Genomic DNA, 55572 nt, shown 5'->3' on the forward strand with positions numbered 1-55572 from the left:
TGGTCTGCGGAGCCGGCGACGTTCGAGTCCCGCGTTGAATCCTTCCAGAATGCGCTTCCGGAGGGGTTCGTGTGGCTCGTACCCGTTCCCGCCACCGCCGCGCCCGAGCGTGTCCAGCGCTTCCGCGAGCTGCTCGGTCGGTGACGAGCGTCCGGACGTGGCGGCCGTGGCACCAGGTGATTCACTCCGGTTGGGGCCCGATATCGGTCAATAACCGCCGGCGTACCGCTCGGTCGTCGAACCCGAGGTGAGAGAGCAGGTTACACATCACCGTCGTCCGGTACAGCGGGACCTGGTCCGGATACGTGCGGTGGAGCGTCGACTCGACCGCCCGCCCGACCGCCTCGGCGTGGTCACAGCGCGGGTGGTGGGGGTAGAACTCCTCGCTGAAGAACGCGTACAAGAACGCCGGCAGCTCGTCCCGACTCCGTCGCTCGAAGAACGCCCGGAGACGGTCGTACGACCAGTCCTCGAAGTAGCTACCGATGTCGAGGTTCTCGAGCTGGCCGACCAGCCGGCTCTCCGGGTTGAGGTCCGCCAGCGTGAGGTCGTGGGTCGCCAGCTCCTGCTCAAAGGCGGCGAGGACGGCCTCTCTGTCGCCACTGGCGCGCAGCTCCGTAACCCGCTCGTCACCGACGGAGAGCATGGTGTCGAACCGGCGCCGGCGCTCGGTCAGGAACCGTTCGCCACAACAGTCGGGGTATCCCAGGAGATCGCTCTTCGTCCGGATCTCGGCGAGCTTGTGGTCTCGCGAGGCTGCCGTCGGGACTCGTCCGTCCCGGAGCGAGCGGAGATACTGCTCCTTCCGATGGCTGATGCGCTCGATATCCTCGCGAACACGTTCGTCGGTGAAGAGGTACGCCTCGACCTTCCAGCCGGGCGTACCGTCGCGGTAGACGGCCGACTCGAACATCGTATCGCGGTACGGGACGGCGACGATTTCGCTCGACAGTCCCTCGAGGTCGGGAGTGAGTACCGATGTCCAGAGCGCCTCCGCGAAGAACGCCTCGACGGTGTCGGTGGCCGCGAGGAGCTGTTCATTCACCGCCGGGGCCGAGTCCGACTCGACCGTCGGGCGGTCCGTCCGGTGGAACTCGGACAGTAGGTCCGGGAACCGGCTCTCGTCGAACGGAACCATCGTACACGGCCGTTCGGAGAGCGTGAGGAGGGCGTCCGCCACGACATCCGGATACTGGGACGAACGGAGGTGCATATCCACGCCCGGAAGCATCACCCGTGATTCCGGAGGGCCGTGCAAGTAACTTTCCCCGCCCCGGGACCACTCCACCGGGCCGCTGCCAGGCTCAGTGCCGACAGCTTTATGCACTGGTCTGACAATGACAAAGCCACACACGGAACGAGTTAGCATGGGATTCCTGCAGCGAATGCTGGATGGTCTCCCGGTTCAGGCCATCCGTCGAACACGAGGCAGACAGACACCGCTCGAGACGGGCTTCACGCTCGACGAGTGGCTGGACGAGCAGCCGGCCGACCTTCCGGGGGTAGCCGAGGGTGGCAGCGACGAGCCACTCCCCCCGGACCCACCCACGGCGGGACAGTCCCGCTCCGGTTCGACGGTAGAGGGCGCCGCTTCGAGGCGGACCCTGTCGCGGCCAGGGCTGGCGGTCCGGAGTGTCCCGGTACTGGCTCTGGTCATCTTCGCGCTCGGAGCTGTCGCGGTCCGGGTCGTGGTGGGCGTCACCCCGCAACTCGACTCACCGGCCGCCGAGGCGCTCCCTGTCGGACTCCTCGCGCTCGCGGTCGTGGCACTGCTCCTCGGTCGCCGGGAGACGCTCGCCACCCTGGCACCGGCCCATTACGGTTCGGCCGAACAGGAACCCCTGGAGAACGGCTTCGCGCTCGACCGCTGGATCGACCGGGAGGCATCGACGACGGCACGGCAGTCAAGCCCGTTCCCGAGTCTTCCGTCGGGTGGCCTCTCCCGGAGCACGCCCGTTCTTGCGCTCGGGGTGTTCGTCGTCGGACTGGTCGCGGTCCGGGTCGCGGTCCGGCTGGAGGGCAGCTCCCAGCCGGTCGCCGGGCTCGTCGTCATCGTGGCCGTCGTGCTGGCGGGGGTGATGCTGTTCTGGGGCCAGGAGTCCGAGCTAGACCGGCTGACGACGGTCCCGGTGCTCCTCGTCGCACTCGTCGTCGTCGGCACGATTTTCGTGCACGGCGCGACCCTGCTGTTTGCCGGCGGTGCCCCCGCCGCGAGCGCCGGCGGCGGCACCACCAACAGTCTCGGCGGTGCGGCCAGCACGGCCTCGCCCACACCGAGCCCGTCGCCGACCAACACGTCGACCGCATCACCGACGCCGACCGCCACCCCGACACCGACGGCCACACCGAGTCCGACGCCGACACCGAGTCCGACGCCGACACCAACGCCGACACCAACGCCGACACCAACGCCGACACCGACGCCGACACCGACGCCGACGCCGACACCGACGCCGACGCCGACACCGACGCCGACACCCACACCGAGTCCGTCGCCGACACCCACACCGAGCCCGACGCCGTCCCCCACGCCGACGGCGACCCCCACCGATACGCCGGTCGACGGCGGCCTCATCGGCGGCGTGTGAGCTGAGTCGGTTCGGCACGCCCCCTCGTTCTCGCTGGCGGCCTGTTCAGGTCCCGCTCCCTGGGGGAATCTGCTGTCCCCTGGAGTGACTCGCCGTCCCAGTGACCGTTCGTTCCTCCTGTGCGAGCCACCGGCTCCGTTCGTCGCTATCGGGGACCCGACGAAGCGAGTGGAGCGGGGTCCCCGGTCGGGTCGCTGGTGGTGAGCGCCGTTCAGGCCTGGTCGACGGGCTCGAGTCGCTCGACCTCGCCGACGACACCGCGATGCTCCCAGTCCTCCGGCTGTCCCGGCTCCTGGCGGGTGTGGAGGTGGACGTCGCCGTTCGACCGCACCAGGAGGGCGTGCTGGAATCCGTCCTCGTCGACGACGAGCCGGCAGACATCCCAGTCGTCGTCCTCGTCGACGCCGAGGCTCCGGTTCATCCCGATGATGCGTCCGGACTCGTGGGTGAACACGAACTGCTGGATGCCGGGTGCGACCTCCGCCGTCTCCTGTGGGGCGTAGATGATAACCGATACCTCGCCGATGTCCGGGTCGGACACCCGGAGCCTGTCCCCGCGGTTCAGCTCCTTGACGACCGTGGCTGTCTCTGGCATGGCATCGTGGGCCACGGGGTGGAACAAGTTATAGCTGGGGGCGCCTGGACCGGTGTCAGCTGGTGAGTCCGCCGACCTCGCCGGCACTGCTCGTCTCGTCGGGCCGGTCGGCCGTCGCGGCATCGCGGATGCCGGCCGCGAGCGCCTGGACCGCGGCGAACAGGCAGGCCAGCCCGACCGCCGGGAAGACGAACGTGTGGCCCGCGCTCGTGAGCATGAAGTTCTGTCCGCGCCACAGCAGGCCGCCCCACTCGAAGGCCCCGTACGGGGCCCCCACCGAGAGGTGCCCGAGGTACGACAGCCCTGCCGTCCCGGCGATGGCTCCCCCGGCAGCGACGAGCCCGTACGCCACCAGCACGCCGCCAACGGGTCGGAGCTCCCGGACGACAGTCCGGCTCCGGGGCTGCCCGAACGCGGTCCCGGCGTCGACCCAGGCCCGCCCGTCGATCTCCGCCAGGAGTGGTCGTATCGTCCGCCAGAGCCGCGGCCAGGCCAGTAGTCCGAACAGCACGCCGACGACCTGGAACTGGGTCGACAGCGTGCTCACTGCCGGATGGAACCAGGCAACCGTCAGGAACAGGAACGGGATGGCGGGGAACAACCCGAGCAGGCCGGCGACTCCGTCGATACCCGCCGCGGTTGGACGCCCGAACTGCAGCGTCAGCGCCCCCGCGAGCAGGACGAGGAACCCCGCGGTCAACAGCACCACCGTGGCGACGAAGAGGTAGCTGCGCAGGCCGAACAGCATCTCGGTGAACAGGTCGGTCCCGAAGTAGGTGGTCCCGAACGGGTGGAACTGGCCGAACTCGTCGTACTGGCCGGGGCCGACGCTCCCGAGCGAGGTTGAGCGCGTCCGGGTGATGGTCTGGCTGACCGCGGCCGACTCGATGGTGCCGGTCTCGGTGTCGAGATAGTCGACCGCCCCCGACCCGTCGACCTCCCCCTCGGTCGCGTCGAGGCTGGAGTGCATGAAGGTCCGGTCGGCGGGCACCGTGCCCAGCGCCGGGGCGAATACAGCGGCGACCAGGAGGACCGCCACGACGGCGCCGCCGACCCGCGCGGCCCGGTGTGCCCGGAGTCGGGCGAGGAACGCGCCGCCCCCGTGCCACGTCGCCGGCCGATACACCTCCCGCAGCAGGCGGTAGCCGTGGCGGAGCCACAGGGCCACCGCGGCCGCGTAGGCGTAGACCAGTCCGACCCGGAGCAGCCAGGCGGCTGCCGGCGAGAGGCCGAACGCGGTCCCCGCCCACCCACCGCCGGGGAGCCGGTAGCCGGCGTTGGGGACGAGCCGCCGGTCGAGGAGCCGCGGGACGACCCCCGCCAGGTCGATGCCGGGGACGAACGCGGAAAGCGTGTCGACGAGGGCCCCGAACTGGAGGAGCACCAGCACCGCGCCGGCGCCGGCCCAGACGAGCGCCGGGCGCGGCGTCGCCCGCACCGCGAGCCGGATTCCGTCGACGTGCCGGCGGGGGCTGAGGTCCCCGCCGGTGTCGACCCCGCCGTCACTCACTGGCCCGCCGTCACTCACCGACCTGTCGTGTTCCGTGGTCGCAGTGCCGCCCCAGACCCCGCGCCGGCGCCGGGTGGGGTCTCCGCCGAGCAGCGAGTGCCCAGCGGCGCCGAGCCAGTCGACCGCCGCCACGAACACCACGAAGACGAAGACCGATGCCTGCAGGGTCGTGTAATCGTTCCTGACGACGGAGATGTACAGTAACGAGCCCAGCCCCTCCAGCGAGAACACCACCTCGACGAGCATCGTCATGCCGACCAGGACCGCGGCGAGTTCGCCCGCGACCAGCAACACCGGGACCGCTCCGACCGGCAGGACGTGCTTGAGTCGGACCAGGCCGCCGTGCAGCCCCTTCGCGCGTGCGGCGTCGACGAACGACCTGTCGGCGGCGGATGCGAGCCCGCGGCTCCAGAGGAACGCCAGGGTCCCCGCCAGGGGGACGGCGAGCGCGAGCGCGGGCGGAATCGCCAGTTTCGTCGCCAGCAGGACCCCGTCGGTCGTCCCCAGGTCGCCTACCGGGAGAGGTCGGGTGATGCTCGACGGTGTCGGTGCGAGGAACGGTCGCCAGTCCAGTCCCAGTAGCAGCTGTCCGAGGTTGAAGAACACGGTCTCGAAGACGGCCGCGAGCAGGAACGCCGGCAGTGCCTTGCCGAGGATGCCGGCATCACGACCGTCACCCGTGTAGCGTGCCGCCACGACGCCGACGATGGTCAGCGGGAGAGCGAGCAGTCCGGTCCACAGCCACAGCCACGCCGTCCGGCCGAGCCGTTGCTCGACGAGGCCATCGACCGACGTTCGTTGCTCGGCCACCGCCTCGTCGCGGTCGGCCCAGGTCTCGCCGAAATCGAACCGGAACATCGAGCCCATGTAGTCGACGTACTGGGCGGTAATCGGGCGGTCGAGCCCGAACGCTGCTTTCTTCTCGGCGAGCGATGATTGCTCCTCCGGCGTCGCGGCCGTCGCGTCCGCCGGGTCCGCGACCCCGAAGTGGACGATTCCGAACACGACCGTCGCGGCGACTGCCACGAACAGGAGCGACAGGGCTGCCCGTCGCAGGAGGTACTCGACCGTCTCGCGCATTGGCTTGGCAGAGTCTCCCACGCGGCGCCCTTAGCTCTGATGGACGGGCGACATAGCTAAGTCCCTGGTGTGTCACCATGCGCCATGGACGTGACGGAGGCGAGTGACAGCTGTGAGGCCATCCTCTCCGAGGTAGCCGATGGAGTCGTCGCCGACGAACGGTTCCTCGAGGATGTCATGCTGGGCATCCTCGCGCGTGGCAACGTCCTCATCGAGGACGTTCCGGGGACCGGCAAGACACTGACGGCGAACCTGTTCGCGACGGCCCTGGGGCTCTCGTTCTCGAGGGTACAGTTCACCCCCGACCTGCTCCCGGCCGACGTGACGGGCACCCACGTGTACAACGAGGTCGAGCAGTCTTTCGAGTTCCGTGAGGGGCCGGTGTTCGCGCAGGTCGTACTCGGTGACGAGATCAACCGGGCGCCGCCGAAGACCCAGGCCGCGCTGCTGGAGGCGATGGCCGAACACCAGGTCACGGTCGAGGGCACGACCCACGACCTCCCGGAACCGTTCTTCGTGCTGGCGACGCAGAACCCCGTCGAGCAGGAGGGGACCTTCCCGCTGCCGGAGGCACAGGTCGACCGGTTCCTGATAAAGACGAGCCTCGGCTATCCCGGGCGCGACGCGGAGCGACGGCTCCTGAGTCGCCGACTCGCACGGGACGAACAGTCTCCGACTGCCGGTCAGGTGGTGAGTCCCGAGGAGGTCCGGGCGCTCCAGTCGGTGCCCGAGACGGTCCACGTCGACGAGGATCTCCAGGGGTACATGACCGACATCGCCCGGGCGACACGAGAGGACTCTCGCGTCGAGGTCGGTGTCTCGCCGCGTGGCACCCAGCGGTTTCTCGAGACGGTTCGGGCCCACGCCGTCCTGTCCGGCCGCGACTTCGCGACCCCGGACGATGTCAAACGGGTGGCCCGGCCGGTGCTCGCCCACCGGCTGGTACTCACGGCGAAGGCCAGCGTCGAGGACGTGGATGCGGCGACCATCGTCGACGACGTGCTGGACGATATCGCCGTTCCGACCGTGGCCGAGGCCGGAGCCGGGCGCTAGTCGGTCCGCACGAGGACGTGGTGCAGCAGGAGCCCCCCGGTCAGTAGAACGACGACGACGACGGTCGGGGCCGGCGCCGCTCCGAGTCGGTAGAGAAGATAGCTCCCCACCGTCACGAGGACTGCGACGCCCGCCGTGATGGCCGTGTGGACGAGCACCGGCCGCGCGGCGTCCGCGGAGCCGGGATGGCGTCCGAGGTCGACCGCCTGCTCGGCGCCGTCCCAGGCCACGACCACACCGACCGTTCCGAGCGCGAGCAGTGTCGTCGGGGCCCCGAGCATGCCCGCCAGTAGCACGCCGGCGTAGAGCCCGACCGCCCCGGCGCGGACCTGCCGCCGGTTCCCACGCGAGACGCCGGCGACGAGGCCCGCGAGTCCCGGGAGCCCCGCCACCGCGGCGGTCGGCCCTGCCGCCACCGGGACCAGTGCGAGTCCCCCAGCCACGGCCGTCAGCAGGAGGCTCCGGGTACCGCCGGCAGCCCGGGTGGCGACTCGGGCGCTCATGACACCACCACCGGGAGGTCCCGGGTCCGTGCCAGCGCGAGTGGGAGCGGCGTGTCCGGCGTCCAGTCGATGACCGGCACGCCCTGGTGTCGGAGCGTGGCCATCCGGAGCTGGCGCTCGACGCCAGCGAGCCGTGCACCGGCTGTCGTCGACCCGGTCGGGTCGGGGCTGAGGACGGTGACCGGAACGCCGCACGCCTCGAGTTCGCGCGCGAGTTCGACCGGCGTCCCGTCGGCCAGCGGCGAGCACAGAACCACCTGGGTCCCGCTCGGCAGGCGCCGGCGCAGCCTGGCCAGGTACGTCGACCGGACGAACGGCGATCCGTCCGAGGTGGTGAACGCCGGATCGGTCGCCAGCAGCTCGCGGAGCTGGGTCTGATGGTCGGTCCCGCTGCCCGGTTCGAGCCAGGCGGGCGTCGGCGAGACGGCGCTGACACCGACCCGGCTCCCGGCGTCGAGCAGGGCCGTCGCCAGCACGTCCGCGGCCTCGATCGCCCGGTGGCGCGCGCTCCGGGTGCTCGCGCCGGGTGCCACCGCGGCGGCCTCGCGTCCGTCGACCGCCAGCACCACGTCCGTCCGGCGCTCCTGCTGGAACTCGATGGTTGCGAGGTTCCCGGTCCGGGCGAAGCGCTTCCAGTCGATCAGCGAGAGCGGGTCGCCGGGACGATGGTCCCGGACCGCGTGGAAGGCCAGCCCGCTCCCGCCGTCGTCGGCCGCGACCGGCCCCACGTGCCCGGTCGTCTCCGCGCGGAGCGGCACGCCCGGCGGGTCCGCCAGTCGCGGCCGACAGGTCAGGGTCTCGTCACGGACCGTCGGTTCGATGTGCCGCTCGCGTTCGCCCGTCGCGTCCCGGATGGTGACGACCGGCGTATCGAACTCGTGAGCCCCGTACTCCGCGGTCACGGTGTACGTGAACCGGGTCGACTCGTCCGGGCGGAGCGTCGTCACCGTCCCCGGCGCCCCGGCGGTCACAGCGAGTGCCTCCGGGACGCCGTCGACGAGGCGGATGTCGGGAAGTATCCGGTCCCCCTCGTTGCGCACGGTGACGGTGACCCGGACGGGGTCGCCCCGGTCGGGGTCGTCGGTGCTCAGCGACCGCTCCACCAGCAGCGATGCCTCTCTCGGCGTGCCCGCACGGCCGTACGCGGCGTATGCGACCATCCCGACGCCGATGGCCGCGGGCACCAGCAGCGCCGGCCGCCGCGTGAAGACGGAGACACCGACGGTGACGAGCGTCAGTGCGCCGACGCCGGTCCAGCGCCCCGTCGACGTGGCCCCGTCCGGTAGCGCCGCCACGACGGTCGGGTCCGGCTCCTCGTGGCGCGTCTCCGGGGTCGGTCCTGTCCCGGTTCCGCTCGATGGGTCCGCCAGTTCCTGGTCGTGATGGTCGTTCCGGGTCTCCTCGTGGGTGATCCGCGAGAGTTCGTCGACGACCGCCCGGGCCTGCCCGACGACCGCGGGCTCGCCACCGAGCCAGGTCGGCCGCCGGAGCGTCCGGTCGACGACACCCGGCGCGAAGAAGGCGGCTGCGGCGCGGCTGTCGGTCCAGTCACCGGAGCGGAGCTGCTCTCTGGCGGTTTCGGGGTCGAGGTCCCGGAGCCTGGTCAGGACATCGACCGCCGTCGCCTCCAGCCGGTCGCGGGTCGCCGCCGAGCGCGAGCGGAGCTGTCGGTCGAACGCGGCGCCTGCGCCGGCGGCGTGGTCCGTGGCCGCCACGGGCTGTCGGTTCGACGCGTCGCTCGGACTCGCCCGTCGCGTCCCGCTGGAAGCCCGGCGGGCGAGCGCGCCGACGCCGACGACGGAGACGACCACGCCCAGCGCCGACACGACGGCCTCGCTGGTGTCCAGCCCCACCGTCAGCGGTGGGGTCGTCAGGAGGAGGAGCCCGACCAGTACCGCCGTGACGCCAGCCCCCGCCGTAACCCCCCGGGCGAGGTTCATGCGTCCCCCTCCCGGGCGAGCTCTTCGAGAGCGACCCGGGCTCGGAACGTCCTGTCGGCCGACGGGTCGGCCTCGCCGTAGCGGACCTGCTCGAACGCCTGGGTCAGTGACTCCACGGGCTCCCGCTCGAAGCCCTGCTCGACGGCCGTTCGGGCGAGTTCTCGGGGGGTCATCACGTGCGGTCGGCTCACCTCGAGACGCCGGACCATCTCGCACCAGGCCTGGTACACCTCGTTCGATGGGTCGAGGTCACCGGGTGGCACCGGCGGCTCCGCTGTCGGGGACGCCTCCCTGCCGCCGGTATCCGGCCGCTCCTCGAATCCATCGGGGGCGCGCCAGAGCCACCGCACCCAGACCATCGCCCCGACGCCCGTCAGGGCGGTGACGGCCGTCCCCACGGCGGCCAGTATCGGGAGTAGGTCCGTCCCGCCGCCGGGCTCGCGCCCGCTGGCGACCGATTCGTTCTCCGTCCCGTTCGGCGGCTCGAAGAACTGGTAGTACGCCTGGAGCCACGGAGTGCTGGACAGGTTCAACCCAGTCGGCCCGGGCGGGTCCTCGAGGGTCGTGTTCCCCTCGACGAACGTCCCCGAGCTCACCGACTGGGTCTGCGCACCGATGGCCGACGGGAAGATGGCACCGCTGAGACTGAGGGACCCGACGGCTACGGCTGCAACGACCATGATACGCAGCTGTCTCCCGTTCATCGCGGCGACCTTGTCAACGCCCCGCATCCTCCGGGTAAATATCCTTCCCCGGCTCCTGCCGGCGGTTGAAATTGTGCGCGCTCCCTCCTCATGCTCCGGGGTGGGCGGCTTCCGGTTGCCGAAACTCGCCCAACCGTCGCCGGGGATAAGGGTCGGGATATAGCCGGGAGAATACTTATTCAGGGACGAGGAGTCGAGACGGATGTCAGCACGGTCCCGGTCGGAGCGCCGGCTAGGTCCGGACCGGTTGGTGAACCAGCCCCGACGATGAGAGCCGCATCAGAGCCCCGACGATGAGAGCCGCATCAGTCACGTTGTCGCCCCCGGACCACGGATTCAATGGGGTGGACAGAACGCTTCGGGAGGTCGAGTCCGTGTCGCGCCAGAAGCTCCTGTACGTCGATGTCTTCAGCGACGACACCTGCCTGCTCGTCTACCTGCTGTCCGGGGACCGGCCTGGGCGGCTCCGGCAGGCGCTCGACGGCCAGGGGTCCGTCATCAGGAGTCGCCTACAGGCCCAGCGGAACTTCCACACGCTCTACGCGCACGTCGACGCCGGGCAGCTCCTGACCGATGTCGTCCGCACCATCGAACGGCACGCGCTCGTGTACAAGCGGCCGCTTCTGTTCAAGGACGAACAGGTCGCTGTTACCCTCGGCGGCGCACCGGAGTCGCTCCGGAAGGCACTCGACGACATGCCGGCGAGTGTCGCTGTCACCGTCGACAGGGTCGGCGACTACGAGCCTGGCGTGCACAGTGTCCTCTCGATGCTGACCGACCGACAGCGCGAAGCCCTCCGGGCCGCGGTCGCGGCGGGCTACTACGATACCCCTCGGCAGTTGACCTGTGCGGAACTCGGTGCAGAACTGGACTGTGCCCCCAGCACCGCAAACGACCTGATCCGGCAGGCCGAGCGGACTGTGATGGCTGCGCTCTGGGTGTGAACGGCCGGACACGGGCGGACAGGCCGGGCCGACGGTCCAGGCTCGCGCCTGGCCCGTTGATAAACTATCGTAAATAATCGCGATAAACTCTATCTGCTGTACAGGTAATCGAGTTGGTGGAACGATGCGTCCCGCACGTACGCTCTCGATAGCCGTGGTTGTACTGGCCCTCGCGTTGTCGTTGTCAGCGACGCCGATCGCAGCGATGCCGGACGACGGATTGCTCGGTGGTGATTCAGGCATCGATGTCGGTTCCGACGGTGTCTCCATCGCGGGTGATGACGGCGTCTCGGCGGGAACCGACGGCGTCTCGGTCGGTGGCGACGAGGGCGTCAACCTCAGTACCGATGGTGTGACCGTCGCCGGCCAGGAGGCCGGCACCGATGCGGTGGGCGGGCTCGGCGAGACCGATTCCCTGGCACCGTCCGACACGACCGATGGTCTCCTGGATGTACCGAACGTCAGCGATGGCCTTCCGGGGGGCCCTGGTATCGGTGACGGCGCTCCGGGTGTCGGGACGCTCATCGGTCCCGACGGCGTGGTCGACACGGAGGACTCGGACGTGAACCTGAGCCGTGTCGACGTGCTCGGTCCGCTTCCCAACACGGACGGCGAGCAGGTCGAGGATACCCTCAGCGGTAGCACCGAGGACGTCCCGGTTGGCGGTGCCCTGGAGCCGGTAGAAACGCTTCCGACCGAACAGGCCCCGGGTCCGCAGGCACTCCCGGTCGGCTCCGACAGCCAGATCGGCTGTTCGAAGCCGGTAACGGCCGGCGACCTCCCCCTCGAGGCCGTGCCGTACATCGAGGACCTGCCGGTCCAGCCCCCGACCGTGCCGCTCCTCCCGACGCGGGTGGCCTCGCCGGAGAACCTGGCCGGACTCGGATTCAGCTTCGCCCCAGACACGTGTGAGATATACGACCCGGATAACCCGTCGATCGACCCGACGGACCCACCGACGAACCCGACCGGCGAGTACCGGACGACGAGCTTCTCCGTCACCGATGAGCGGGCGTCGTACTACGGCCTCAGCGAAGGTGAGCTCGAAGAGGGCGGTCCCGGCTGGGATGGACTGTTCATCTTCCTGCTCACCGAGGAGCGTGCCGCTAGCGTGAACGAGCTCACTGTGACGGATGGGCAGACGGATAACTACGCTGGCGTCGAGACCGACATGCGAGCCCAGCGGGACCTGGAGCAGTCACAGGCGGACTTCACCGTCTACCTCCCCGGCGCTGGTGGCCTGAACACCGGCCTCGAGTGCGGGAACGTTCCCGAACACGAGGTCGATCCGCTCGAGGACCCGACCGCGACCTGTGAGATCGATCAGCCGATTCCGGAGGTCGTCACGCCCGAGAAGGTAGTCAACGTCATCAAGAGCCCGCCGGAGTACGACCTCCCCAACATCGAGGGGGACCAGCTCCCGATAGACGTGTAACCCGCGTTCCGGCCGTCGTAGCCGGCACGCCCCGGTTCAGCTCATGTCGACTGTGCCGGACTCCGCGTCCAGCACCCCCTGCTCGAACTCATCCCCGTACTGCTCGGTTACCCACTGCTCGACCCGCTCCTCCTGGCGCTCGACCGACCACTCGTCCTCGGGGAACGACTCGAACGACTCCCAGCCGCCCGCGTCGTCCGAGTAACCGAGTAGGTGGACCTCGCCGGCCTCGCTACGGTAGAACGCCATCGTGTAGATGACGTACGGGTCGTCGCCGCCTTTCAGCACCGACAGCGGCACGATTCGGGGGTCCTGCTGCTTGAGCTGTTCGGCCTCGTCGTTCGTCAGTGCCCGGGCTGGCAGTGCGTCGATCACACCCACGCGTTCGCTCAATTCCGATAAAATACTTCGGGCGTCCCGGCATCCTCTGACGGCGCCCAACCGATTACGACTGCGGCTGAAGCGTAACCGACGGTCCGTATGGGTTCCCGATACTCGACAGCGAGGAACATAATTAGTTGAAAAATACTTCGAGTGTGATACCGGAGCAGATTCGCAGAAGACGCCATCAGATATCTCGTTGAACGATATGAGAACGTCTCTTGGAGTTCTGCCTGTGCGCCTGTATCATCCTTTCGAAGATTATATCTCGTACTCCTCGCGGAGAAGTCGCCGGACGTGGCCGAGGGAGTAGTCGACCCCGAACTCCGTCGCGATGAGTCGCCGTACCAGCTCCGGGGTCCACACCTTCGCGTCCAGGTCCTGCTCTCTGGGTGATTGCTGGAGCCAGCGTTCCAACGTGGCTCGCTGCGCTGCCGACAGCTTCGGCGGCCGTCCCGGCGACGAGCCGTCGGACAGGGCCTCCTCGAGTGGCCGTTCCTCGAACCGGTCGAGCCAGTAGTAGATGGTCGACTCCGGGATGTCGTACCGGTCGCTCAGGGTCGTTACGTCGACCCCATCCCTGTACGCGATAGCGAGCATCAGACGGAGCACCCCCTTCGGGTCGTCCGCTCGCTGTAGTTCCGCCTGGAGGTCACCCGTCGAGATATCGTCGAGCTTGCCCATCGGGTGTCTCTGGACACTCGATGCTCTAAACAATTATGTCTACCGTTATTACAACTATTTCTGTTCAGCTTCGCCCGATGGCGCGACGACGTACCGGGTCTCGCGAATGGCGTGAGATGAGAGTACATCTCTATTATGCGCTTCTACGGGCGTGGGACCTACTGGCCACCACCACAGGCGACGCCGTCGTCCTCCCCTGTCACTCCATCTCCTCGACGGAGACGAACGACCCTTCCTCGGCGGCGATCCAGGCCGTCGTCCGCTCGAGGTCGTCCGCGGCGAAGGGGTAGATGGTACACTCGGTCGGCCGGTGCCGTGTCAGCACGAGTTCGGCCACTAACAGCGGCCGGTCCGTGGCGTCCGCTGCGTTCGCCGTGCGGTCTCCTTCCCCGTCGGTAGTGTGTTCTGACATGGTCTCTGCGGTCGGCTTCGTGGCCGCTACTCTTCGATACGGCCGGAGCCGACAAAGCCCTGTGTGGCGGTTCCCGGCCCGTGAGAAATCCTGGTCCGATGGCGGGGGCCCGCTTCCGTCGCGGGACCGGCCCGCCCCGGTTCGCTCGCTACCGCGCTGCTACGAGCCTGCTGCGCTCGGGGTCAGCCTTCGAGCATCCAGCCGAAGCGTTTCTCCCAGTACGCCTCGCTGGGCGGTTTCTTGCTCTTCCCGCGGGTCTTCCGGTCCCGGATCTGTCGTTCGAGCACCTCGCGAGCCTCGTTGAGCGCCTGGCTCGCGCCGTAGCCTTCGCCGGAGCCGAGATAGAGTCCCCGGTCGGTGTGGAGGCGGACGCGGGCGAGCAGGAGCGGTGTTCCCCGGTGTGTCTCGTCGTGCTCGTGGAGGTGGACCTTCGCGTCGAGGACGGACATCCCGCCGTCGCGGTCGTCGAACCCGTCGATGAGGGCGACGACATCCTCGTAGGAGGCGTCGTCGAGCAGGCTGCTGCCGTACACCTGGACCGGTCGGTTGCCCTCGACCTCCCAGGTGAGCGCGTCGAGGACGTCGGTCTTGGTGATGATGCCGTCGGGTTCCCCGTCGGCCTCGACGACCAGCGAGGAGCCGCTGAACTCGAACATCTCCTCGACGGCGTCGGCCACCGTCGCCGACGGCTCGGTGGTCCGCACCGGCGAGACCATCACGTCCCGGACCGGCAGGTCGAGGACCCGCTGGGACTCGCCCTCGCGGGCCCCGAAGCCGCCCGTGGCGCGGCCGCTCCCGGCCGACAGCTCCCCGCCGAACGGGTCCGTGCCGCCGCCCTCGCCGCCCTGACTCTGCTGGGTCGCCCGGACGGTCAGCCCCGTCACGTCGTACAGGCTGAGGATGCCGACCGGCGTGTCGTCCTCGACGACCGGGAGGTGCGAGACGCGGTGCTCCCGGAGCGTGTTGAGCGCGTCGCCGAACGTCGCGTCCGGCGCCACCGAGACGAGGCTGTCGGTGCAGACCTCCCCAACCGTCACAGCGTCGAGGTGTGGCAGGACGGCCTCCAGCACGCCGTCGACGGTGACGACGCCGACGAGGTCCTCGCCCTCGAAGACGGGCAGCACCTGCGCGTCCGCATCCAGCATCAGCTGTGCGACCTTCCGGATGTCCTCGTCGGGTGCCAGTCGTGGCACGTGCCAGACCAGCGAGCCGACCTTCTCGTCCGGCTGGTGCTGCGAGGTGGCGAGCTGTCGTCGGGTGACGACTCCCTCGAATCGGTCCCCGCGGACTACGACCCCCTTGACCGCGGGGTCGTCGAACGCGCCGGCCAGTTTCGAGACCCGCGCCTCGGGGTCGAACTCGACGAACTCCTGTGAAACGATGTCTGCGATGTCCATAGCTGTAGATTGCCGCTGCTCGGTGGTCCCGCGCCGATACCACTGGCTGCTGTGTGTGGTGGTGACAGGTTGTAGTTCGCCGGGGGGTGTGAAGAATCCGCCGCTGGTTCTCGGCTGCTGGTAACTGTCCGGTGCTCGGTGCGCTGGCGCTCGTCGCTCTCGTCGGGCTGGTCGCCGTCAGGCGCCGTATCCGCTGGCTCGCCCGCTGTGCCGCGGAGTGCCGGCAGCTCACGATTCCGCTCGGGCGACACGGCCACATCACCGTCGGGCGGGCGCGGTGCTGTCCGGCGGGTTGACGCGCGGCGACCGACCCCCGGGGTGGGCCGCTGGAGTGGCGTCCGGCCCCCTCGGTGAGCAGCGAGGGCGGTTCGGCTCCGTTCGGGGCGGTTCAGCGACACCCTTCATTCCGTTCAACACCGTTTAGAGACGTTCAAACGCCTGAATTCGGCAGAACGGAATACCCCCTCTAAGTGTACCCAGCCATGTAGGTTGGATTGCGATGAACCTGAAACAACTCACCGCGACGCTGCTCGCGCTGACGATCATCACAGCGGGTGCGGCCGGTGCCGTGGCCGCGACACCCGGCAACGCCCCGGACGACGCGGGCTCGCAGGGCGACGAGCACGCACAGGCGGACGACCATGATGCGGCCAACGAGACGGACGGCAACGAGACCGAGGCCGACGACTCGGACGCCGAGATGAACGAGACGGACGCGGCCGATAACGACTCGGCTGCCGAGCGCCGGGGCCCGCCGGCGAACGTCTCGGACCGCGCTGACGACAACGCCTCGGCCGCCGCCGAGGATGCCGGCGAGCGCGGCCCGCCGTCCGAGATGCCCGACCAGGTGCCCGACCACGTCGGCGCCATCCACGACACCATCAACCAGTACCTCGACGGCAGCATCGACAACCTCGGCCAGGCGCTCGCGGACGTGACGCCGGGCGACGAGGACGCCGATGCTGACGCTGAGGAGGAGGACGCCGAGAGCGAGGACGCTGATGCTGACGCCGAGGAGGACGCCGAGAGCGAGGACGCGGACAGTGAGGACGCTGATGCTGACGCCGAGGAGGACGCCGAGAGCGAGGACGCGGACAGTGAGGACGCTGAGGAGGAGGAGAGCACGGAGACCGAGGACACTGACGACGAGGAGACGACCGAGACGGCGACCGCGACGGCCTGATGCGGCCTGAAATCGACGACTGACACTCTTCTGCTGCTGTTCTGCTGCTGACACACGGCACAGCCCTGGCCGTCCCGAGCGCGACCTGCGAGGACATTTATACGACGAGGGTAATCTCCGGGTATGACTCGAAGCGCACTCGAAGATGAACTCGGGGGGTCGGGGGTCGCCGGGACGGAGCGGGTCCTGCGGGTCGGTCGCGACCGCCCCATCCGCATCAGCACCGGCCACCGCATCCTGCACCACGACGGGAAGTGCAGCCGTCCGCACGGGCACAACTACGAGATAGCAGTCGAGGTCCGGGGCGAACTCACCGAGGAGGGCTGGGTCGTCGACAAGAGCGACGTGACGAGCGTCATCGACGAGTGGGACCACCGCTTCCTCGTCGAGGCCGGCGACCCGCTCGTCGAGGCGTTCGAGGCCAGCGGCGACGCCGACGCGCTCGTCGTCATCGACCACCCGCCGACGGCGGAGGTGATGGCCGTCCTCCTCGAAGAACGGATGCTCGAACGGTTCCCCGATACCGTCAACGACGTCGCCGTCGAGGTGGCCGAGACGGGCGAACTCTGCGCCACCTACTGATACCGATGCCCGTCAACGCCAACGAGGAGACGGTTCCCGCGGACGCCGCTGCCGACGCCGATACCGACGCGGCGGCAGTCCCGGAGGACGGGACGGGACTCCCCATCAACGAGCTGTTCTACTCGTTGCAGGGCGAGGGGAAACTCGCGGGGATGCCGACCGTCTTCGTCCGCACCTCGGGCTGTAACCTCCGGTGCTGGTTCTGTGACTCGTACCACACCTCCTGGGAGCCGACCCACGCCTGGATGGACCTCGACAGCATCGTCGAGGAAGTCGAGGGCCACGACGCCGACCACGTCGTCCTCACGGGCGGCGAGCCGATGATGCACGAGGCGTCGGCCGACCTGCTCGACCGTCTCGGTGCTGCCGGCTACCACACGACCGTCGAGACGAACGGCACCATCTACCGCGATACCCACATCGACCTCGCGAGCATCAGCCCGAAACTCGCGAGCAGCACCCCGACGCCAGAGCGCGACCCGACGGGCGAGGGCGAGTGGGCCGAACGACACGAGGGCCGCCGCATCGATATGGATGCGCTCGCGCGGCTGGTGGACGCGTACGACAGTCAGCTGAAGTTCGTCGTCACCGGCCCCGAGGACATGGCCGAGATCACCGACCTCGTCGAGCGCGTCCGCGCCGCCACGAGCACCCGCGTCGCCGACTCCGATGTCCTCCTGATGCCCGAGGGCGTCACCCGCGAGCACCTCGAGGAGACCCGGTCCACGGTCGCCGAACTCGCGATGAAGTACGGCTACCGGTACACGCCGCGCCTGCACGTCGACCTCTGGAACGACGCCCCCGGCACCTGACCGGGGCGCGTCTCGCGGTTGTTCCGCTGCCACTCGGGTGGTACCTGCTATACATATAGCACCCTCCGGCGCGAGCGCTACGTGCGTAGGCGCCAGCGTGGAAGGCCCGAGCGATGTAGCGACGCCCACGATGAGTTATGGCTCCCGACAGGCGTCGAGTCGCGACCGGTCCGGTGGCGGAGCGGCCGGCCGCCCGGTTCCCCGCGTCCGTGTCCCGGCTCCGCGTCTCGCTACTCCGTCCGCCGCTCGGGTGGGTCGAACGACCGGTCGGCGCCCGCCACGAGCGCCCTCGCGACCAACCGACGCGGGTGTGGCCCGGCGGTGAGCGCCGTGTCGACCGACGGCGACGTTCAGGTGCTGGTCGTCGGTGCCGGGGTCGGCGGGCTCTCGCTCGCCGGCTTCCTCGACCGTGCCGGACTCGACCCGGTGGTGGTCGAGCCTTCGGAGACGCTGGACGCTCCGCGTGGCCCCGTCGCCTGCTGGCCCGATACCGTGGCGTTGCTGACGCGACTCGGCATCGCCGACGGCCCTGGCGACCTCGGACAGCCCGTGTGGACGTGGACCCGACGCCGGCCGGACGGGACGGTCGCGACTCGACTCGACGCCGCCGGCGAGTTCGGCTTCGTCGCCGTCGAGTACGGGCGGTTGCGGGCCCGGTTGCTCGACGGACTGCCCGATGGGACCGTTCACACGGGCTCGACGCTCCGGGCCCTCGATTCGGGGCCCGGCGGCGTCGCGGTGGAGTTCGGGAACGGCGTCCGCGAGCAGTTCGACGTGGTCGTCGGCGCCGACGGGGTCCGGTCGCGCACCCGGGCGCTGCTCGGCGGCGAGGGCCCGGCCTTCTGTGGGACGACGAGCGTGGCGCTCCCGCTCGCGCCGGACGCCGGCCTCGAGGGCGCCAGCGAGGTCTGGACAGACGACGGCGCCGTGTTCCGGGCCGTTCCCGTCGACGACGGGGCGATGGGGTGGCTCACTCTCCCGACGACGGCCCCGGGTCTGGGCTGGAGCGACACCGCCGCCATCGAGGCCGCGGCGCCCGCTATCGACTGGCACCTCCCCGCGGCGCTCGCTGCCGCCGACCTCGGGGCGCTGTGGTGTGGGGACGACTTCCATCACACGACGGCCTGCTGGGCCGAGGACCGGGTCGCCCTCCTCGGGGATGCCGCCCACGCTCACCACCGCCTCGCGGCCGTGGGGACGGCGCTCGCCGTCGAGGACGCCGCGGTGCTGGCCGCGGAACTGGTCGGGCGGACGGACCCGCCGGCCGCGCGCCTCGCCGCCTACGCGACCCGTCGGCGGGCCCGGTTCGACGGGCTCGGTGCGGGTGACGACACGGCGTCGCCGCTCGCCGACATCGAGTCCCCGCTGACCGACCGCTGTCCGAGCATCCTCGCCGTGCGCGGCGAGCGGTTCGCCGCCTGCTTCGGCACCGACCCCCCCTCGCCACCGGTCGATACGGTTCCCGACGACGGATGAGGAGTGGGGCTGCCGATGGGGGCGAGGACGAACCGTAAGCGGTCCCGGCGTGCTACTCGTCGGCCGCCGGGTACTCCCGGTCGAGAAGCATCCGGAACGCCGACTGTTCGGCGATGCGGAGGTGTTTGTTGAACGTGGGCTGCGAGACGCCGAGCAGTTCGGCCACCTCCTGCCCGCTGGTCTCTCGCGGCCAGCTGAAGTAGCCGGCCGAGTATGCCGTCTCGAGCGCCTCCCACTGGCGGTCCGTCAGTTCGGTCTCGAGGGCGTCCTGCAGTTCGAACAGCGACCGGATGGTCCGGTCGCGCTGGCGCTGGGCGACGAGTTCCGCGTCGGGATAGCGCTCCTGGAACCCCTCGACGAGCGCCCGCACGTCCGTTCCGCGGGGCGCCTCGACCAGCAGTGTCCCCCCGTCGGGCGTGGCGGTGGCCTCGCGGACGACGGCGCCGTGTTCGGTGAACACGGAGCCGAACCAGGTGGGGGCGGTCACCTCGACGAGGCCGCCTGCCCCCGCCTCGTTGCTGCTGACGACCTGTGCCGTCGCGACGCTCGGGGCCGCGTCGGCCAGGTCGACCACGGCCGCCGGCTCGGCCCCCTCGACCGTGTAGAACATCGAGAACGACCCGCCGGTCCGCCGGATGGTGCGCTCGAGGGCGACCCGGCAGTCGGCGGTCGTCGCGCCTCGAATCATGAACAGGCCCTCGTCGGCTACGTCGAACTCCAGTTCGGTGGTGCCGTCGGATTCCAGCGCCTGCTCGCGCTCGGTGACGGTGATGGCGTAGCCGATGGAGCGGCCGAGTTCCGCGAGCACGTCGCGCGTCGCCTCGTCGAAGGCGTCCGGGTCGGCCGAGGCGACCGTCAGCACGCCGTGGGTCGTCGTCTCGTAGCGGATGGGGACGGCCACGACCGACTGGACGCCGTGTCCGAGGGCGTGTTTCCGCCACTCGCCGCCCGAGATGTCGGTCGCGACGTTCTCGACCGCGTGCAGCTCGCCGGTCCGATGGGCCGCGACCGCCGGGTGGCCACCGGGGTCGGCTGCCGAGCCGACGACGCTCGTCAGCCCGTCGACGTACCCCTCGGCCCCGCCGGCACTGGTCCGGGGCACGAGGCCGTCGTCGCCGACGGCCGGCTCGGCGACCCACACCACGTCGTGGCGGTCGACATCGACGAGGCGCTCGCAGACGGCCTCCTCGATACCCGCCCGCGAGGACTGCTCGACCGTCGCCTGCTCGATGTCCCTGATGATGGTGTTGAGCTGTTCGAGCTGGTCGGCGCGTGCCTGCTGGCGCTGGAGTTCCGCCTCGCGCTCGGCGAGTGCGCGCTCGCCGGCGACGTGGTTCAGTGCGGCCTCGAGGGTTGCGGCCAGAATCTGTGCGAGTTCGACCTCCTCGGCACCGAACTGCTCGTCGGGGGCGCCGACCAGCATCACCCCGTGCGAGCCCATCGGGAGTACGATGTCCGGGCCGGGGACGCCAGGGCCGTACACCGGGGGTGTCGGCTCCGAGCGGGTGACCGCCTCCCCCTCGACGAACACCTGCCAGGGTAGCGAGTCGCCGGGGCCGAACGACGGCGGGTCGCCCTCGAGGTCGGCCAGCTGCGCGGCCACCGCCGCCGGTTCGAGGGCGCCCGACTCCTCCGAATACAGGTACGCCGTCACCAGTGGGAAGCCGAGCACGCGCTCGGCGGCCTGCACGGCCTGCCGGCAGGCCGCCTCCTGGGAGTCGGTGGCGGTGAGCTCACGGGTGGCCTCGTGGAATGTCTCCAGTGTCTGCTCGCGCTGGTGGCGCTCGGTGACGTCCTTGACGACGCCGACGAACTGGTCCGGCTGGTCGGTCTCGTCGAGGATGGGGTAGCCGGTCGCGTCCAGCCACCGTACCTCGCCGTCGGGGCGCTGGATGCGGAAGTCGAACTCGTAGCGGTCGTCGGGGTCGCCGGCCTCGATGTCGGCCAACATCGCCTCGAGCTCCGACTCGTACGGTTCGCGGTCCTCTGGATGCATCGCCTCGATGAACGCCCGCGGGTCCTCGTGTAACTCCTCGGTCGGGCGCCCGTAGATGTCGGCGTACGCCGAGTTGACGTACGTGACCTCGGTCAGGTCGGTGTTGGCGAGGTAGATAATCTCGTCGACCCGCTCGGCGATGGTCCGGAGCCGCTGTTCGCTGCGCTCGCGCTCGGTGATGTCCTGTACCCGCCCCACGATGCGGTCGACGACGCCAGCCTCGTTCTCGATGGGGAACCGGCCGATGTCCACCCAGCGGGTCTCCCCGTCGCGCTGGAGCCGATACTGCCCCTCGTAGATGTCCTCGGGGTCGCCGGCCTCGATGTCCGCGACGAGCTCCTCGACGTCGGCACGGTACCGGTCCCGGTCCGCCGGATGGGCGGCCTCGACGAACGCCTGCGGGTTCTCCGCCAGCGCCGCGACCGGCTGGCCGTATATCTCCTCGTACGCCGGGTTGATGTAGAGTATCTCGGAGAAGTCGGCGGTGGCGAGGTAGATGATCTCGTCGAGGTGGTCGGCGATGAGGCGGAGCCGGCGCTCGCGGCGCTTGCGCTCGGTCACGTCGCGCTGTATCGACAGGACCCGCTCCTCGCCCCCGATGACTGCCGCATCGACGGTCGCCTCTATCCACCGGCGGTCGCCCGCCTTCGTCTCCTGTTGCCACTCGACTGTCTCGGACTCGCCCGTCTCGATGACGCGCTGGCACAGCTCCCGGGCCTGCTCTCTGGTGTAGCCGGCATCGGTCGCGCTGAGTTCGTCGAATCCGCCCTCGCGGATCTCCGCGACCGACTCGTAGCCGAGCCGGTCCAGGAACGACTGGTTGGCGTCGAGCGGCTGTGCGGTCTCGGGGTCCTGGATGACGATGGAGTCGTTGACCCCGTCGAATATCTGCTCGTACTCCCGTTCGCGGCGCTTGCGCTCGGTGATGTCGCGGACGCTCGCGAGCACCTGCTCCTCGCCGCGGAGTTCGACGGTGGTGAGGCTGACCTCCGCGACGAACCTGTCGCCGTCCTTGCGCTGGCCCTCGAACTCGAACAGCTGTGGTCCCGTCTCGCGGGCGCGTTCGATGTACTCCACGGCCCGCTCGAACCCGTACTCGGGGTCGTCGGGGAGGACGAGCCGGATGTTCGACCCCACCAGCTCCGACGGGTCGTACCCCGTCAGCTCGCAGTACTGCTGGTTCACGTCGCGTATCTCCCCGCTCTCGGGGTCGTGGACGACGAGGCCGTCGCTGACGCTCTCGAAGACATCCTGGTAGGTCCGCTCCAGCGCTCGCCGCTCGGTGATGTCACGGACGGATGCCAGCACCCGCTCGCTCCCGTCCAGCTGCACCACCGCGAGGTGGACCTCGACGGGATAGGTCTCACCGTCGCGACGCTGGTTGCGCCACTCGAACAGCTGCGTTCCCTCGCGGCGGGCCTGCGCTATCTTCTCCTGGGCCGCCGCCTCGTCGTACGCCTCGCCGGGCTCCGTCACGAGGCTGATATCGTCGCCGACCAGCTCCGAACGGTCGTAGCCGTTCATCTCGCAGAACCGCTCGTTCACGTCGAGAATCTCGCCCGTGTCGGGCTCGTGGACGACCAGTCCGTCCGAGACGTTCTCGAACACCTCGCGATACGGCCGCTCGTCCGTGACCGTGTCGCCCGCCGACCGGTCGGCAGCCGTCCCGTCCGCCGCCGGGCCGCCGCTCGCATCGTCGGTCGTGTCCGGACCGTCCTCGGCGAGCGCCGCGATGCGGTCGACGATGCGCGCACACTGGCGCTCGGCCGCTGTCTCCGGGAAGACATCGGCAGCGCCGGCCGCGAGGGCGTCGTCGACGGTCGACTCGTCCCCGGCGTTCGCCAGCAGGACGACCGGCTGCCCCGGTTCGTCCGTGCTCCGCCGCACGACCGCGACCGGCGTCTCGACGCCGCTGCCGACCACGAGTCCGTCGGCCTCGCTCGCCGTGGCCCGGTCGACGGGGTCGGCGCCGGGGCCGAGGAGCGTCGCCGTGACGCCCGTCCGGGCGGCCTCGAGCCCGTCGACCACCGCCCGCCCGAACGACCGCTCTCCGGCCACGACCAGAAGCTCTAGTTCCCCCGCACCCTCCGTACCCATGGGCCAATCGTGCGGGCACTCCGTGTTGAAGATTGCCCCCTCGGGGCCGCGGAATGTGGTGATATCGGCCGCAGGTGGCGCCAGTTCGTGTAATCCATCGTCACCTTGCGAGCCATCCGGCCCCACGGGTCAATACCTATAGCCCCCGTCGCTCGTGGAGTGAACGCGTGTAGCGAGCAGGTTCCTGGTGGGTCCCTGTCATCGAACGGGTGTAACGATGATACACCATCCGCCACCGCCGTCTCGAACGACCGACCAGCCCGCCGCCGAGGTGGTCTCTAGGTCGCTCCTCCGGTCGTTCGGGTCCGAGCGCTACGGTGCCGCCGGCTCCCGGTGGACGGGGGGAACGTGACGATGGCGCCCCAGTCCGTCTTCCCGCACCGCGAGGCGGTCGAGCGGGAGGAGGTCCCGTCCGAGGCCGTCTCGCTGGACGACGCCGGCGACGTGGTCAACGCGCTCACGAGCGAGACCGCCCGGAAACTGGTCGACCGCATCTACGCCGAGCCCGGGACGGCCTCCGACCTCGCCGAGGACGTCGACACCTCCCTGCAGAACGTCCAGTACCACCTCGGCCGCCTCGAGACCGCCGGCGTCGTCGAGGTCGTCGGCACGTGGTACTCCCAGCGCGGGAACGACATGGACGTGTACGGCCCGAGCAACGAACCGCTGGTCATCGTCGCCGGCCCGCTGGACTCCGAGGCAGTCGTCGAGGAGGCGACGGTCGAGTCACCCGCCGACGAGGACCAGTCACCCGTCGCCATCGGCCCTACCCCTGCCCCCGAGACGGTCCCGGATGCGACGGCTCCCGACCGCCCCTAACTGTCATGTCCCGCTGGCAACGCTTCCCCTCCACCGCGGATTCGACGGTCGACTGCATCGCCTGCGGCGAGACCGTGGCCCGCTCCGACGCGCGCGAGTACGACCGCCACGGCGACCGCTGGGACCGCGACGACAAGCGGTTCGAGTACCTCTGCAAGCCCTGCGACGACGCGCGATGTCACCTGCCCCGCGACGGCCTCGAGGAGACGCTGGTCGAGGCCGGCGCCGGCGAGGTCGGCCGCGACGCGTTCCTCCGCTCGTTCCTGCAGCTCGACGGGCAGACGGCCGACGCGGAGTCGGATTGGTAAGTGGCGACCCGCTGACCGCCCCGGTTCCGGGGCCCCGCTGCGCTCGGCCCTCCCCTTCTCGGACTCGTGTCTTCCGAACGCGGCGCCCCGACCCACACACTCATCCGCCCGCTGCGCGAACCGGCGCCCATGAGCCGACTCGACGGCGAACGGATCGTGGTCACGGGTGCGAGCGCGGGACTCGGCGAGGAGATGGCACTGCGCTACAGCGAGGAGGGAGCCCGCGTCGCCCTGCTTTCGCGGAGCGAGGCGGACCTCCGGGCCGTCGCCGACGACGCGGCTGGCGAGACGCTCGTGCGTCCGACGGACGTGACCGACGCCGAGCAGGTCGGCGACGCTGTCGACGCCGTCGTCGATGCCTGGGGCGGCGTGGACACGCTGGTCAACAACGCGGGCATCGGCCTCCTCAGTCTCTACGGCGAGGGGCGGCCGTTCCACGAGATCGACGACGCGGACTGGCAACGTATCATCGACGTGAACCTCCACGGCGTCTTCAACTGTACGAAGGCCGTCGTCCCCCACATGCTCGACCAGGGTCGGGGGAACCTCGTGAACATCTCCTCGGGGCTGGGTCGATACGCGGCCCCCGGCTACGCGCCGTACAACACCTCCAAGCACGGGCTGGAGGGGCTGAACAAGACACTCGCGCTCGACTACGAGGACGCGGGTATCAACGCCAACTGTCTCGACCCCGGCGGCCGCGTCGCGACCGGGTTCTGGGACCACCTCCCCGCGGACGAACAGGGTGAGATCCTCGACGCGGACGTGATGAACGAGGCCGCGGTGCTGCTGGCCGAACAGGGTCCCGACGGCGTCACCGGCGAGTCGATGCCGGCCGACGAGTGGGAGGCGCGCCTCGGCTGAGGCTGGTCTGCGGCTGGTCCATGGGTGCTACCGGAAATTCTGCGTCGCGTAGACGGCGCCGTCCGTGTCGACGAAGACGCCGAGTCCCTCGGCCTCGAAGCGCTCCCGGAGGAGGTTCTCGCGGTGGCCGGGCGAGTTCATCCACCCGTCGACGACCGCGGCCGCGATGTCGGTCGCCGACGCCGTGGGGAGCGGGTGGCGCCGGGCGATGTTCTCGCCGACGCTGCGGTCGTCGTGGCCGAACCGGCGGTACCGCCCGGCCGCGTCCTCGCCGTCGGGCGAGGTGTGGTCGAAGAAGTCGCGCTCGGCCATGTCCCGGCTGTGCTGGAGCGCGACGGCGGCGAGGTGGTCGCTGTACGAGAGCGTCCCGCAGTCGTGTTGCTCGCGCCGCCGGTTCGTCGCCTCGTGGATGGCCCGTTCCATGTTCGCGGTGGTGTCCGCCGGGTGACGGTCGAGCGGGAGCTGGTACTTGCGCGGCCTGATGTCGTGCCCGCAGTCGGGACACCGGCTTGTCGGCGCGATACGCGCCCCACAGCCGCCACAGCGCCACTCGTCGTCTATCGAGAGAATCGCTCCGCTGCAGGTGCCGTCGTCGTGGTAGCTCACCCCGGGCGTCGCGCCGCAGTGCTCGCACTCGTAGATGGCGGCAGCGACCCCCTTCCGTTCGCGCACCATACTGGGACGAGGGCGACGACGGTATTGAATCACCGGGCGTGTCGGCCCGCTCTCACCGCTCCAGCCACTCGATGACGGTCCCGAACCCCTGCGTCTCGAAGCCGCCCTCCCCGTCCGGCGTGAGGTGCCCCGTCTGCTCCTGCGGGCTCCCCTCGTCGGGGACCGCGACGCCGAAGAACTCGACCGCCTGGTCGCTGTCGACGTAGTTGAGGACGTCCATCGTTTCCCTCGCCGTGCCGACGGTGAGGACATCCCCGAGCCGTTCGAGCAGCGCTTCGTCTCGGATGCCGGACGGGCCCAACCGCTCCTTGGCCCGTTCGAGCAGTCTGCGGTCGCTCCCCGCCTCGCCGGGGTCGTAGTCGACCAGGTCGACCGCGGTGGGAACCACCGCGGCCGACACGAACTCCTCGGTGGCGTGTTTCACATCTTGAGCGTCGTACGCCAGATCCTGGTCGACACGCTCGAAGACCGTGTGCAGGTTCAGCAGGAAGATGACCCGGTCGGCCGTGTAGTAGTGGTGGAGCAGGACCGTCTCCCAGTCGTCGGGTCTCGTCGGCGCGTGTCCGCGCTCGAAGTCCGGCCTGACATCGTTCTCGTATCGCTCCCGAACCGTCTCCGGGTCGGGCGCCGCGCCGGACCGAATCCGGGCGAGTAGCGGCGCGTCGGGTGACGGGTGGCGCATCCCCCAGCCCCGCGCCGGCGGGCGAACGGCCGAGATGGTCGCTCCAGGACGGGCGAAGGAGTCGCCGCGCAGGTCGAACGACACGGCGTAGCCGTCGCTCCCGGCTGGCGGATACTCCCGGCGGGTGAACAGCTCCTCGACCGCCCGCTTGTAGGACTCGGTATCCCCGGTGACGGTGCTGGCGAGGCTGAGCCCGTCCTGTTTGTCGACGTGGCGGAGCAGTCCACCGAGGAAGGTCGATGTTCCGCCCGACGGGCCGCCGATGACGAGTGTGTCTCCTACCATGTGGTCCCCCCAGAACCGGCCCCGTTGCCGGTCGCTGTGTGCTGGTCTCCTGCCCGCCGCCACTTATGATTTGAGGGCGCACGCCCCCGGGCGATTCCACGACAGAACGTATATGCGGGTCCCGCCTGGATGGTGGGGTATGGATGCGACACAGGCGCGCAATCACGCGCTCGTCGTCGCGCTCGGGGGGATGGCGACCGGGGTAACCTACCTGCTGTTCCAGCGGCTGCCGGCGCTGGTCATCTCCGGGACGTATCTGCGGGTCAATCTCGGCATCGTCTTCCTCCTCCTCGGGTCGACGCTGGCGACGTGGGCGCTGGCACAGGAGTACTGGTACGAGATCGCCGCGGAGTTCCTGCTGGTCTACGCGGCCACCAGCGTCGCCGCGTTCGCCGTGCTGGAGTTCTCGGTCGTGCCCGCGCTCCTGTTCGTGGGCGTCGGGGTGGCCGGGGGGGTCGGGTCCTGGTGGCTCGGGAGCCGTGTCGAGCCCGTCCTGAGCTACCTGCTCACGACGCTCCTGCTGACGATCTCGTTCGCGTTCGTCATCGTCTATCTCTCGGCGTCGCTTGTCGAGAGCGGGAACCTGAATCTGGTGCCGCCGTTCCTCATCTTCACCAGCATCTTCGCGGTGACCGCCTACGGGCTCCAGCAGGAAATCCGAGCGGTCGCCCCCTGACCGTCCCCGAACTTTCACGGCCCCCGGTTCCGAGAGGGGAGGTATGGGGCTCGACATCAACGCGAGCACGAATCTGGACGAGATATTCGTGGGGCAGGGGACGACGGCGAACGGCTCGGTGAACTTCGAGATCACCGGCCGGACCCAGGAGTACCCGCTCCACATCGCCTTCTGTGTCGACACCAGCGGCTCGATGAGCCAGGAGGTCGACGCCACCGGGCTGACCGGTATCGTCAAGTCAGCGCTCTCCGACTCGGACGGCCCGAGCAAGATGGACGTCGCGAAGGAGGGGCTGAAGAACGCCCTCGGCGAGCTCTCGCCCGACGACAGTTTCGGTATCGTCTCCTTCAGCAGCAGCGCCAGCACCGCGGTCAGTTCGACCAGCGGCAGCCGCGCTGGCGGGGTCGACTCCGACATCAACTCGATGAGCGCCGGCGGCGGCACCAGCATCGACGCCGGGCTGGACCGGTCCCGGGAGATGCTCAAGCGGATGCCCAGCGAGGAGGCCGTCGAGTGGATCGTGCTCATCTCCGACGGGAAGGGAAGCGTCCCGAGGGACCGGGACCTGCAGCGCAACTACAGCGACGAGGGCATCGTCATCCAGGCGGCCGGCGTCGGTGACGCCTACGACCGCGACCAGATGCTGTCGCTCGCCCAGCAGACCCAGGGCGAACTCGAGGACATCGAGTCCCCGAAGAACCTGGGCCAGTTCTTCAAGCGGGAGGTACGCAACGCGAAGCAGGTCGTCGCACTCGACGCCGAACTGGAGCTCCACCCCTCCGACCTCACGACCATCAACGAGGTGTACTACTCGCTGGCCGAGCAGACCAGTACCGTCGACCCGGAGTGGCGTGGCGACACCTGCGTCGTCGACCTCGGGGACGTGAACCACGAGAACCCGCCGGAGGTCGCCCTCGAGATGGATGTCGACGCCGAGGACGCGGACCCAGACCTGTCGGCGACGCTCGTCGAGGCCGTCCTCAGCACCCGCCGGGACAGCGCCCGCGACGAGATGACGACGACCGTCGACCTCTCGGGAATTGGTCCGGGTGGCGAAGATGAAGAAAAAGAGGAAGAGGCAGCCAAGCCCACCCCACCGGACCCGGATTTCATCGTCAAGAAGGTCTCGACCCTCTCACAGGACGGGAAACTCGACGAGGCCCGTCGCTATCTCGAGGAGAACAAGCAGCACCTCCCGGAGCGGAAGTACCAGGAGGCGAAGGACCTGATCGACGACGGGGACGTTTCGGGACTGGGCAAGCTCTGACCGGCCTCAGAGGACGCGGATGTTCGTTCCGGCCTCGGTGAAGTCGCCGTCGCTCTTCCGGGCGGTGATGCGCCGGTTCCCGACCTGATTCGAGAGCGTGATGTCTGCCTCGCCGCTGCCGTCGGTGGTCCACTCCGTGCCGGGCTGCATGCTCGAGACGATGGTTGCGTTCGACACGGCGCTTCCCGTGTTGTCGGTCACGCGGACGGTGACGGTGTCGCCAGGGTCGGGCAGCCCCTGCTGGAGCACGGAAATCTCCATCTCGCGGGTGAACTCCTCGATATCGACGTACTCCGTGTCGCTCCCGTAGTCGACCTCGTCGGTCTGTTTCGACACCTCGATCTGGAGTCGCCCGTCGTCGTCGAGCGAGAGCGTCGCCTCGCCGTTGCTGTCGGTCTCCGTGTCGTGGCCCCAGTTCGTCGTGACCGACGCGCCCTCCAGGTCGTTCCCGGCGCCGTCGACGACGTGGACGGTGAGGTCTGCCCCCTCCATCCGCTTGCCCTCGATGTCGGAGATGCGCAGGCTCCCATCCTTGCGGTCGACGTCGATGGTCACTTCGGCGTCCGGGTAGTGGCGATCCTCGTTCGGGGCCGATTTCGACGCCTCGACCGATAGCTCGCCGGCCGCGGTCAGTTCGAGGTCGACCTCGCCGGTCCCACCGGTCGTATCGCTCTCGCCGGCGATGGTGACCTCGGCGCCCTCGATGGGGCGACCGGACTGGGGCTCGTTCTTCTTGTTGACGTGGACGGTCACGGTCTCGCCAACCTCGTAGTCCGACCCCTCCACGAACAGCTCCATCTCGACGGTCTCCTCGCGGACCTTCAGGTCGGTCTCGCAGGGTTCGTAGGTCGCCGCGTCGTCGTCCGCCTTGGTGGCCTCGACGGTCCGGTCGCCGGTGCTACCGAACGCGTGGGTGACCGTCCCACCGTTCGTGGTTCCCAGTTCGGTCCCGCCGTCCGTCTCGACGGTCGCGTCGTCGGTCGGACTGCCCGCCGCCGTGACGGTGAACTGGACGTCCTCGTCGACCTCGACCTCGCTCGGGGCGCCGTCGAACGCCAGCGGCACCGTCTTCCGGTCGACCGTGACGACGGCTGTCGCGTCGTCGTAGGCGTCGGTGGTCGGCGCGGTGAACTGGACGGGTCCGTGGCTCCCGATGGTGAACGTCGCCTCGCCGCTACTCCCGTCCGTCTGGTCGGTGCCGAGTTCGGTCCCGTCGCGCCCGGCCTCGACCAGCGTCTCCACGGGGCCGCTGTCGCCCGTGACCGCGACGGTCAGCGGCTCGTCGACCGTCGGGTCGCTGGTCCGCACCTCGATGGAGATGGGTTCGTCGGCGGCCGGCGGCTCGTGGTTCTGCTCCAGCCACTTCCAGGCGGCCTCGATCTCCTCGATCGCGTTCGCACACCGCTTGAACTTCTCGTTGTCGTCGTCCTGGCGCGCCGTCCGCATCCGGCTCCGGTACTCCTTGATCAGGTCTTTCTTCTGCGACCTGAGGGCGGCCAGCGAGTCCATCCGGTCCCCCCCGATCTTCTCGTACGGGTCGTTACCGTTCAGTGGGTCGGCATCCCCCATCGTTGCGATTCAAGCAGGCGGTGGCTGATAAATGCCGCTCCTCTCGCTCCCCCGCCCTCCGGTCACTCGCCGTCGGTCGTCCCGTCGCCCTCGATAGCGCGCCAGGCGTCGTCGACCGCAGCCGTCGCGCGCAGGGCCTGCCGGAAGCGCCATGGCTCGTCCGCGTACGTCTCGGGCGTCAGGCGGGCGGTGTACTCGACGACCAGTTCGTCCCGCCGCGCCGCGAGTTCCGCCTCGGACGCGTCACGAGACAGCCCGAGCAGTTCGTACGGGTCCGCCGCCGAGAGGGCCGGTCCGTCGCTCCCCGGGTCGGCCGCTCGGTCGCTGGTGCTCTCCTGCCCGGCCTCAGGTTCGCTGCGCTCGGCCAGCAGTCGCTCGGCCGCCCGCTCGATCTCCTCGATCCGGTTCGCCGCCGTTTTGAACCCCTCGTTGTCGTCCTCGTGTCTCGCTTTCCGCATCCGATCGCGGTGCTCGTCCAGCAACCGGTCCCGGCGTGCCTCGATGGTTCCGGGGGCCGCATCCGCCGGCAGGTCGAGGGCCGCCGCCGCCTCGTTCGACGGTCCGTCCGTGTCGACGGGTTCGTGGTTCCCTTCCAGCCACTCCCAGGCCTGCTCGATTTCCCCGACTGCCTCCGCACTCTCTTTGAACGCCTCGTTGTCCCTGTCCTGCCGTACCTCGCGCATCCGGCTGCGGTACTCGGTGAGCAGCTCCTCCTTCTTCTTCCGGATGGCTTCGAGCGAGTCGTCGCGGGACACGCCCAGCACCTCGTAGGGTTCGTCCCCGGTGAGCGGGTCGGCGTCTGACATGGTCGGTTCGGGCGGTGCCGTCGGCTTGAGTGTTGTCCCGGACTCGGCCGCCGGCGGCAGTCGATGCCGGCGACCCCTGGGGTAGTTTTATTCGACTTTTGTGCGAGATGTCGCTATGCGAATCGGTATCGACCTGGGGACAGCGAACAGCGCGATGGCGTACCTCGACAGCGAGGCGGAGACGACGGAACTGATCCGGAACAATCTGGGAGACGAGTTCACGCCGTCGGCCGTGTTCGTCGTCCCCGAGGACGTGCCGGGCGAGCGAATCGCAGTCGGGGAGGCGGCACTCGCCCAGGGCCCGCAGTATCCCGAGCGGGTGCTCACCTATCCCATGGGAGATTTCGACAAGGAGGAGGTGACGTACTGGCTCGGAAACGAGGAGTTCACACCGACGCAGGTCGCGACGTACATCCTCGACTACCTGAAGCGGCAGGCCGAGCAATCACTCGACGAGACCATCGAGGGGGCGGTCATCACCGTTCCAGTCGAGTTCGGCGACAGGGCACGCAAGCGGACGGAGCGGGCGGCAGAGGCGGCAGGCTTCGAGGTCGACGAGATCATCGACGAGCCGACGGCGGCCTGTTTGTTGTACGGCCATCAAGAGGATGTCGACGGGACGCTACTCGTGTACGACTTGGGCGGGCGGCGGTTCGACGCGACGCTGGTCGAGGTTGGGGCGTTCATCGATGTAATCGCCACGGAGGGCGACGGAGTACTCGGTGGGGAGGACCTCGACGACGCGCTGTACGAGCACGTCAGCGCGAAGCTCGTCGACGAGGGCGGCCCCGACCCCGCCGACGCCCACGAGATGGACCAGGTCCTCCTCCGTGAGGAGGTTCAGGAGGCGAAAGAGGATCTCACGTATCTCGAACAGACGGCGTTCGTCTGGGAGAATACGGGGGTTGAGGTTTCCCGGAAGGAGTTCGAGTCGGTCATCGACGAGTACATCCAGCGGACCATCGACAGGACGGCCGCCCTGTTCGAGCGCGACGCCGTGCGGGACGAGGGCATCACGAGAGACGACGTCGACCACGTCCTGCTGGTCGGTGGGAGTACGCGCATCCCGCTGGTCCAGAAGCGCGTCGAGGAGTTCTTCGAGCAGGAGCCACGGTTCGACATCGACCCGGATACTGTCGTCGCCCGAGGCGCGGCGCTCCAGGCCGCTGAGTATCGTGACGACTTCCACTCCGATCGATCCGGGCATGGGGATGCAGACCTCCTGGCGTACAACATCGGCATCGAGTCGCACGCCGGAACCTTCATCGAGATTCTCGAGACGGGGGCGAGACTCCCCGCGGAGGTGACCGAGACCTACACGAACCCCGCCGACAACGCGACGGAGTTACCGATTCCACTCTGGGCGGAGGGCGAGGACGGTGAACCGGTCGACGAGGCCGGACGAGTGGGGGACATCGTCCTCGAGGGGCTTCCGAAGCGGCCGGCCGGCGAACTCCGTCTCGAGGTGACGCTCACGGTCCAGCACGACGGTAGCCTGCACGTCGAGGCCGTCGAGACGGGGACCGGAGCGACCGTCGAAGCGACCCTGGATATCGACGGTGACGACCCGTGGCCGGACATCGAGAACGAGGTGCCGGACCCCGATATCGAGGCCTTCGACCACTCTCGCCCCGGCTCCCGGGATGTGGATGCTTCCGACGGCTGACGGCGAGGTGGCGACCTGTCGCGGAGCTGTCGGAAACGTACCCGTCCCGCGGCTCCCTTTCTCCCTCGACCTGTGGGGTAATTTTATTCTTCCCCCGAGAGCACGTCCTGTGTATGCGGATAGGAATCGACCTGGGGACGACGAACAGCGCGATGGCGTACCTCGATGCCGAGGACGGGGGGACCGAAATGATTCAGAACGACCGGGCGGACGACACCACGCCGTCGGTCGTACTGATTGAGGAGGATGCCGACGAGGGGGACCAGATTACGGTCGGCGAGGCGGCACTCACCCGGCGCCGTATCAGCCCCGAGCGAGTCCTCGCTCGTACCAAGCAGGACATCGACAAGGAAGAGGAGGTGACGTACGAGATCGGTGGCGAGGAGTACACGCCCGTGCAGGCCGCGTCGTACATCCTGGGCTACCTGAAGGAACAGGCCGAGCAGTCGCTCGACGAGGAGGTCGAGGGGGCGGTCATCACCGTGCCGTACGACTTCGCGAACCGTGGTCGCCAGCGGACGGAGAAGGCCGCGGAGGCGGCGGGGTTCGAGGTCGACGAGATCATCAACGAGCCGACGGCCGCCTGTCTCTCCTACATCCACCAGGAGGATGTCGACGGGACGCTGCTCGTGTACGACCTGGGTGGTGGGACGTTCGACGCGACACTGGTCGAGGCGGGAGCGCTCATCAACGTCGTCTCCACGGAGGGTGATGGTGAACTCGGTGGCGAGGACTTCGACGACGCGCTGTACGAGCACGTGAGTCAGAAGATCGTCGACGAGGGTGGGCCCGACCCGGCGGACGCCCACGAACAGGAACAGGCTTCTCTCCAGAAGGAGGTCAAGGACGCGAAGCACGACCTCTCGGACCTCAACAACACGATGTTCGTCTGGGACGGGACCGAGGTGGAGGTGACTCGCGAGGAGTTCGAGTCGGTCATCGACGACAAGATACAGCAGACCATCGAGAAGATGGATGCGCTGTTCCAGAAGGACGCCGTGCAGGACGAGGGAATCGACAAGGGCGACATCGACAACGTCCTGCTGGTCGGCGGGAGCACGCGCATCCCGCTGGTCAGCGAGCGTGTCGAGGCGTTCTTCGAGCAGGAACCGAAGTACAACGTCGACCCGGACACGGTGGTCGCCCGGGGCGCGGCGCTCCAGGCCGCGGAGTACCGTGAGGAGGTCCCCGACGACATGACGGTGGACGTCACCATCCACAACGTCCTCTCGCACAACGTCGGCGTCGAGCTGGACGACGACACCTTCGACGAGATCCTCCCCGAGGACGTGAACGTCCCGACGGACGAGACGCGGACGTACACGAACCCGCGGGACAACATCTCGAAGATCCGGGTCCCGGTCTGGGAGAAGGCCGAGGACGGGGCGCCGGTCGAGCAGCCCGACGACGCCGAGGAACTCGGCGAACTCATGCTCGAGGGGATTCCCGAGCGGCCGGCCGGCGAACTCGACATCGAGGTGACGTTCGACGCGGGCCACGACGGCACCCTGCACGTCGAGGCCGTCGAACTGGAGACCGGAACGACCGTCGAGACGACGCTCGAGATCGGCATCGACGACCCGTTCCCACCGAGTACGGGCGACGGTGACCAGGACGACACCATCCCCCGTCCCGGTGACGAGTTCGACGCCTCCCGTCCCGGCGCGCAGGACGAGGAAGCCGCCGACGACTGACGCCGCCGGGCCACTCGTTTTTCGCGGCCGGTTCCGCGGTTCGTTTCTGCCACCCACCAGTCCCCCGACCGCCCGCCGTCGGTGCGATGTCGCCGAGGGGACCCGCTCAGAATTAAGTGCGTCCCCGCCCGTTCCACAGCCATGACCGATTCATCCCGCGGGGGGCCGCGGCCACTGGGTGTGGACCTGGGGAGTGCGACGACGACCGGCGCCGTCGTCGAGGCGGGGACACCACGGCTGCTGGAGGTCGACGGGCAGTCGGCCCTGCCGACGAGATTCGCGGTCACGACGGAGGCGGGCATCGTCGTCGGCACGGATGCGACGACGGCCGAGAGGGACGGGATGACGCCGCTCCCGTACCTCGGCGACGGCCCGACCGACGCGACGCCGGACGACCTGCCGCTGCCGGTGTTCCTGGGAGAACTCCGACGCACCTGGGTAGACGCCCTGGCGGACGGCCGCCCGGTGACCGACGGCGGCGAGGACCGGGACGGTGGCATCGACGATATCGAGGGCGTCGAACGGGTCGACACCGACGAGACGGCCGACGCCGAGGACGAGTCGGACGCGGACGCTACCGATGCCGACGCTGCCGACGACACCGATACCGACGCTGCCGACGCGTCCGAGGCGGACCGCGACGCGGACGCCGACGAGGGAACGGCGGTGAAGGCCCGGACGGACGCCGAGGCGACGGACGAGGCCGGCGATGGGGCGGACGCCGAACCTGCGACCGAGACGGAGACCGACGCGGCCGATGCGGAGACCGGCGCGGGCACCGGGGGCGCCGACGAGTCGGGCACCGAGGAGTCCGCGGACGCTGCCACGGACCGCTCCGACGCGGACGCTGCTCCGACCGCCGACACCGATGCCGGGGCCGGCACGGACGAGGGCAGGGCCGAACCCGCCACCGAGGACGACACCGGGACGCCGTCGCCCGGCGCCTTCGGCCCGACCACGATAACGGTCCCGGGCCCCTACGCCGCGTCGGACCTCGCGGCCGTCGAGTCGGCCGCCGAGGCCGCCGGCTTCGGCGACCCGCTGGCGGTCCGGGCCCCGGTGGCCGTCGCGGCGACGGAACTCCCCGACTGCGAGGACGAGCGGACCGTCGCGGTCGCCGACATCGGCGCCTCCTGGGGGTCGTTCGCGGTCGTCACGGTGCGGCCCGACGGCGACCTGTCGGTGGCCGCGCGGACCTCGCTGACCGACCACGGCCGCGAGACGCTCGACGAGACGCTGGCGACCTGGCTGGTCGACCGTGTCGGCCGCGACCACGGCGTCACGTTCCGGCTCGACGACGACGCCCGGGCCCGGGTTCGGGCGGCCGCACACGACGCCCTCGACACGGTCGCGAGCGGCGACGACGGGGCCGCGACCATCGACCTGGAGCTCTCGGAGGGCGTCGAGGTGGTCGAGGGTGGCGTGTTCGATGCGGACGCGCTGTCGCCCACTATCGAGCTGACGATGGACGACTGCTTCGACGCGCTTGCCGACCACCTCCGGGCGATACAGGGGGCTATCGAGGACCTGCTGGGGGCCGCCGCCGTCGACGACATCGACACGCTGCTCCTGACCGGCGACGGGACCCGGCCGGCACCGGTGCTGTTCGCCGTCGAGAACGCGTTCGACCGGCGGTCACAGCCCCCGACCGAGGGCGACCGGTACACGGCTGCGTCGGTCGGCGCCGCGCTGCTCGCGTCGGCCCGGGCGGAGGGCGGTGAATCCGTCGTCGACGAGACGTACGACCGGGACGTGGAACTCCACGCACTCGGCGAGTCCGGCCCCGAGGCGCGCCGCCTGGACGCGCCCGGGACCGGCCCGGGCAGGCCATGTCGGGCGGAGCTCGCTCCGGCCGCGGAGACGCAGCTCTCCGGCGCCTTCGAGCTCCAGTTCCGTCACCGCATCACCGGCGAGCGCGAGCACGCCGGGACGTACGTCTGCTCCGGCCTCCCGAGCGGGGCCGACGAGGGGCGGCTGACCGTCTCCTTCGACGCACCGGCCGCCCGACTCGACGCCGCGAACGCCGGCGATGCCGTGACTGTCGAGCCGGTCGCGGACGAGGCCGCACCCGAAGCGGACGCGAGCGCGACCGACGGCGGCGCCGTGCCCGACCGGGCTGGCGAGTTCACGTTCGCCCGTGACGACGAGGCCGGCGCGCCCTGGCTGGCCCACGCGGATATCGACCGAGCGGCTCTTCCCGCCTCCGAGCGCGGCGGCGACGACGGGCAGTCCGGACTCGATGCCCGCTCGGACACCGAGCGTGCCCTCGCGACCGTCGACGAGGAGTCCGTGGCCCGCGCGGCCTGGAAACTCCGCAACAAGCTCTGGAAGCAGGGCGTCCGGAAGGGCGACGGGATTCCAGGCGACGACCTCCAGCTCCTGTTCCGGGAACTCGACCAGAACCTCTCGATGGCGTCCGTCGAGATCATCGAACCGGAGCTCGGCTCGACACTGGACGACCGGCGCCACTGGGTCGTCGAGGCCCGGGAGACGGACGAGCCCACGGAGACGATTCTGGAGGTCAACTCGCTGGGCGTCGCCGTCGACGGTAACGTGCTCGAACAGGCCGAGGTCACCGTCGCGAAGTGAGCTGTCGGCGGGCCCGCTAACGGGGTCCGCTCTCCCCGGCTCCGGTTCCGCTCCCGGTGGCCTCCTCGTACGCGACCGTCGACCGGGTCCTGTCGATGCGGCGGACGGCCTCGCGGGCGACCTCCTCGCTCCGCGCGTCGAGTTCGGCGCGCAGGTTCTGCCGCAGCTCCGTCAGCAGTTCCTCGGTCACCTGCTCCCAGATGTGCTCGCGTCTGGTCGCCAGCTTCTCGTCGATGGCCGCGGCGACCTCCGGGTCGATATCGCTGAACTCGTGCGGATTGAGGAGTTCGAACTCCTCCTTCTCGTCGCCACCGCCGACGAGGTTCTGTACGCGCCCGGCGATGCCCCCGCTGTCATCCTCCTGTTCGTCCCGCAGCCGCCCCTTCTCGATGTCCTCCATGAGCTTCGCCGCTTCGAGCGGGTACCGATCGAACGCCCGCTCGGTCTCTTTCCGGACTGCCGCGAACTCCTCGGCCACGGCGTCCTCCAGCTGGTCGGTGTCCCGGACCAGCGCCCGGTCGAGCCGTCGCCGCGAGCGTAGTTCGTCGCGGTAGGTCGGGAGCGCGTCGATGGTGAGGGCGTTCCGCTCGGCGAGGTGCTGGACGGTCCGGACCAGTCGACGGTCCGGCTCGACCTGCTGTTGCTCTGCCTCCTCGCCGATGACATCGAAGTAGTCGGTCGGCTTTCGCTCGACCGAGATGAAGCTCAGTTCCGCGAGCGCGCCCCGCACGTTCCCAGCGAACTGGTCGAACTGCTGCAGCGGGGCCCGACACTGCACGGAGTCGCGCCGGTACTCCTCCCATAGCTGGGCGACGAACCTCGGGTCGATGTCGCCGGGGGCGCTGAAGCCGCTATCACGGCGTTCGATCTTGAATGTCTTCTCCGCTTCCGGTTCGGCTTCGTACGCATCGACCCGGCACTCCTCCAGCAACCGGGCGAGCCTCGGCAGGGGAATCTGGGCCGCCTCCTCCAGCGGCATCACGAACAGGTCGAAGTAGCCCATGCTCCCTTTGGTTCCCTCGCTCCGGCTGTCCTCGAATCCGAAGACGAAGGCGTCGCTGAACCCCTTGAAGAATCCGCCGTTCTTGCGTGTGAGGGCTGAATCGGCCGCGAACAACAGTTCCCGGAGCTGGTCGTCGTCGATCGGTAGTTTCGCGCCGCGCTGGTGCGAGAACGTGTCATAAACGGCGTGGTTGAGTGTCAAGGTCACTGTTCCAGCCATCGAATCACCTCCTCGAATCCCTGGACCTCGAAACCACCCTGTCCATCGTCGGTGAGGTCGCCAGTGTAGTTCGCCGGTGCACCGTTGTCCGGGACGGAGACGGCGAAGAAGTCGATCTCTCCGTTCGCCTCGACGTAGTTGAGGATCTCCTTTGCCTTCCTTGCAGAGCCGAGGCTGAGGTGCTTGTTCAGGTGCTCGAGCAGCTCCCGGTCCCGCACACTCGGTGTGATAAACTGGTTCAGAATCCCCTCCACGATACCGGTCTTGTGGGAATCGGGGTCGTACCCGTACCAGTCGACCGCGATGGGAACGACCGCGACGTCGGTGAACTCCTCGTTGGCGTGCTCGATCGCATCCTTCCCGTACACCAGTTCCTTGTCGTCGAGTTCGGCCACCTTGTAGAGGTTCAGCAGGAAGATGGCCTTGTTCGAGTTGTAGTAGTGGTGGAGGAACGTGGTCTCCCAGTCGTCGGGCGTGTTCGGCGAGATGCCGCGCTCGAAGTCCGGCTTGAGGTTGTTCTCGTAGTCGGTTCTGATGTCCTCCGGGTCGGCCGTCTGTCCCCGGTTGATCCGCTGGATGAGTGACAGGCCGCCCTTCTGCTGCAGGATCTCTCGCTGACTCTCGCCCGGCAGGTCGATGATGTTCACGGTGGTCCCGGGTCGGCTGAACGACTTCCCCTCCAGCTCGTACTCGGCGATGTAGCCGTCGGTCGTCTGGTTCGGGTACTCCCCGACGGTGAACATCTGGTCGATGACCTCGCTCTCGTAGTCGTCGGTGTTGCCGACCACGGTGCTGTTGATGACGAATCCGTTCGCCTTGTCGACGTGGTGGAGCAACCCGCCCGCGAACGTCGACTTCGCCCCGCTCTGCCCCGCGATAAGCATCACGCTGTTCCCTTCGTTCATCTATACCCCCCACGCTCGACCCCTGTCCGGGTGTGATGCATCAGTATGGGATAGCGAAGCGAGGGCTAATATTTCCTTCCCGTCGGGTGGTCCGTCTCTGTCGAAATGCGCCCGGCCTCAGGGAAGCGACTTCAGGTACTGGATGAGCGCCCCGCCAGCCAGTCGCGTCGGTTCGAGGAACACGGCGAGCCCACGGGCCCCCAGGGAGTCGTCCTGTGTCTTCTCCAGCTCCGCCAGCAGGATGTTCCGGTAGCCGTAGAGGATCGCGGTCAGCAGGAGTATCGCGATCAGGAAGTACGGCTGGCCGAGCGCGAGGAAGCCGGCCAGGCAGTAGGCGACCCCGAACAGGTACACCTCGTGGCCGAAGCCGGTCAGGATACCGATGAACAGGGTGTTCGACGGGTTGTTGAACCGGTAGTAGAGGAACCCACCGCCGACCACCATCCCCAGGTAGAGGCCGTTCATCAGGAGGTCCGTCGTGGTGATGAACGGCGGTGGGAGCAGTAGTGCGACGCCGACGGCCAGGCTCAACACCGCGTAGGCGTAGTTCCCGACCTGACTGTTGGCCTGCCACAGCGAGACGAGCAGCACGCCGAGGAACAGGAAGCCGATGCTGTACTGGAACCCGAAGACGAAATCCGGGAAGCCGAACGTCTGACGGTCGACGAGGAACCGGAACCCGATCGACGAGATGGCCAGCAGTACCCCCCCGCCGATGAGGAATCCCAGGTTCTCCTTCTCGTACCTTGAGAGCCCCATTCGATAACACGTCGCGGGCACGCGGTAATCAATCCACCGTCGACCGGCCGCCCGCCCGCGGTCCCGGGGCGGCCGCAGTGACCGTTATCGGTTCGCGGTCAGGGAATCGACTTCACGAGGCTCGCGATGCGAGCGATGGCGGCGTTGGAGAAGCTGATCGCCGTGAACACCGCCAGGTACGCGACCAGGCCGATGGTCCGGACCGTCGCGAGCGCCTGGTCGAGCGGCCCGGCAGAGGGAGGCCGCTCCCCGACCAGGGCCAGTCCGGTCGCGAACTCGCGGAGCTGCGTGTCGACGGTCGCACCGACCGTCGCGACCCACGTCCCGGACGGCCCCCAGGTCGCGACCAGCAGGGCGTAGAACAGGAAGCCCGCCAGGATGGCCGTCGACCGCTCGCGCCAGGTTCGCTTCACGCTCGTCACCTGCGCTCGCTTGCGCTGTACGTGGGCGAAGCCGTACGCCAGGAGCATACCGGCGCCGACGACGTTCAACACGTCCGTCAGCGGCGATGTGGCCTGGGCCTGAAGTACGAAGATCGGGAGTCCACTCATGTATCGAGTTTGTAGCCGCAGCTGCTGTTCGCACAGAACGTCGCGTCCGGGTCGTTCTGTTCGCCGCAGTTCGGACACTGGATACCGGGGGTGCTTCCGCCGCCGGTGGTGCCGCTCCCCGAGCCCCCGCCCCCGGAGTTGCCGCTGGTGGTGCCGCCTCCTCCGGAGCCGCCCCCGGAGTTGCCGGAGCCGCTGCCCGTGGTCGAGCCGCCGGTGTTCCCGGTGCTGGTCCCGGTTCCGGAGCCGCCGGTCCCGGTCCCCGAGCCGCCGGAGCCTGTTCCGGAGCCGCCGGAGCCGCTCCCCGTTCCGCGCCCGCTCGGCAACATCGATGCCGGGCTCAGGCCGTAGTGGCTCGCGACGGCTGCGACCGGTGCGACGAGCGCGAGCGTTCCCATGAGGAGCATGAGTGGCTCGAACAGGATGAGGAAGGCCGCCGTCACCCCGACAGCGAGCAGGCCGGCGAGTTCCGGGCCGCGGTTGAAGAAGTAGTCCGCGAGCCGGTAGCTCCCGACGAGCGTCAGTAGCGCCGCGATCGTCCCCAGCATCCCCACGAGCTCGGGCATGTCCCGTCCGTGGTTACTTCGACGCCGAGTATAACAGTTTGGTCCCCGGCCCGCCGCCGACGCCGGTCGTGTCTCCGGGATTTTTGTTCGGTCGCCGCCCACTCCGGGACGAATGCGGGACTACCGGCTCCTGCTCGTGGCCGCCCTCGTGCTGACTGCGGGGTGCACCGGTGGCTCCATCACTGGGGGGGACGCGACAATCTCCGACCGGGTCGACGGGGACTGTGACGACCGTCACAGCGAACTCGACCTCCGCCTGTCCCTCTCGTACACCGACCACGCCGACCTGTTCTCCGAGACGGACGCGGTCGTCCTGGTCGAGTACACGGACGGGGGGCAGTGGTCACGGGCGACGCGCATCGGTGATGCACCCAGCGGGGGTATCGAACGGACGATCTCGCTCACGGGGTCGGACTTCGGCGGCGTGGAGGGCCCGGTCCGACTGCGGGTCAGCGTACTCGACGACGACCTCATCAACAACCAGGACCTGGGGTCGGTTCCGGTCGGCGAGGTGGCCGTCGAGCCACAGCGGAAGGACCGCGGCACGCTCTCGGCGGGCTTCGACTGGCGTGGGGACCTCCGGCGGAACACCTCCGTCACCTTCGTGGCCGGGGACCGGTCGGACTCGGACTGCCCCGTCGTCTCCTACGACTGGGACTTCGACGCCGACGGGACCGCCGAGCGGGAGGGGCGGACGGTCACGTACCGGTTCCAGTCCGACGGATATCACACGGTCACGCTGACGGTCGCCGACAGTCGCGGCCGGGAGGCCAGTGTCGAGCGCGAGGTGCTCGTCGTGTTCGACCCAGACGGTGACGGCGTGACCAGCGCCATCGAGCGCGCCCGCGGCTCCGACCCCCGCGACCCTGACACGGACGACGACCTCTTCCACGACGGTATCGACCCGGCCCCCACGTCGCTTCTCGTTCCGACCGGGCTCATTCAGGGCGTGCTGTTCGCGCTGTTGTTCGGCGCGTTCCTGTACAGCACCCGTGACTCCTTGCCACCATAGGATGTCAAACCGTCCTAGGGTGTCAGCGGGTCCCTGAGCACCAGTACCGCCAGCAGCCCCGTCAGCAGCACCTGGATTCCGCCGAGCGGGAACCAGGCGATGTTCGGTAGCGGGTCCATCCCGTCGGCGAACAGGTCGCCGTCCGTGTCCGAGGCCCTCGGGTCGAGGCCCCGTTCCATCTCGGGGCCGTCCTCGACCCCGTCGCCGTCCGTGTCGGCGACCAGCGGGTCCGTCTCGGCATCGACCTCCTGGCCGTCCTGGAGGCCGTCGCCGTCCGTGTCGGCGACGGTCGGGTCGGTGCCGAGTTCGAGTTCGCGTGGGTCGTCGAGGCCGTCGCCGTCGGTGTCCACGGCGGTCGGGTCGGTGCCGAGTTCGAGTTCGCGTGGGTCGTCGAGGCCGTCGCCGTCGGTGTCCACGGCGGTCGGGTCGGTGCCCAACTCGACCTCGCGGCCATCGTCGAGGCCGTCGCCGTCGGTGTCCGGAACGCGCGGCCCTGTGTCCGTCTCCAGTTCCTGGCCGTCCTGGAGGCCGTCGTCGTCGGTGTCGGGGTCGGTGGGGTCCGCGTCGAACTCGAGTTCGCGGGGGTCCGCCAGGCCGTCGTCGTCGGTGTCGGTGTCGGCCGGGTCGGTGCCGAGTTCGAGTTCGCGGGGGTCGCCGAGGCCGTCGCCATCCGTATCCACCGTGGTCGGGTCACTCCCGTGGTCCTCGACCTCGGGACCGTCCAGCAGTCCGTCGCCGTCCGTGTCCGGGTCGAGGGGGTTCGTCCCGAGGGCCACTTCCCGACCGTCGGTGAGGCCGTCGTCGTCCGTATCGCGTACCAGCGGGTCGGTGTCGAACTCGGTCACCTCGCGTCCGTCGTCGAGGCCGTCCTCGTCGGTGTCCTCGTCGGTCGGGTCGGTGTCGAGTTCGAAGTACTCGCGGCCGTCGTCCAGTCCGTCGCCGTCGGTGTCGGGGTCGGTCGGGTCGGTGCCGACGTCCTCGACCTCTCGACGGTCCTCCAGCCCGTCACCGTCGGTGTCGGGGTCGGTCGGGTCGGTTCCGAGACGCTCGATCTCTCGGCCGTCCCGAAATCCGTCCCCATCGGTGTCCGGGGCGAGGGGGTCGGTGTCGAATTCGGTCACCTCGCGTCCGTCGGGTAGTCCGTCGTCGTCGGTGTCTGCGACCGTCGGATCGGTACCGATATCTCTCTCTCTCAGGTCATCGAGTCCATCGTCATCCGTGTCCTCGTCGAGTGGGTCCGTCCCCAGGGCCACCTCTTTCCCGTCGATGAGGCCGTCACCATCCGTATCCGTGGTCGTCGGGTCCGTCCCGTACTCGTCCACCTCCGGTCCGTCCAGCAGTCCATCGTCGTCCGTATCGGGGTCGTCGAGGTCGGTCCCTGTCGCGTTCTCCTCCTGATTCAACAGGCCATCGCTATCCGAGTCGACCCGGATGGGGATGTTCCTGGTCGTGCTGTTCGACCCGCCGTGCGAGTCGACTACGGTCAGCGATACCTTCGTCTCCCCCTGCTCCTCGAAGACGTGGGTGATTCGCTGTCCGCGCTTCTCGGGGGTGCCGTCGTCGTCCAGGTCCCACTTGTACTTCTGGATACTATCGCGGAGGTCACCGGGGTCCGACGCGGACCCGTCCAGCGTCACGTTCGAACCTGCGCTCGGCTCGGAGGGAGAAACACTGAACCCCGCCACCGGTGCTGTATTGGCGAAGACCGTCTGGTACGTGGTATCCGTGTGCCCGTCCTCGGTGGTGACGGTCAGCACGATCTCGTGAGCGCCACTAGTCTCGAAGGTTTTCGATACGGTCACCCCGAGAGCATCCGTGGTGCCGTCCTTGTCGAAATCCCACTCGTACGATTCGATCTCGTCGTTACACTCCTGCTCCGAATTCACACGGTTCGAACATGCCGCGGAGCTACTCGCGTCGAACGTGACTTCCTCGCCCACCATCGGGTCGGTAGGCTCGGTGACCACGCTGGCATCCGGTTCGTTATCAGCCGTAGCGCCCGCCGCGAGGCCCTGCGCAGGTGGCACCGTGATGCTGAGGAGTAGGACGAGAACTGAGACCAGGACGACGGCCCGCCTTGAATATCGAACACGGTCTGATATCTGCCGAGAGTTGCTGGTGATTCCCATACCCCCGAGCCCTCGTTGGCTCGTAGATAACTAAAACCTCATGTCTCACAGAGGAAGACGCCAGGGTCGAGTGATCGTATGGTGGATCGGGGCGAAGGTTTCGGTCCAACGGTCTACCGAGTTCCAGGAGCTGCGGTTGGGGGCCGACTGTAAGACGTATCGTTCGGTAGCGACGGACTGCTCGGCCGAGCGGCGGCGAAATCTCCCGTGGTCGCGACTCCGCTCCGCGGTCCGATACCCTTCGAACGAACACCTATTGTCGAGGGCAACGGTACGTCGACGTGATGGCCCGCTTGGAACGGCTCCGGGTGTTCCCACTGAAGGGGTTGGACGGTATCGACGTCGAGGCGGCCGAGATTCTCGAGGGTGGGACCCTGGAACACGACCGCGAGTTCGCCCTCTTCGACGACGAGGGGGACGTGGTCAACGGGAAACGGACCGCGCGGGTCCACGACCTCACGACCGACTTCGACCCCGACGAGGGTACGTTCCGGGTCGAGCCCCCCGACGGTGAGACGTACCGGTTCGACCCGGAGACGGAGCGCGAGCGTGCGGCTCGGTGGTTCGGGTCGTTCTTCGATGCGGACCTGACGCTCCGGCGGGACGCGTCGCTCGGGTTCGTCGACCGGCGCGAGATGGGGCCGTCGGTGATCAGCACGGCGACGCTCGAAACCGTCGCCGCCTGGTTCGACGGGATGACCGTCGACGGCGTTCGGCGGCGCCTCCGGGCGAACATCGAAGTCTCGGGGGTGGCGCCGTTCTGGGAGGACCGGTTCGTGGGGGGGACTGCCCCCGACTTCGAGGTCGGTGGCGTCCGGTTCGAGGGCGTGACGCCCTGTGGCCGGTGTGTCGTCCCCGAGCGTGCCCCCGACACCGGTGAGCCGACGCCCGAGTTCCGCCAGCGGTTCGTGGAGCGACGGAGGGAGACGTTCCCCGAGTGGGCCGACGAGGACGCGTTCGACCACCACTACTCGCTGATGATACTCACCCGTATCCCGGAGTCGGACCGCGGGGCGGCCCTCCGGGTCGGCGACGAGGTCACGACGCTGGAGTGAGTTCGGCGGAGGCGGGTCTCTCAGAACGGCGCGTCGGGAATGGTCCGGCTGTCCCCCTCGTCCTCCACGGGTCGCTCCGTCGGAGTGGATTCCACCGGAGTGCTGTCCTCGGGGTCGGCCGTCGCGTCGCCGGTCTCGAGGTACGTCCGCTCCAGCTCGCGGAGCTGGTCGTTGATGCCGCCGCTCTGGTGGTGCATCGGGGCCACACGGACCCGGACGAGGTCGTACTCGTGCCGGTCCGAGAGGGCGTTCCACGCCCGGAACGACCCGATGGTCAGCGTGTGGCTCTGCGGACAGAACGGGGTCGTCGGCGTGAACTCCGCACGGAGGACACGACCCGCGCCGTCGTCCTCGATGGCGTCGTCTTCCTCCTCGCGTTCGGCGTCCCCGCGCTCGACGGCGTAGCGGTAGCCGGCGTTCTCGTGGCGCGTGTCCAGGTTCAGCCGGGCGAGGTTGTAGTTGAATGTCATGTCGTACACCGTCCGTTCTTCGAACAGTGCCCGCGTCAGGCGGTGGAACGCCGCGTGCTCGCGCCCCGTCAGCACGTCGTGCCCTTCGAGGAACGGCCCCGGTTCCGGGAGGTTCCCGGGGACGAACTCGCCGTAGCGCTCGAACAGTGTGCCGCCGTCGCCGCCGAACGGGGATGGGAAGCCGGGCATGGACGCTCGTTCACTGCCGGCCGGCGTCCACCTGTCGCCGAAGATGTTCGTGTGGGAGCGGGGGCCCGACCCGGCCCGGCCCGACTCGGCTCGACCCGACTCGAACGGATTCGGCTGAAACCCCAACCCGGAGCGTCGCCACCGCGAGCATATGCAACTGCACTCGTCCGTGGCGAGCCGCCCCGGACTCGTCGCTGCCGGCCTGTGTTCGATGGTCGGGCTCCTGTTGCAGGGACCGGACGCGGCGGTCCTGTGGGCCCTCGTCGGCTACTTCGCGGCGAAGTCGCTCCAGAGCGTGGTCTGGACCTGGACGGGCGGTCCGAGCGCCTGATAGCGACCGGGCGTCGCACCACGTCGGCAGCCTGCCGGGGACGGAGGAGGAGCACGACCGCCAGCGGTCGTGTCCCACCGGCCGGCCGGTCGGGAACATGTTCGGGGATGCACGCAGGAGGTGTCGGTACCGTACCGTGACGTATGGGTGCGATTCCGGGAAACGTCGAGACGGACCAGCAGCCGCCGATGACGGTCCCGCTTCGGCACTTCGTCGTGGGACTCGGGTTCCTGCTCGGGGGCGTACTGGTCGGCCTCGGGCTCGCCGTCGACGCCGTCCCCGGGCTGGGGACGCTCGCGCACGTCCACCTGCTGCTGGCGGGCTGGATCTGCGTCACGATCATGGGTGCGATGACGCAGTTCGTCCCCGTCTGGTCGGGGCTCACCCTCCACTCGCGTCGCCTCGCGAACCTCCAGCTGGTGCTCGTCGGCGTCGGGCTGGTCGGGTTCGTCGCCGGGCTCGTCCTGGGCTCGCCGACGTGGCTGCTTCCGTTCGGCGGGCTCATGCTCGCGGGGTTCTGGACGTTCGTCTACAACATCGCCCGGACGCTGGCCGCGGTCGAGTCCTCCGACGTGACCGAGCGGCACTTCCTGCTCGCGCTGGGCTTCTTCGCCGTCCTCACGGTGCTGGGGTTCCTGCTTGCCGTGGGGTTCACACGGCCGCTGTTCGCGGATACGGTCGTCGACCGCACCGGCGTCGTGGGGGCCCACGCGACGGTCGCCGTCTTCGGCGCCGTCCTGACGACCGTCTACGGCGCCCTCTACCAGCTCGCGACGATGTTCACCCAGACGGAACTCCACGGGGTCGACGAGTACCTCCAGCCGGTCGAGGCGGTCGGCCATCCGGTCGGGGTCGTCCTCCTGGCGCTCGGTCGGCTCGTCGACGCGGTGGTCGTCGCACGGGTCGGCGCCGTTCTCGTCCTGGTGGCAGCGCTCGCCTTCGGGACGATTCTCGTGCGGAAGCTCTTCGAGATGCAGGTCGACTGGACGCCGATGCACACGCGGTACGCGGTTGCCGCCCCGGCGTTGCTCGGCTGGGCGCTCGTCACGGCGCCGGTGTGGTTGCGAGCCCCGACCGCGCCGGCACACCGGCTCGGCGCGCCCGGCGCGACCCATCTCCTCGTCCTCGGCGCCGTCGGTTTCGTCGTCCTCGGGACGCTGTACCACATCGTCCCGTTCATCATCTGGGTCCACCGGTACAGCGACCTGCTGGGCCTCGAGGATGTCCCGATGATCGACGACCTCTACGACGACCAACTGGCGGCGGCCGACGCGGCGCTGCTGGTGTCCGGGCTGGGTGCGCTCGTCGCGGCAGAGCGGCTCCGGCTCCCGGTGCTCGTCCAGGCCATCGGCGGCGTGCTGGTGAGCCTCGGGGTCCTCGTGTTCGGCACGAACATGCTACTGGTCGTCCACGAACACAGCCCACACTCGGTCGGCCATATCCTGTTCGGGGCACTCGACCCCCGCCGGGAACCGACGCCGGCGGAGGAGGCCGCGGCCGGCGAGTCGTCGCGGTGAGGTCGGGGCCGGCCATCCGTCAGCGGCCGCCTCGCCAGCTCCCCATGGCTGCCAGGGCCGGGTCAGTCGTCCGACCGGGGCGCGAGGACGAGCAGCGCGGTGCTCGTCTCGATGGCCTGCGGTGCGATATCCTGGTCGCCGTCGAAGCGGGCGACGGCGCCCGCCGTCAGTTCGTGCGTCTCCTCCCCGACCTGCAACTCGATGCGTCCCTCGACCAGGTAGAGGACGATCTCCCTGCCCGGGTGGCTGTGGGGAGCGACCTCCCCGCCGGCATCGAGCGTGAGTTTGATTGTCTTGGGTTCCGCGTCGGGGAAGACGTTCGCGTGGGGCTGTCCCTCCAGTTCGTCGAGGTTGTGGGTCGTTGTCATGGGTCGTGTGGGCCGAATTCGTTCCGCCGGAGTCCCTCGCGGACTGGCTCGTGCTCGGCGTCGGTGGGCGGCGGTGCGGTGACGAGCAGGGCCTCCAGTCGCGTGTCGGCGTCGGCCCTGACACCCCTGTCGGTGTCGGCCCCGACGACGACCACGTCGCCCGGTTCGACGCGGTGCTCCTCGCCGCCGTCGCGGACGCGTCCGGTCCCCGAGCGGAGGTGGACCGCCACATCGCTGGATGGGTCGTGGACTGGGATGAACTGCTCCGACTCGAAGTCCCCGAAGACGACCTTCATCCGGTCGCTGCGGAACCCCTCGACTGCCGAGAACTGCCCGTCGTCGTACGAGCGCTCCGCGTCGAAGTCGGTCGCCGTCATCTCTCCTCCCACTACCTCCCGGGTGAACCGGGGTGCTCGATGATGCGGTCCCGCCCTACTGCTTTAGGCATACCTAGATTCATGCAGGTTTGACTGGGGCGAGCGGCCCGAAAAGCGTTTGTCCGAATATGTTGCGCTCCGCGTGCCCGAACACCGTCGCCTGTCGAGCCAGATCCGGTTAGGCTCCAACCTGTCGGGCCAGCCCTTCGGGAACGAATCGTACGAGGCGAACCAGCTCCGGGACCACCCGGCGGCTCCCGAGGGGTGAACGTCTGGGGTGGGCCGGACTTCGTCACGCTGGACTCGGAGGAGTCCTGTCCCGTGGCCTCACGCGCCGGAACGGGTCGGGCACGGGTCGCTGCTCCCCGCCGGGCCACTTCTCACCCCGTGGGAACTGCTGTCCGGATTCATTCGTCCGGGAGACGGCCTCTCGTGTATGAACTTCGACGAGTTCACCGGCGAGGTACAGCACCGACTCGAACTCCCGGAGACCGGTGAGACCGTGCGCGCCACCCGGGCGACCCTGATGACGCTCGGGTCACGTATCCCCGCAGACAACGCAGAGGACCTGGCGGCCTCGCTCCCGATGGAGATCCGCTGGTACATGACCGGCGCCGTCACCGAGCACGGCCAGCACTTCGACTGGGCGGAGTTCGTCGAGCGCGTCGCCGACATCGAGCGTGCCGACCCGTCGGACGCGGCCTACCACGCCCGGGTCATCGTGGACCTCGTCAGAACGCAGGTTCCCGAGTCGGATTTCCAGCAGCTCCGTGACCAGCTCCCCGAGAGCGAGGACGACGAGAACTGGGGCAAGCTGTTCGAGGTGGTCGATTCCGGCGGCTGGAGCGAGCCCGCACAGGTGTAGGACGACCGTTCTCCCTCGATGGGACCCACCGGCAGACCTTTCGGTCCGCTGGCGGAGTCGTTCACCATGTCCAGAGCCACCTTCGAGGTGTACGAGGACCGGGAGGGCAAGTGGCGCTGGCGGCTCGTCCACGACAACGGCAACATCATCGCCGACAGCGGCGAGGGGTACGCGAGCCGGCAGAAGTGCGAGCAGGGCCTCGAGAGCGTCAAGCAGAACGCACCGGGGGCCGACGTGGTGGAACTCGACGACCCGCCCGAAGAATGACAATGACTGGCTGCACGCCGCGACAGCGGGCTCCGGATGCCCCCCGCGCCCCCACCGTCCACTGGGGGTCGTAGCGCAGCGATGTCCTCGCCGGTCGACACCGTCGCGGAGCGGCTCCCCGGGTCGATCGGACCGCTGCTCGGGACGCTCGTGACGGTCCTGCTGTTCCTGTTCGCCGTCCAGTTGCTCGGGACGGCCACCGACGCCGCGGCGCCGGTACTGGAGCGGCTGCTCCGCCGTGTTGTCGTCGGCGATGCGTCCGCGCTCGGACTCGGCTGGCTCGGGGCCTACGCGCTGGCCAACGGCTCGGTCGTCGCGGCACTCGGGCTCACGCTGTTCAGCGCTGGCCTCGTCTCCGTCCCGCAGCTGTTCCTGCTGGTCGTCGGCACGCGTCTCGGCGGGGCTGCCATCGTCGTCTTCATCGGCGCGCTGGACTACTTCCAGAAGGAGCGCTACTCCGTCCGCGAGTCGGTCAGCATGGGCTTGCTGACCTTCCTGGTGACCCACTCCATCTACCTCCCGGTCACCGTCCTGGGCTATCTCGCACTGCCCTCCCTCCAGACCCCGGTGGACGCGGTCAGTCGGAACTGGGCCGTCGGCATCCGGTCGCTGGCGTTCATCGACCCAGTCACGGAGGCCATCGTCTCCGTCCTCGGTCCGGCAGGTTCGTTCGTCCTGGCCATCGCGGTGCTGTTCGGGAGTCTGAAACTGTTCGACCGCATCCTCGCCGGCGTCGACACTGCCGTCCTCCGGGACCAGTTGTTCAGTCAGTTCGAGCGGACCTGGCTCGCCTTCGTCGCCGGGCTCTTCGTCACGGCCACCACCACCAGTGTCGCGTTCTCGCTGGGCGTCATCGTGCCGCTGTACAACCGCGGCTACGTGAAACGCGAGGAGCTCGTTCCGTACGTCCTCGGGGCGAACATCGGGACGCTGTTCGATACGCTCGTCGTGGCGATAGTCCTCGAATCCGCCGCCGGCCTCGCGGTCGTCCTTCAGGTCGTCGGGCTGGCGACGCTCGTGACACTGGTGGCACTGGTCGGCACCGACGCCTACACCCGGGCTGTCGTCGCCACCGACGACCGGCTCCTCGAGGAGCGCCGGCTCTTCGTGGCGTTCGTGGCCGCGCTGGTGCTGGTGCCGCTGGTGCTGGTGCTGGTGCCGCTGGTGCTGGGGTGAGCCACGGTCCAGACCCCCGGGAGTCGTGCGGGGGATTTACCGCTGCTGCCGGTCGAGTCCGTGCATGGTCGACCACGTCCTCGTGCCGATGGACGACTCACCGCTGGCGCGACAGGCGCTCGACTTCGCGCTGGACGTCCACCCGGCAGCCGACATCACCGTGTTGCACGTCGTCGACTACGTGGAGGAGAGCTACGGCGCGGAGATGCTCGTGGGCCCCGACGAGTTGCGTGAACGGGCGCTCGACCGTGCCGACCAGCTCGTCGACGAGGCGCGCGAGCGCGCCGCCGACCACGAGGGGGACCTCCGGACGGCCACGGAGTTCGGGGACCCCGCCCGGAAAATCGTCCAATACGCCGCTGACGAAGCCGTCGACCTCGTCGTGATGGGGGGGCACGGCCGACCGCTGGTCTCGCGAATCCTGCTCGGCGACGTCGCCCAGCGCGTCGTCCAGCGGGCGGAGTGCCCCGTGACGGTCGTCCGGTGAGACTGGGTGGGAGTCTGGCGGGGCTACTCGGTGGTCGACGACACACCGCGAACGTGTCGGCTTCCGTCCAGAATTCCGTCCCGCTCTTCGCCGATGTCGATGGCGCTCTTTGCGGCCCTGTGCCATTTCGATAGTGCTATCTGCGGCACTCTGCCCGTGCTCGCTTCCCATGGTTGCGAGCAGAATCGGGGGTCTCACCCGTGGAGCAGCGCCGCGGAGAACGATACGGGTAGTCGTTACATCCGGCCGGTGAACCGGAGGGATAGCGGGACCGTAGCGCCGCGCTCCGGCTGTCAGTGCGCCGTCCAGCCGCCGTCGACGGGGACGTCGGCGCCGGTGATGTAGGAGGCCCCGTCGGAGGCGAGGAACACCACGATGGGGGCGATCTCCTCGGGCTGGGCCGCCCGGTCCATCGGCGTGTTCAGCCGGACGAACTCGTAGAACTGCTCGGTCTCGAGCAGGTCCGCGGTCATGGGCGTCTCGACGAAGCCCGGGCAGACGCTGTTGACCCGGACACCCCTGTCGGCGTAGTCGATGGCGACCTGCTGGGTGAGGTTGACGACCCCGCCCTTCGCTGCGGAGTAGGCTGCCGCACCCTTGCCGCCGACCAGCCCGTAGATGGAGGCCATGTTGATGATGCTCCCGTCGCTCTCTTCCAGGTGCGGCAGTGCCGCCTTCATCCCGTGCATCACGCCGCCGAGGTCGATACTCACCACCCGGTCCCACTCGTCCAGCGACATCTCCACGAGCGAGGACTCGCTGCCGACACCCGCGTTGTTCACCAGCACGTCCAGCCGGCCGAACTCCTCGACGGTGCCCTCGACCAGCGCCTCGACCTGCTCGTAGTCGCTCACGTCGGTCTGGACGAACGAACAGCCCAGTTCCTCGGCGACCGCGGCGCCCTCGTCCTCGCTCCGGTTGGCGATGACGACCTCGGCGCCCTCCGCGACGAACAGTTCGCTGATTGCCTTCCCGATACCCGACGAACCGCCCGTGACGATGGCTATCTTCCCGTCTAGCATACTGAACAGAGGGTGGCGACCCCCCATCAGTCGCTCACTGATTGCCAGGGGCTGAGAGTCAGCCGCTCCCTGAAGGGGCTCTCAGCCCTCCCACGGGTACAGGTCCGGCACGCGTTCCGGTTCTGATGGCCGAGGGGGGAGCGAGGTGGACCGGTCGGGTTCCGGGTCGGTTCCCACGCCGCTGGAAGCGTGTCACTACTTAACACGATTCGGTGGGTAGCGTCGAGTATGTCCATCCACGAGATCCGTGAATCCGGGACCAGTCGGATGACCGAGGAGGAGCTGGGACAGTTGCTCACCGACCAGGGAGTGGGAGTGCTCGGGCTCGCCGAGGGGGGACTGCCGTACCTCCTCCCGCTGTCGTTCGGCTACGACGGCGAGGAGGCACTCTACTTCGTCTACCTGCTGTTCGGCCCGGAGAGCCGCAAGGAGGACCTGACCGACCGGGCCGACCTGGGCCGGTTCGTCGTCTACGACGCGGCCGCCGTCCACGACTGGCGGAGCGCCAGTCTCGTCGGGCGTTTCGAGACGGTGGCCGACGACGAGTGGGACGACCTCCGGGCGGCGATGGAGAACGCCTGGCACCCGGACCTGTTCAGCTCCGCCGAACCGATGCGCGGCATCGAGGGGTACCGGTTCGACATCGAGTCGTGGACGGCCATCCAGCAGTCGAAGTAGCTCCGACGGCGTGAACGGGCTGTAGCACCGTGCCGGCTGGCTGCGAGGTCCGCTACTGGTACATGGCCCGGCTCTGGAGCGTCTCACCCTCCTCCTGTTGCTGCTGGCGGAGCTGCTGGAGCTGCTTGGCGATCTGCTGTTTCTGCTGCTGGATCTGCTGGGCCTGCTCCTCGAGCTCGCTCGTGTCGATGTCGAAGTCGACGAGCGGCTCGAGTGCGTTCTCGATGACAGACTGCGCCGCGTTCGGGTCGGGCAGCCGGGGGTCACAGCGGACGATGAGCACCGACGCCGGGACGTCGTGCGCGTAGCAGTCGGCCACCAGTGCGCCGGTGATGCCACCGATGGAGCCGGACTCCTCGGCCAGCTCGATGCCGGCGTCGCGGAGTTCCGCCTCGGTCTCGTCGCTCGTCGCCACGCCGACCACCTCGCCGAGCTGTGCCTCGGACTCGGCCGGCGCGCCCGCCAGGAAGACCGCCCGCTCGAACTCCTCGGCCAGGTCCTGGTAGACGGTCCGGCTCAACGCCGCCGCCGCGTTCGGCGGGATGGGGATGTCGCTCTGGAGCGTCATCACCGGGGGGTCCGCGCCGGCGTAGACGCGGACCATGTCACGGACGCGCCCGTCGGCGAACGCGGCCACGGAGGGCAGGGCCGCCGACTGGATGCTCCCGTGGTGGTCCAGGTCGAGCTGCGTGGTTATCTGGTCGACCGCGATGGAGGCCACCATCCCGAGGCCGGGGAGCCCCTCGATGAGCGTCGGTGACGCCGCGTCGAACGCCGTCTTCCGCTCGAAGCTGGCCGTGGGTGTATCAGTGGACATCGTTTCACCGGCTGTTCGTGTATGGAGATAATAGTCCCTCCTCCGGTTCCCACCATATGACTCCCGGCCTGTCAGCACACTCGCCGTGATTCTGGAACGGGCCGGTCGCGAGTCCCGGGCCGAGGTCGGGGTCGCGTTCGAACTGGAGCACGGGGCGGCTGGACAGACCGGAGGCCCCCTGCCGCTCGGTTCCCCTCGCGAACACCTCCGACTGTTCCGGTTGGTTCCCCTCGGCGATGCGTTCCGCCTGGAAAGCGACCATCGCGGACCAGTTCTCGAACCGTAAGGGCGATGCACTGGGTGGGTGAGTATGTATCTGTGACTGCCCCCTCGGAGGCCCTGTTTCCGCTGGTCTGGCGCCTGCTCGTGGCCGTCGGCATCGGCGCGCTCGTCGGGCTGGAGCGCGAGGCCAGCGAGTCGGGCGGGTCGTTCGCCGGCAGTCGGACGTTCCCGCTGCTGGCGCTGGCCGGTGCGCTCACGCAGGCGTTCTTTCCCTCGCTGTTGCCGGTTGTCGTCGGTGGACTGGCGCTCGCGCTGCTCGTCGGCTACGTCGGGAAGGTCTGGCTCGAGGGCGATATCGGTCTCACGACGCTGGCGGCGGGCCTGCTGGTGGTGCTGCTGGGGGCGTTGACCACCCACTCCCAGCGCGGGCTGGTGGTCGCACTCGTGGCCGGGGGGGTCCTGACGGCGCTGCTGTCGGCGAAGGGTCGCATCCACGGGTTCGCCGAGCGCATCGAGGACGAGGAGCGTCGCGCCACCGTCAAGTTCGTGCTGGTGGTGCTGGTGGTGCTCCCGCTGCTCCCGGACCGCGAACTCGAGGCGCTGTACGGGCTCAACCCCCGCTTCGTCTGGCTGATGGTCGTCTTCGTCAGCGGCCTGAGCTTCGCGGCGTACGTGCTGAGCCGGGTCGTGGGGACCACGCGGGGCATCGCCCTGACCGGCTTCCTCGGTGGCTTCGTCTCCTCGACCGCGACGACCGTCTCGATGGCCGAGCAGACGACCGACTCCCCCGGTATCTACCAGGTCTCGGCGTTCGCCATCGTCGTCGCGTCGGTGGTGATGTTCCCGCGAGCGCTGGTCGAGGTCGCCGTCGTCAACCCCGCGCTGCTCCCCCACGTCGCTGTCCCGCTGGGCCTGATGACCGCCGCGGGCGTGCTCGCCGCCGTCGTGGTCTACTGGCGGTCGACACGCGAGGACGCGGTGACCGCGGAGATCGAGAACCCCTTCAGGTTGCAGCCGGCCCTGGTCTTCGGCGCCCTGTTCGCGGCGGTGCTGCTGGTCTCGGAGTCGGCCAACTCCGTCCTCGGGGTCTCCGGCGTGTACGCCACCGCGTTCGTCTCCGGGCTCGCGGACGTGGATGCCATCACACTCTCGCTGAGCAAGCTCGCCGCCGACGGAACCGTCGCCCCGGATGTCGCGACGACCAGCATCGTCATCGCGGCGACCGCGAACACGCTCGTGAAGGCGGCGCTCGCGTGGATACTCGGGACTCGCCAGCTCGGGACGCTCGTGACTGCCGTGCTGGGGCTGGTGGTCGTCG

54 protein-coding genes and 1 pseudogene (2 of these 55 only partly in view) are annotated in these 55572 nt (G+C 69.1%); 28 read left to right on the top strand and 27 right to left on the bottom strand.

What is annotated here, in order from left to right:
• Window positions 1–144 carry the 3' end of a hypothetical protein gene (locus NL115_RS10285; protein WP_254829276.1) on the top strand. It extends 744 nt beyond the left edge of the window, so 144 of the gene's 888 nt are visible here — the last part of the coding sequence; its start codon lies beyond the left edge, outside the window; it ends in the stop codon at window positions 142–144.
• A gap of 37 nt (window positions 145–181) precedes the next feature.
• Here NL115_RS10285 and NL115_RS10290 read toward each other — a convergent pair whose 3' ends face one another.
• Window positions 182–1231: a hypothetical protein gene (locus NL115_RS10290; RefSeq protein ID WP_254829277.1), complete on the bottom strand. Its 1050-nt coding sequence runs from the start codon at window positions 1229–1231 to the stop codon at window positions 182–184.
• Between the two features lie 136 nt (window positions 1232–1367).
• Here NL115_RS10290 and NL115_RS10295 point away from each other — a divergent pair, with 136 nt between their 5' ends.
• Window positions 1368–2588, top strand: a complete 1221-nt coding sequence (locus NL115_RS10295; protein WP_254829278.1) for a hypothetical protein — start codon at window positions 1368–1370, stop codon at window positions 2586–2588.
• A gap of 211 nt (window positions 2589–2799) precedes the next feature.
• Here the strand turns inward: NL115_RS10295 and NL115_RS10300 are convergent, their stop codons facing one another.
• On the bottom strand, window positions 2800–3183 hold the full coding sequence (locus tag NL115_RS10300) for a hypothetical protein (protein WP_254829279.1): 384 nt from the start codon (window positions 3181–3183) through the stop codon (window positions 2800–2802).
• 55 nt (window positions 3184–3238) lie between these two features.
• Window positions 3239–5773, bottom strand: a complete 2535-nt coding sequence (locus NL115_RS10305; protein ID WP_254829280.1) for an ABC transporter permease subunit — start codon at window positions 5771–5773, stop codon at window positions 3239–3241.
• 84 nt (window positions 5774–5857) lie between these two features.
• On the opposite strand from NL115_RS10305, the gene NL115_RS10310 reads away from it, so the two are divergent.
• Window positions 5858–6826 (top strand): AAA family ATPase, encoded by a 969-nt coding sequence (locus NL115_RS10310; RefSeq protein WP_254829281.1) that lies wholly within the window; start codon window positions 5858–5860, stop codon window positions 6824–6826.
• Here NL115_RS10310 and NL115_RS10315 read toward each other — a convergent pair.
• From NL115_RS10315 to NL115_RS10325, 3 genes are read right to left on the bottom strand one after another with little or no spacing between them, the layout of a single operon-like run.
• The gene (locus NL115_RS10315) at window positions 6823–7329 is read right to left on the bottom strand and encodes a DUF7519 family protein (RefSeq protein WP_254829282.1); all 507 of its coding nucleotides are present in this window, start codon (window positions 7327–7329) and stop codon (window positions 6823–6825) included. The genes NL115_RS10310 and NL115_RS10315 overlap by 4 nt on opposite strands.
• The gene (locus NL115_RS10320) at window positions 7326–9269 is read right to left on the bottom strand and encodes a DUF58 domain-containing protein (protein WP_254829283.1); all 1944 of its coding nucleotides are present in this window, start codon (window positions 9267–9269) and stop codon (window positions 7326–7328) included. Before NL115_RS10320 ends, NL115_RS10315 begins: the two co-directional genes overlap by 4 nt.
• Complete coding sequence (locus tag NL115_RS10325; protein ID WP_254829284.1) at window positions 9266–10000, bottom strand: DUF4129 domain-containing protein; 735 nt, start codon at window positions 9998–10000, stop codon at window positions 9266–9268. The genes NL115_RS10320 and NL115_RS10325 overlap by 4 nt, the downstream gene beginning before the upstream one ends.
• A 266-nt stretch (window positions 10001–10266) precedes the next feature.
• Here NL115_RS10325 and NL115_RS10330 point away from each other — a divergent pair, with 266 nt between their 5' ends.
• Window positions 10267–10917 carry a helix-turn-helix domain-containing protein gene (locus tag NL115_RS10330; RefSeq protein ID WP_434083994.1) on the top strand — a complete coding sequence of 217 codons (651 nt, stop codon included), beginning with the start codon at window positions 10267–10269 and terminating at the stop codon, window positions 10915–10917.
• 205 nt (window positions 10918–11122) lie between these two features.
• Window positions 11123–12352, top strand: a complete 1230-nt coding sequence (locus tag NL115_RS10335; RefSeq protein WP_254829286.1) for a hypothetical protein — start codon at window positions 11123–11125, stop codon at window positions 12350–12352.
• Between the two features lie 36 nt (window positions 12353–12388).
• Here the strand turns inward: NL115_RS10335 and NL115_RS10340 are convergent, their stop codons facing one another.
• The 4 genes from NL115_RS10340 to NL115_RS10355 form a co-directional block, all read right to left on the bottom strand.
• A complete protein-coding gene (locus NL115_RS10340; RefSeq protein ID WP_254829287.1) occupies window positions 12389–12727 on the bottom strand; it encodes a DUF7964 domain-containing protein in 339 nt (112 codons plus the stop codon).
• Between the two features lie 267 nt (window positions 12728–12994).
• Window positions 12995–13417: a helix-turn-helix domain-containing protein gene (locus NL115_RS10345; RefSeq protein ID WP_254829288.1), complete on the bottom strand. Its 423-nt coding sequence runs from the start codon at window positions 13415–13417 to the stop codon at window positions 12995–12997.
• Window positions 13418–13616: 199 nt separating this feature from the next.
• On the bottom strand, window positions 13617–13829 hold the full coding sequence (locus tag NL115_RS10350; RefSeq protein ID WP_254829289.1) for a DUF7511 domain-containing protein: 213 nt from the start codon (window positions 13827–13829) through the stop codon (window positions 13617–13619).
• Between the two features lie 182 nt (window positions 13830–14011).
• On the bottom strand, window positions 14012–15226 hold the full coding sequence (locus tag NL115_RS10355; RefSeq protein WP_254829290.1) for a CBS domain-containing protein: 1215 nt from the start codon (window positions 15224–15226) through the stop codon (window positions 14012–14014).
• A gap of 131 nt (window positions 15227–15357) precedes the next feature.
• Here NL115_RS10355 and NL115_RS10360 point away from each other — a divergent pair, with 131 nt between their 5' ends.
• The 5 genes from NL115_RS10360 (at window position 15358) to NL115_RS10380 (ending at window position 19279) form a co-directional block, all read left to right on the top strand.
• A complete protein-coding gene (locus tag NL115_RS10360) occupies window positions 15358–15522 on the top strand; it encodes a hypothetical protein (RefSeq protein ID WP_254829291.1) in 165 nt (54 codons plus the stop codon).
• Between the two features lie 203 nt (window positions 15523–15725).
• Window positions 15726–16409 (top strand): hypothetical protein, encoded by a 684-nt coding sequence (locus tag NL115_RS10365; RefSeq protein ID WP_254829292.1) that lies wholly within the window; start codon window positions 15726–15728, stop codon window positions 16407–16409.
• Window positions 16410–16532: 123 nt separating this feature from the next.
• Window positions 16533–16991, top strand: a complete 459-nt coding sequence (locus tag NL115_RS10370) for a 6-pyruvoyl trahydropterin synthase family protein (protein WP_254829293.1) — start codon at window positions 16533–16535, stop codon at window positions 16989–16991.
• Window positions 16992–16996: 5 nt separating this feature from the next.
• Window positions 16997–17803 carry a 7-carboxy-7-deazaguanine synthase QueE gene (locus NL115_RS10375; RefSeq protein ID WP_254829294.1) on the top strand — a complete coding sequence of 269 codons (807 nt, stop codon included), beginning with the start codon at window positions 16997–16999 and terminating at the stop codon, window positions 17801–17803.
• 321 nt (window positions 17804–18124) lie between these two features.
• Window positions 18125–19279 (top strand): FAD-dependent oxidoreductase, encoded by a 1155-nt coding sequence (locus tag NL115_RS10380; RefSeq protein ID WP_254829295.1) that lies wholly within the window; start codon window positions 18125–18127, stop codon window positions 19277–19279.
• 52 nt (window positions 19280–19331) lie between these two features.
• Here the strand turns inward: NL115_RS10380 and NL115_RS10385 are convergent, their stop codons facing one another.
• On the bottom strand, window positions 19332–23372 hold the full coding sequence (locus NL115_RS10385; protein ID WP_254829296.1) for a PAS domain S-box protein: 4041 nt from the start codon (window positions 23370–23372) through the stop codon (window positions 19332–19334).
• A 354-nt stretch (window positions 23373–23726) separates the two neighbouring features.
• Here NL115_RS10385 and NL115_RS10390 point away from each other — a divergent pair, with 354 nt between their 5' ends.
• The 3 genes from NL115_RS10390 (at window position 23727) to NL115_RS10400 (ending at window position 25363) form a co-directional block, all read left to right on the top strand.
• On the top strand, window positions 23727–24191 hold the full coding sequence (locus NL115_RS10390; RefSeq protein WP_254829297.1) for an ArsR/SmtB family transcription factor: 465 nt from the start codon (window positions 23727–23729) through the stop codon (window positions 24189–24191).
• A gap of 5 nt (window positions 24192–24196) precedes the next feature.
• Complete coding sequence (locus NL115_RS10395; protein WP_254829298.1) at window positions 24197–24499, top strand: DUF7562 family protein; 303 nt, start codon at window positions 24197–24199, stop codon at window positions 24497–24499.
• A 129-nt stretch (window positions 24500–24628) separates the two neighbouring features.
• Window positions 24629–25363, top strand: a complete 735-nt coding sequence (locus tag NL115_RS10400; protein WP_254829299.1) for an SDR family NAD(P)-dependent oxidoreductase — start codon at window positions 24629–24631, stop codon at window positions 25361–25363.
• A gap of 27 nt (window positions 25364–25390) precedes the next feature.
• On the opposite strand, the gene NL115_RS10405 is transcribed toward NL115_RS10400, so the two are convergent.
• Both NL115_RS10405 and NL115_RS10410 read right to left on the bottom strand, forming a co-directional pair.
• Window positions 25391–26038: a CAP domain-containing protein gene (locus NL115_RS10405; protein WP_254829300.1), complete on the bottom strand. Its 648-nt coding sequence runs from the start codon at window positions 26036–26038 to the stop codon at window positions 25391–25393.
• A gap of 52 nt (window positions 26039–26090) precedes the next feature.
• Window positions 26091–27005: a hypothetical protein gene (locus NL115_RS10410; protein WP_254829301.1), complete on the bottom strand. Its 915-nt coding sequence runs from the start codon at window positions 27003–27005 to the stop codon at window positions 26091–26093.
• Window positions 27006–27144: 139 nt separating this feature from the next.
• Here NL115_RS10410 and NL115_RS10415 point away from each other — a divergent pair, with 139 nt between their 5' ends.
• Window positions 27145–27681 carry a hypothetical protein gene (locus NL115_RS10415; protein WP_254829302.1) on the top strand — a complete coding sequence of 179 codons (537 nt, stop codon included), beginning with the start codon at window positions 27145–27147 and terminating at the stop codon, window positions 27679–27681.
• Between the two features lie 43 nt (window positions 27682–27724).
• Complete coding sequence (locus tag NL115_RS10420; protein ID WP_254829303.1) at window positions 27725–28948, top strand: VWA domain-containing protein; 1224 nt, start codon at window positions 27725–27727, stop codon at window positions 28946–28948.
• A 6-nt stretch (window positions 28949–28954) separates the two neighbouring features.
• On the opposite strand, the gene NL115_RS10425 is transcribed toward NL115_RS10420, so the two are convergent.
• Both NL115_RS10425 and NL115_RS10430 read right to left on the bottom strand, forming a co-directional pair.
• Complete coding sequence (locus NL115_RS10425; protein ID WP_254829304.1) at window positions 28955–30517, bottom strand: hypothetical protein; 1563 nt, start codon at window positions 30515–30517, stop codon at window positions 28955–28957.
• A gap of 62 nt (window positions 30518–30579) precedes the next feature.
• Window positions 30580–31323, bottom strand: coding sequence for a J domain-containing protein (locus NL115_RS10430; protein ID WP_254829305.1), 744 nt, complete (start codon window positions 31321–31323; stop codon window positions 30580–30582).
• Window positions 31324–31438: 115 nt separating this feature from the next.
• On the opposite strand from NL115_RS10430, the gene NL115_RS10435 reads away from it, so the two are divergent.
• The 3 genes from NL115_RS10435 (at window position 31439) to grpE (ending at window position 37272) form a co-directional block, all read left to right on the top strand.
• Window positions 31439–32989, top strand: a complete 1551-nt coding sequence (locus tag NL115_RS10435) for an Hsp70 family protein (RefSeq protein ID WP_254829306.1) — start codon at window positions 31439–31441, stop codon at window positions 32987–32989.
• A 113-nt stretch (window positions 32990–33102) separates the two neighbouring features.
• Entirely contained in the window at window positions 33103–34683 is a 1581-nt protein-coding gene (locus NL115_RS10440) for an Hsp70 family protein (protein ID WP_254829307.1), read from the top strand.
• Window positions 34684–34824: 141 nt separating this feature from the next.
• The gene (gene grpE, locus NL115_RS10445) at window positions 34825–37272 is read left to right on the top strand and encodes a nucleotide exchange factor GrpE (protein WP_254829308.1); all 2448 of its coding nucleotides are present in this window, start codon (window positions 34825–34827) and stop codon (window positions 37270–37272) included.
• A 16-nt stretch (window positions 37273–37288) separates the two neighbouring features.
• Here grpE and NL115_RS10450 read toward each other — a convergent pair whose 3' ends face one another.
• The 5 genes from NL115_RS10450 to NL115_RS10470 all read right to left on the bottom strand — a co-directional run bounded on the left by NL115_RS10450 (window position 37289) and on the right by NL115_RS10470 (window position 41272).
• Window positions 37289–38494: a hypothetical protein gene (locus NL115_RS10450; RefSeq protein WP_254829309.1), complete on the bottom strand. Its 1206-nt coding sequence runs from the start codon at window positions 38492–38494 to the stop codon at window positions 37289–37291.
• The gene (locus NL115_RS10455; RefSeq protein ID WP_254829310.1) at window positions 38479–39399 is read right to left on the bottom strand and encodes a hypothetical protein; all 921 of its coding nucleotides are present in this window, start codon (window positions 39397–39399) and stop codon (window positions 38479–38481) included. The genes NL115_RS10450 and NL115_RS10455 overlap by 16 nt, the downstream gene beginning before the upstream one ends.
• A 117-nt stretch (window positions 39400–39516) precedes the next feature.
• Window positions 39517–40158 carry a hypothetical protein gene (locus NL115_RS10460; protein ID WP_254829311.1) on the bottom strand — a complete coding sequence of 214 codons (642 nt, stop codon included), beginning with the start codon at window positions 40156–40158 and terminating at the stop codon, window positions 39517–39519.
• A 98-nt stretch (window positions 40159–40256) separates the two neighbouring features.
• Window positions 40257–40709, bottom strand: a complete 453-nt coding sequence (locus tag NL115_RS10465) for a hypothetical protein (RefSeq protein WP_254829312.1) — start codon at window positions 40707–40709, stop codon at window positions 40257–40259.
• A complete protein-coding gene (locus NL115_RS10470) occupies window positions 40706–41272 on the bottom strand; it encodes a zinc ribbon domain-containing protein (RefSeq protein WP_254829313.1) in 567 nt (188 codons plus the stop codon). Before NL115_RS10470 ends, NL115_RS10465 begins: the two co-directional genes overlap by 4 nt.
• Window positions 41273–41384: 112 nt before the next feature.
• On the opposite strand from NL115_RS10470, the gene NL115_RS10475 reads away from it, so the two are divergent.
• A complete protein-coding gene (locus NL115_RS10475; protein WP_254829314.1) occupies window positions 41385–42284 on the top strand; it encodes a PKD domain-containing protein in 900 nt (299 codons plus the stop codon).
• Between the two features lie 14 nt (window positions 42285–42298).
• Here the strand turns inward: NL115_RS10475 and NL115_RS20790 are convergent, their stop codons facing one another.
• Together NL115_RS20790 and NL115_RS20795 are read right to left on the bottom strand one after the other, a co-directional pair.
• Window positions 42299–43480, bottom strand: coding sequence for a hypothetical protein (locus NL115_RS20790; RefSeq protein WP_434084021.1), 1182 nt, complete (start codon window positions 43478–43480; stop codon window positions 42299–42301).
• Between the two features lie 57 nt (window positions 43481–43537).
• A pseudogene (locus NL115_RS20795) lies at window positions 43538–44413 on the bottom strand (PKD domain-containing protein); the annotation flags it as partial.
• A gap of 284 nt (window positions 44414–44697) precedes the next feature.
• Here NL115_RS20795 and NL115_RS10485 point away from each other — a divergent pair.
• On the top strand, window positions 44698–45468 hold the full coding sequence (locus NL115_RS10485; RefSeq protein ID WP_254829316.1) for an MOSC domain-containing protein: 771 nt from the start codon (window positions 44698–44700) through the stop codon (window positions 45466–45468).
• 20 nt (window positions 45469–45488) lie between these two features.
• On the opposite strand, the gene NL115_RS10490 is transcribed toward NL115_RS10485, so the two are convergent.
• The gene (locus tag NL115_RS10490; protein WP_254829317.1) at window positions 45489–46127 is read right to left on the bottom strand and encodes a DUF7998 family protein; all 639 of its coding nucleotides are present in this window, start codon (window positions 46125–46127) and stop codon (window positions 45489–45491) included.
• A 151-nt stretch (window positions 46128–46278) separates the two neighbouring features.
• On the opposite strand from NL115_RS10490, the gene NL115_RS10495 reads away from it, so the two are divergent.
• Window positions 46279–46458, top strand: a complete 180-nt coding sequence (locus tag NL115_RS10495) for a hypothetical protein (protein WP_254824614.1) — start codon at window positions 46279–46281, stop codon at window positions 46456–46458.
• Between the two features lie 143 nt (window positions 46459–46601).
• Window positions 46602–47975, top strand: coding sequence for a hypothetical protein (locus tag NL115_RS10500; RefSeq protein ID WP_254829318.1), 1374 nt, complete (start codon window positions 46602–46604; stop codon window positions 47973–47975).
• A 62-nt stretch (window positions 47976–48037) separates the two neighbouring features.
• On the opposite strand, the gene NL115_RS10505 is transcribed toward NL115_RS10500, so the two are convergent.
• Complete coding sequence (locus NL115_RS10505; protein WP_254829319.1) at window positions 48038–48343, bottom strand: cupin domain-containing protein; 306 nt, start codon at window positions 48341–48343, stop codon at window positions 48038–48040.
• The gene (locus NL115_RS10510; protein ID WP_254829320.1) at window positions 48340–48720 is read right to left on the bottom strand and encodes a cupin domain-containing protein; all 381 of its coding nucleotides are present in this window, start codon (window positions 48718–48720) and stop codon (window positions 48340–48342) included. The genes NL115_RS10505 and NL115_RS10510 overlap by 4 nt, the downstream gene beginning before the upstream one ends.
• Before the next feature lie 436 nt (window positions 48721–49156).
• On the opposite strand from NL115_RS10510, the gene NL115_RS10515 reads away from it, so the two are divergent.
• The 4 genes from NL115_RS10515 (at window position 49157) to NL115_RS10530 (ending at window position 51515) form a co-directional block, all read left to right on the top strand.
• Window positions 49157–49585 carry a DUF2267 domain-containing protein gene (locus tag NL115_RS10515; RefSeq protein ID WP_254829321.1) on the top strand — a complete coding sequence of 143 codons (429 nt, stop codon included), beginning with the start codon at window positions 49157–49159 and terminating at the stop codon, window positions 49583–49585.
• A gap of 66 nt (window positions 49586–49651) precedes the next feature.
• Window positions 49652–49852: an HVO_2922 family protein gene (locus NL115_RS10520; protein WP_254829322.1), complete on the top strand. Its 201-nt coding sequence runs from the start codon at window positions 49652–49654 to the stop codon at window positions 49850–49852.
• 81 nt (window positions 49853–49933) lie between these two features.
• Window positions 49934–51028, top strand: a complete 1095-nt coding sequence (locus NL115_RS10525) for a sodium:phosphate symporter (RefSeq protein ID WP_254829323.1) — start codon at window positions 49934–49936, stop codon at window positions 51026–51028.
• Window positions 51029–51092: 64 nt separating this feature from the next.
• Complete coding sequence (locus NL115_RS10530) at window positions 51093–51515, top strand: universal stress protein (protein WP_254829324.1); 423 nt, start codon at window positions 51093–51095, stop codon at window positions 51513–51515.
• 293 nt (window positions 51516–51808) lie between these two features.
• On the opposite strand, the gene budC is transcribed toward NL115_RS10530, so the two are convergent.
• Window positions 51809–52537, bottom strand: coding sequence for a meso-2,3-butanediol dehydrogenase (gene budC, locus NL115_RS10535; protein ID WP_254829325.1), 729 nt, complete (start codon window positions 52535–52537; stop codon window positions 51809–51811).
• 228 nt (window positions 52538–52765) lie between these two features.
• On the opposite strand from budC, the gene NL115_RS10540 reads away from it, so the two are divergent.
• Complete coding sequence (locus tag NL115_RS10540; protein WP_254829326.1) at window positions 52766–53215, top strand: pyridoxamine 5'-phosphate oxidase family protein; 450 nt, start codon at window positions 52766–52768, stop codon at window positions 53213–53215.
• 52 nt (window positions 53216–53267) lie between these two features.
• Here NL115_RS10540 and NL115_RS10545 read toward each other — a convergent pair whose 3' ends face one another.
• Window positions 53268–54032: a proteasome assembly chaperone family protein gene (locus tag NL115_RS10545; protein ID WP_254829327.1), complete on the bottom strand. Its 765-nt coding sequence runs from the start codon at window positions 54030–54032 to the stop codon at window positions 53268–53270.
• Window positions 54033–54323: 291 nt separating this feature from the next.
• Between NL115_RS10545 and NL115_RS10550 the strand changes: the two genes are divergently transcribed.
• On the top strand, window positions 54324–55572 hold the 5' portion of the coding sequence (locus tag NL115_RS10550; RefSeq protein ID WP_350355240.1) for an MgtC/SapB family protein. Its footprint extends 26 nt past the window's final position; 1249 of the gene's 1275 nt are visible here — the first part of the coding sequence; the start codon lies at window positions 54324–54326; the stop codon falls past the right edge of the window.

The organism is Haloglomus salinum (assembly GCF_024298825.1).
Taxonomy (GTDB): Archaea; Halobacteriota; Halobacteria; order Halobacteriales; family Haloarculaceae; genus Haloglomus; species Haloglomus salinum.

Excerpts from the sequence above, each read along its gene's own strand:
- NL115_RS10290 (WP_254829277.1), bottom strand. The coding sequence starts at position 1,231 with ATGCTTCCGGGCGTGGATATGCACCTCCGTTCGTCCCAGTATCCGGAT.
- NL115_RS10295 (WP_254829278.1), top strand. The coding sequence starts at position 1,368 with ATGGGATTCCTGCAGCGAATGCTGGATGGTCTCCCGGTTCAGGCCATC.
- NL115_RS10300 (WP_254829279.1), bottom strand. The coding sequence starts at position 3,183 with ATGCCAGAGACAGCCACGGTCGTCAAGGAGCTGAACCGCGGGGACAGG.
- NL115_RS10305 (WP_254829280.1), bottom strand. The coding sequence starts at position 5,773 with ATGCGCGAGACGGTCGAGTACCTCCTGCGACGGGCAGCCCTGTCGCTC.
- NL115_RS10310 (WP_254829281.1), top strand. The coding sequence starts at position 5,858 with ATGGACGTGACGGAGGCGAGTGACAGCTGTGAGGCCATCCTCTCCGAG.
- NL115_RS10315 (WP_254829282.1), bottom strand. The coding sequence starts at position 7,329 with ATGAGCGCCCGAGTCGCCACCCGGGCTGCCGGCGGTACCCGGAGCCTC.
- NL115_RS10320 (WP_254829283.1), bottom strand. The coding sequence starts at position 9,269 with ATGAACCTCGCCCGGGGGGTTACGGCGGGGGCTGGCGTCACGGCGGTA.
- NL115_RS10325 (WP_254829284.1), bottom strand. The coding sequence starts at position 10,000 with ATGCGGGGCGTTGACAAGGTCGCCGCGATGAACGGGAGACAGCTGCGT.
- NL115_RS10330 (WP_434083994.1), top strand. The coding sequence starts at position 10,267 with ATGAGAGCCGCATCAGTCACGTTGTCGCCCCCGGACCACGGATTCAAT.
- NL115_RS10335 (WP_254829286.1), top strand. The coding sequence starts at position 11,123 with ATGCCGGACGACGGATTGCTCGGTGGTGATTCAGGCATCGATGTCGGT.
- NL115_RS10345 (WP_254829288.1), bottom strand. The coding sequence starts at position 13,417 with ATGGGCAAGCTCGACGATATCTCGACGGGTGACCTCCAGGCGGAACTA.
- NL115_RS10350 (WP_254829289.1), bottom strand. The coding sequence starts at position 13,829 with ATGTCAGAACACACTACCGACGGGGAAGGAGACCGCACGGCGAACGCA.
- NL115_RS10355 (WP_254829290.1), bottom strand. The coding sequence starts at position 15,226 with ATGGACATCGCAGACATCGTTTCACAGGAGTTCGTCGAGTTCGACCCC.
- NL115_RS10365 (WP_254829292.1), top strand. The coding sequence starts at position 15,726 with ATGAACCTGAAACAACTCACCGCGACGCTGCTCGCGCTGACGATCATC.
- NL115_RS10370 (WP_254829293.1), top strand. The coding sequence starts at position 16,533 with ATGACTCGAAGCGCACTCGAAGATGAACTCGGGGGGTCGGGGGTCGCC.
- NL115_RS10375 (WP_254829294.1), top strand. The coding sequence starts at position 16,997 with ATGCCCGTCAACGCCAACGAGGAGACGGTTCCCGCGGACGCCGCTGCC.
- NL115_RS10385 (WP_254829296.1), bottom strand. The coding sequence starts at position 23,372 with ATGGGTACGGAGGGTGCGGGGGAACTAGAGCTTCTGGTCGTGGCCGGA.
- NL115_RS10390 (WP_254829297.1), top strand. The coding sequence starts at position 23,727 with ATGGCGCCCCAGTCCGTCTTCCCGCACCGCGAGGCGGTCGAGCGGGAG.
- NL115_RS10395 (WP_254829298.1), top strand. The coding sequence starts at position 24,197 with ATGTCCCGCTGGCAACGCTTCCCCTCCACCGCGGATTCGACGGTCGAC.
- NL115_RS10400 (WP_254829299.1), top strand. The coding sequence starts at position 24,629 with ATGAGCCGACTCGACGGCGAACGGATCGTGGTCACGGGTGCGAGCGCG.
- NL115_RS10405 (WP_254829300.1), bottom strand. The coding sequence starts at position 26,038 with ATGGTGCGCGAACGGAAGGGGGTCGCTGCCGCCATCTACGAGTGCGAG.
- NL115_RS10410 (WP_254829301.1), bottom strand. The coding sequence starts at position 27,005 with ATGGTAGGAGACACACTCGTCATCGGCGGCCCGTCGGGCGGAACATCG.
- NL115_RS10415 (WP_254829302.1), top strand. The coding sequence starts at position 27,145 with ATGGATGCGACACAGGCGCGCAATCACGCGCTCGTCGTCGCGCTCGGG.
- NL115_RS10420 (WP_254829303.1), top strand. The coding sequence starts at position 27,725 with ATGGGGCTCGACATCAACGCGAGCACGAATCTGGACGAGATATTCGTG.
- NL115_RS10425 (WP_254829304.1), bottom strand. The coding sequence starts at position 30,517 with ATGGGGGATGCCGACCCACTGAACGGTAACGACCCGTACGAGAAGATC.
- NL115_RS10430 (WP_254829305.1), bottom strand. The coding sequence starts at position 31,323 with ATGTCAGACGCCGACCCGCTCACCGGGGACGAACCCTACGAGGTGCTG.
- NL115_RS10435 (WP_254829306.1), top strand. The coding sequence starts at position 31,439 with ATGCGAATCGGTATCGACCTGGGGACAGCGAACAGCGCGATGGCGTAC.
- NL115_RS10440 (WP_254829307.1), top strand. The coding sequence starts at position 33,103 with ATGCGGATAGGAATCGACCTGGGGACGACGAACAGCGCGATGGCGTAC.
- grpE (WP_254829308.1), top strand. The coding sequence starts at position 34,825 with ATGACCGATTCATCCCGCGGGGGGCCGCGGCCACTGGGTGTGGACCTG.
- NL115_RS10450 (WP_254829309.1), bottom strand. The coding sequence starts at position 38,494 with ATGGCTGGAACAGTGACCTTGACACTCAACCACGCCGTTTATGACACG.
- NL115_RS10455 (WP_254829310.1), bottom strand. The coding sequence starts at position 39,399 with ATGAACGAAGGGAACAGCGTGATGCTTATCGCGGGGCAGAGCGGGGCG.
- NL115_RS10460 (WP_254829311.1), bottom strand. The coding sequence starts at position 40,158 with ATGGGGCTCTCAAGGTACGAGAAGGAGAACCTGGGATTCCTCATCGGC.
- NL115_RS10465 (WP_254829312.1), bottom strand. The coding sequence starts at position 40,709 with ATGAGTGGACTCCCGATCTTCGTACTTCAGGCCCAGGCCACATCGCCG.
- NL115_RS10470 (WP_254829313.1), bottom strand. The coding sequence starts at position 41,272 with ATGCCCGAGCTCGTGGGGATGCTGGGGACGATCGCGGCGCTACTGACG.
- NL115_RS10475 (WP_254829314.1), top strand. The coding sequence starts at position 41,385 with ATGCGGGACTACCGGCTCCTGCTCGTGGCCGCCCTCGTGCTGACTGCG.
- NL115_RS10485 (WP_254829316.1), top strand. The coding sequence starts at position 44,698 with ATGGCCCGCTTGGAACGGCTCCGGGTGTTCCCACTGAAGGGGTTGGAC.
- NL115_RS10490 (WP_254829317.1), bottom strand. The coding sequence starts at position 46,127 with ATGCCCGGCTTCCCATCCCCGTTCGGCGGCGACGGCGGCACACTGTTC.
- NL115_RS10495 (WP_254824614.1), top strand. The coding sequence starts at position 46,279 with ATGCAACTGCACTCGTCCGTGGCGAGCCGCCCCGGACTCGTCGCTGCC.
- NL115_RS10500 (WP_254829318.1), top strand. The coding sequence starts at position 46,602 with ATGGGTGCGATTCCGGGAAACGTCGAGACGGACCAGCAGCCGCCGATG.
- NL115_RS10505 (WP_254829319.1), bottom strand. The coding sequence starts at position 48,343 with ATGACAACGACCCACAACCTCGACGAACTGGAGGGACAGCCCCACGCG.
- NL115_RS10510 (WP_254829320.1), bottom strand. The coding sequence starts at position 48,720 with ATGACGGCGACCGACTTCGACGCGGAGCGCTCGTACGACGACGGGCAG.
- NL115_RS10515 (WP_254829321.1), top strand. The coding sequence starts at position 49,157 with ATGAACTTCGACGAGTTCACCGGCGAGGTACAGCACCGACTCGAACTC.
- NL115_RS10520 (WP_254829322.1), top strand. The coding sequence starts at position 49,652 with ATGTCCAGAGCCACCTTCGAGGTGTACGAGGACCGGGAGGGCAAGTGG.
- NL115_RS10525 (WP_254829323.1), top strand. The coding sequence starts at position 49,934 with ATGTCCTCGCCGGTCGACACCGTCGCGGAGCGGCTCCCCGGGTCGATC.
- NL115_RS10530 (WP_254829324.1), top strand. The coding sequence starts at position 51,093 with ATGGTCGACCACGTCCTCGTGCCGATGGACGACTCACCGCTGGCGCGA.
- budC (WP_254829325.1), bottom strand. The coding sequence starts at position 52,537 with ATGCTAGACGGGAAGATAGCCATCGTCACGGGCGGTTCGTCGGGTATC.
- NL115_RS10540 (WP_254829326.1), top strand. The coding sequence starts at position 52,766 with ATGTCCATCCACGAGATCCGTGAATCCGGGACCAGTCGGATGACCGAG.
- NL115_RS10545 (WP_254829327.1), bottom strand. The coding sequence starts at position 54,032 with ATGTCCACTGATACACCCACGGCCAGCTTCGAGCGGAAGACGGCGTTC.